General features: G+C 39.3%; 33 protein-coding genes, 1 tRNA gene and 7 pseudogenes (1 of these 41 running past the window's edge). 31 read left to right on the top strand and 10 right to left on the bottom strand.

Annotation, left to right across the window (positions count from 1 at the left end):
- Together CHB62_RS09155 and CHB62_RS09150 are read left to right on the top strand one after the other, a co-directional pair.
- Window positions 1-768, top strand: partial view of a hypothetical protein gene (locus CHB62_RS09155; protein WP_089366592.1) — the 3' end only. It extends 2,427 nt beyond the left edge of the window; the window shows 768 of its 3,195 coding nt (coding positions 2,428-3,195); the start codon falls outside the window, past its left edge; its stop codon occupies window positions 766-768.
- 1 nt (window position 769) lies between these two features.
- Entirely contained in the window at window positions 770-6,853 is a 6,084-nt protein-coding gene (locus tag CHB62_RS09150) for a DEAD/DEAH box helicase (protein WP_089366591.1), read from the top strand.
- A 76-nt stretch (window positions 6,854-6,929) separates the two neighbouring features.
- Here CHB62_RS09150 and CHB62_RS09145 read toward each other — a convergent pair.
- A pseudogene (locus CHB62_RS09145) lies at window positions 6,930-8,072 on the bottom strand (IS1380 family transposase); the annotation flags it as partial.
- Window positions 8,073-8,408: 336 nt separating this feature from the next.
- Here CHB62_RS09145 and CHB62_RS09135 point away from each other — a divergent pair.
- Both CHB62_RS09135 and CHB62_RS09130 read left to right on the top strand, forming a co-directional pair.
- The gene (locus CHB62_RS09135) at window positions 8,409-9,311 is read left to right on the top strand and encodes an ABC transporter ATP-binding protein (protein ID WP_089366589.1); all 903 of its coding nucleotides are present in this window, start codon (window positions 8,409-8,411) and stop codon (window positions 9,309-9,311) included.
- A 7-nt stretch (window positions 9,312-9,318) separates the two neighbouring features.
- Window positions 9,319-10,116: an ABC transporter permease gene (locus CHB62_RS09130; protein WP_089366588.1), complete on the top strand. Its 798-nt coding sequence runs from the start codon at window positions 9,319-9,321 to the stop codon at window positions 10,114-10,116.
- Here the strand turns inward: CHB62_RS09130 and CHB62_RS09125 are convergent.
- Both CHB62_RS09125 and CHB62_RS15480 read right to left on the bottom strand, forming a co-directional pair.
- Window positions 10,113-10,703, bottom strand: a pseudogene (locus CHB62_RS09125) (ISL3 family transposase); the annotation flags it as partial. The gene CHB62_RS09130 and the pseudogene CHB62_RS09125 sit on opposite strands and share 4 nt — an antisense overlap.
- Window positions 10,700-10,801, bottom strand: a pseudogene (locus CHB62_RS15480) (IS30 family transposase); the annotation flags it as partial. The pseudogenes CHB62_RS15480 and CHB62_RS09125, both read right to left, overlap by 4 nt.
- An 816-nt stretch (window positions 10,802-11,617) precedes the next feature.
- On the opposite strand from CHB62_RS15480, the gene CHB62_RS09115 reads away from it, so the two are divergent.
- From CHB62_RS09115 to CHB62_RS14650, 8 genes and pseudogenes are all read left to right on the top strand, one after another.
- Window positions 11,618-12,244 (top strand): TetR/AcrR family transcriptional regulator, encoded by a 627-nt coding sequence (locus tag CHB62_RS09115; RefSeq protein WP_006948478.1) that lies wholly within the window; start codon window positions 11,618-11,620, stop codon window positions 12,242-12,244.
- A gap of 7 nt (window positions 12,245-12,251) precedes the next feature.
- Window positions 12,252-13,254, top strand: a pseudogene (locus tag CHB62_RS09110) (3-oxoacyl-ACP synthase); the annotation flags it as partial.
- A 74-nt stretch (window positions 13,255-13,328) separates the two neighbouring features.
- Entirely contained in the window at window positions 13,329-15,737 is a 2,409-nt protein-coding gene (locus tag CHB62_RS09105; protein WP_089366587.1) for an outer membrane beta-barrel protein, read from the top strand.
- A complete protein-coding gene (locus tag CHB62_RS09100) occupies window positions 15,734-17,956 on the top strand; it encodes a peptidase domain-containing ABC transporter (RefSeq protein ID WP_089366586.1) in 2,223 nt (740 codons plus the stop codon). Before CHB62_RS09105 ends, CHB62_RS09100 begins: the two co-directional genes overlap by 4 nt.
- Before the next feature lies 1 nt (window position 17,957).
- Window positions 17,958-18,446, top strand: a pseudogene (locus CHB62_RS09095) (hypothetical protein).
- Between the two features lie 73 nt (window positions 18,447-18,519).
- On the top strand, window positions 18,520-20,958 hold the full coding sequence (locus tag CHB62_RS09090; RefSeq protein ID WP_240616183.1) for a TonB-dependent receptor: 2,439 nt from the start codon (window positions 18,520-18,522) through the stop codon (window positions 20,956-20,958).
- Window positions 20,959-21,036: 78 nt separating this feature from the next.
- Window positions 21,037-21,597 (top strand): transposase, encoded by a 561-nt coding sequence (locus tag CHB62_RS09085; protein WP_240616184.1) that lies wholly within the window; start codon window positions 21,037-21,039, stop codon window positions 21,595-21,597.
- A gap of 31 nt (window positions 21,598-21,628) precedes the next feature.
- Window positions 21,629-21,868, top strand: a complete 240-nt coding sequence (locus CHB62_RS14650; RefSeq protein WP_176414862.1) for a hypothetical protein — start codon at window positions 21,629-21,631, stop codon at window positions 21,866-21,868.
- A gap of 452 nt (window positions 21,869-22,320) precedes the next feature.
- On the opposite strand, the gene CHB62_RS09080 is transcribed toward CHB62_RS14650, so the two are convergent.
- Window positions 22,321-23,202, bottom strand: coding sequence for a hypothetical protein (locus CHB62_RS09080; RefSeq protein ID WP_089366585.1), 882 nt, complete (start codon window positions 23,200-23,202; stop codon window positions 22,321-22,323).
- Between the two features lie 420 nt (window positions 23,203-23,622).
- A tRNA-Leu gene (locus tag CHB62_RS09075) sits at window positions 23,623-23,704 on the bottom strand.
- A gap of 286 nt (window positions 23,705-23,990) precedes the next feature.
- On the opposite strand from CHB62_RS09075, the gene CHB62_RS09070 reads away from it, so the two are divergent.
- Window positions 23,991-24,488, top strand: a complete 498-nt coding sequence (locus tag CHB62_RS09070) for a hypothetical protein (RefSeq protein WP_240616185.1) — start codon at window positions 23,991-23,993, stop codon at window positions 24,486-24,488.
- A gap of 37 nt (window positions 24,489-24,525) precedes the next feature.
- Here CHB62_RS09070 and CHB62_RS09065 read toward each other — a convergent pair whose 3' ends face one another.
- The 3 genes from CHB62_RS09065 to CHB62_RS09055 form a co-directional block, all read right to left on the bottom strand.
- Window positions 24,526-25,563: a S41 family peptidase gene (locus tag CHB62_RS09065; protein ID WP_089366583.1), complete on the bottom strand. Its 1,038-nt coding sequence runs from the start codon at window positions 25,561-25,563 to the stop codon at window positions 24,526-24,528.
- Window positions 25,560-26,396 carry a DUF3316 domain-containing protein gene (locus CHB62_RS09060; protein WP_089366601.1) on the bottom strand — a complete coding sequence of 279 codons (837 nt, stop codon included), beginning with the start codon at window positions 26,394-26,396 and terminating at the stop codon, window positions 25,560-25,562. Before CHB62_RS09060 ends, CHB62_RS09065 begins: the two co-directional genes overlap by 4 nt.
- Before the next feature lie 157 nt (window positions 26,397-26,553).
- The gene (locus tag CHB62_RS09055) at window positions 26,554-29,280 is read right to left on the bottom strand and encodes a DNA gyrase/topoisomerase IV subunit A (RefSeq protein WP_089366582.1); all 2,727 of its coding nucleotides are present in this window, start codon (window positions 29,278-29,280) and stop codon (window positions 26,554-26,556) included.
- Between the two features lie 340 nt (window positions 29,281-29,620).
- Here CHB62_RS09055 and CHB62_RS09050 point away from each other — a divergent pair, with 340 nt between their 5' ends.
- From CHB62_RS09050 to CHB62_RS15475, 13 genes and pseudogenes are all read left to right on the top strand, one after another.
- Entirely contained in the window at window positions 29,621-31,168 is a 1,548-nt protein-coding gene (locus CHB62_RS09050) for a glycine--tRNA ligase (protein WP_089366581.1), read from the top strand.
- Between the two features lie 113 nt (window positions 31,169-31,281).
- Complete coding sequence (bamJ, locus tag CHB62_RS09045; protein WP_089366580.1) at window positions 31,282-31,962, top strand: BamJ family beta-barrel-assembly machinery protein; 681 nt, start codon at window positions 31,282-31,284, stop codon at window positions 31,960-31,962.
- A gap of 231 nt (window positions 31,963-32,193) precedes the next feature.
- Window positions 32,194-33,615, top strand: coding sequence for an MATE family efflux transporter (locus CHB62_RS09040; protein WP_089366579.1), 1,422 nt, complete (start codon window positions 32,194-32,196; stop codon window positions 33,613-33,615).
- Between the two features lie 436 nt (window positions 33,616-34,051).
- The gene (locus CHB62_RS09035) at window positions 34,052-35,134 is read left to right on the top strand and encodes an OmpA family protein (protein ID WP_089366578.1); all 1,083 of its coding nucleotides are present in this window, start codon (window positions 34,052-34,054) and stop codon (window positions 35,132-35,134) included.
- Between the two features lie 539 nt (window positions 35,135-35,673).
- Window positions 35,674-37,596: a 1-deoxy-D-xylulose-5-phosphate synthase gene (gene dxs, locus CHB62_RS09030; protein WP_089366577.1), complete on the top strand. Its 1,923-nt coding sequence runs from the start codon at window positions 35,674-35,676 to the stop codon at window positions 37,594-37,596.
- A 60-nt stretch (window positions 37,597-37,656) separates the two neighbouring features.
- Window positions 37,657-38,997, top strand: a complete 1,341-nt coding sequence (gene trkA, locus CHB62_RS09025) for a Trk system potassium transporter TrkA (protein ID WP_089366576.1) — start codon at window positions 37,657-37,659, stop codon at window positions 38,995-38,997.
- 2 nt (window positions 38,998-38,999) lie between these two features.
- Window positions 39,000-40,457 (top strand): TrkH family potassium uptake protein, encoded by a 1,458-nt coding sequence (locus CHB62_RS09020; RefSeq protein WP_089366575.1) that lies wholly within the window; start codon window positions 39,000-39,002, stop codon window positions 40,455-40,457.
- Window positions 40,458-40,921: 464 nt separating this feature from the next.
- A complete protein-coding gene (locus CHB62_RS09015; RefSeq protein WP_089366600.1) occupies window positions 40,922-41,542 on the top strand; it encodes a DUF4840 domain-containing protein in 621 nt (206 codons plus the stop codon).
- Between the two features lie 284 nt (window positions 41,543-41,826).
- Window positions 41,827-43,731 (top strand): molecular chaperone DnaK, encoded by a 1,905-nt coding sequence (dnaK, locus tag CHB62_RS09010; protein ID WP_089366574.1) that lies wholly within the window; start codon window positions 41,827-41,829, stop codon window positions 43,729-43,731.
- Between the two features lie 72 nt (window positions 43,732-43,803).
- Entirely contained in the window at window positions 43,804-44,148 is a 345-nt protein-coding gene (locus CHB62_RS09005) for a hypothetical protein (RefSeq protein WP_240616186.1), read from the top strand.
- A gap of 676 nt (window positions 44,149-44,824) precedes the next feature.
- Window positions 44,825-45,655, top strand: a complete 831-nt coding sequence (locus tag CHB62_RS09000; RefSeq protein WP_089366573.1) for a CPBP family intramembrane glutamic endopeptidase — start codon at window positions 44,825-44,827, stop codon at window positions 45,653-45,655.
- A 26-nt stretch (window positions 45,656-45,681) separates the two neighbouring features.
- The gene (locus CHB62_RS08995; RefSeq protein WP_089366572.1) at window positions 45,682-46,140 is read left to right on the top strand and encodes a DUF6078 family protein; all 459 of its coding nucleotides are present in this window, start codon (window positions 45,682-45,684) and stop codon (window positions 46,138-46,140) included.
- 129 nt (window positions 46,141-46,269) lie between these two features.
- Window positions 46,270-46,635: pseudogene (locus CHB62_RS15475) on the top strand (mobilization protein); the annotation flags it as partial.
- Between the two features lie 106 nt (window positions 46,636-46,741).
- On the opposite strand, the gene CHB62_RS08985 reads toward CHB62_RS15475, so the two are convergent.
- Window positions 46,742-47,632 carry a TIGR02391 family protein gene (locus CHB62_RS08985; RefSeq protein WP_254919376.1) on the bottom strand — a complete coding sequence of 297 codons (891 nt, stop codon included), beginning with the start codon at window positions 47,630-47,632 and terminating at the stop codon, window positions 46,742-46,744.
- Between the two features lie 84 nt (window positions 47,633-47,716).
- Between CHB62_RS08985 and CHB62_RS15215 the strand changes: the two are divergent.
- From CHB62_RS15215 to CHB62_RS15210, 5 genes and pseudogenes are all read left to right on the top strand, one after another.
- A pseudogene (locus CHB62_RS15215) lies at window positions 47,717-48,169 on the top strand (hypothetical protein); the annotation flags it as partial.
- A gap of 98 nt (window positions 48,170-48,267) precedes the next feature.
- Window positions 48,268-48,498, top strand: a complete 231-nt coding sequence (locus CHB62_RS08975) for a helix-turn-helix domain-containing protein (protein ID WP_089366598.1) — start codon at window positions 48,268-48,270, stop codon at window positions 48,496-48,498.
- Window positions 48,495-52,790, top strand: coding sequence for an AAA family ATPase (locus CHB62_RS08970; protein WP_089366569.1), 4,296 nt, complete (start codon window positions 48,495-48,497; stop codon window positions 52,788-52,790). Before CHB62_RS08975 ends, CHB62_RS08970 begins: the two co-directional genes overlap by 4 nt.
- A 34-nt stretch (window positions 52,791-52,824) precedes the next feature.
- The gene (locus CHB62_RS08965; RefSeq protein ID WP_254919375.1) at window positions 52,825-56,232 is read left to right on the top strand and encodes an anti-phage protein Upx-like protein; all 3,408 of its coding nucleotides are present in this window, start codon (window positions 52,825-52,827) and stop codon (window positions 56,230-56,232) included.
- Between the two features lie 304 nt (window positions 56,233-56,536).
- Window positions 56,537-57,370 (top strand): RipA family octameric membrane protein, encoded by an 834-nt coding sequence (locus tag CHB62_RS15210; protein ID WP_240616188.1) that lies wholly within the window; start codon window positions 56,537-56,539, stop codon window positions 57,368-57,370.
- Here CHB62_RS15210 and CHB62_RS08955 read toward each other — a convergent pair.
- On the bottom strand, window positions 57,363-57,671 hold a 309-nt coding region (locus tag CHB62_RS08955), incomplete at its 5' end, for an IS30 family transposase (RefSeq protein ID WP_141240394.1). The two genes, CHB62_RS15210 and CHB62_RS08955, sit on opposite strands and share 8 nt — an antisense overlap.

The raw sequence follows: 57,671 nt of genomic DNA, 5'->3' as shown, positions 1-57,671 counted from the left end.
AAAGAAGATATTCCTGCAAGTTCTATTCTGGAATTATACTGTACAGCACAAGACTATAAAGCTTTGATATGTCTGGTTTTTCAATTATTCGTTAAATGTACGGATGACAATGAGCGTGAAATCTTGAAGGAAAAGCTTAAAATATTCAGTAGTGACCTTGCTTTTCAATGGTATTGGCTTCAACCATATCTTTCCGGCATCTTTAGTCAACTTAACACCTTTATCAGTGACCCTATGGTGCCAGCAGTGCAAGATATTTACATTAAATGGTCCATGACTTATAAAGGAGAAGATATGATAAAGCTTTTAAGTGCTTTGAATGATCCTGAACAATATATGAGTAACATTGTTCAATGCTTCAATGACGTCTTGTCTCTCTTTACAGATTGGCTGAAAGACCTTTGCGTTTCTTCACTTACTGAATCTTATGGAATTCCTTCAAATGATATTATTGTCGATTTAGCAGAAACCATTATTAAGATTCCAAAGAAAATATATCCCATAGAACTAAAGAAAGATGACTATATCGATTCAAATCAGGAATATCTTGGAGAAGAAGTTGCTTTATTCTTCAATACTTATAATGAACCAAATAGATCTGGTAATGAACAATGGTTGTTTAAACGAGTCAATGCGGTCGTAGCCCATATCAAAAAGGGAGTAGATTTGTTTACGGTAAAGGATGAGATACGAAGAAGTATCATATTTTGCAGCAAATCGTCAAATCCCCATTTTATAATTGCACTAAACAATAAATTATCTCATTGAAATGAAGTTTGAGAATTTCTATAAAGAATCAGAGGAAAACATGCGTTTAGCATTGCTTTCTCTTTGGACACCAGGAAACCATCCTATGCGTGCTGCCGTTAACGAGCTCTTTGACAGAGAACCCTTATTGTCAGAACCTGTATTCCAAAGTACTTTCGGATGGGAACCTGCACCAGATGACAGTTGGAAAAATGCTTTGAATCCGACAATCATCAGCAAACTTGGTATTGGAGTCAAGTATCCTCCATATAAACATCAGGCAGAGAGTTGGAAAAGTTTGGCTGAAGGAAAGAGTATTGTCGTAACATCAGGTACTGGTTCAGGTAAAACCGAGTGCTTTATGTACCCTATTCTGAGTGACCTTTATGAGCAAGGACACACTAATGCCATAGAAGCTATCTTTCTCTACCCTCTCAATGCCTTGATGGAAGATCAAAAGAAACGTCTATCTGAGTATTGTAAGGCTACCGGCTTACATTTTGCATTATATAATGGAGACACTCCAGAACATCGTGCTGATGGTAGAGATGAAATTCTTCCAAATGAGATTGTAACCCGTGATGATATACGTGACCCAAATAACCAAGGAACACGCCCTGAAATTCTTCTGACAAACCCAAGTATGCTGGAGTATATACTTGTTCGTCAAAAAGATCAGCAAATGTTACAAGAATCAGCTAACAGACTTCGCTGGATAGTTATAGATGAAGCACATAGTTATTCCGGTTCTGCGGCTGTAGAACTCGCATATCAGATTAAAAGAGTACTTGAGGCTTTCGGTAGAACTCCAGAACAGGTACGATTTGCATGTACATCTGCTACGATTGGTGGTGACGAGGGTTCTCAGTCGCTTTCAGACTTCATCTCAACGGTTACAGGCCAGTCCGTTGAACGGATTAAGGTTATCGGTGGTCAGCGTTTGGTTCGTCCTTTGGATAAGGACCAACTTGCCGTTGAACTTAAAGCAAATAATCTCCCTTCTGTTGATAATGTATTGTCTCTCCGTGACAAAATAAATAAAGTTTCTGGCATGACACTTCAGCAGATGTGGGAACATCTATGCCCGGACACAACCTTTGACAGGGCTGATCTGATACCAGCATTGCAGCTTCTGGATAGACTTTGCGAAATGTCCCAAGGAAAAACTCCTGTCCTGTCACTTAGAGCACATTATTTTATGCGTTCCATAAACGGACTTTATGCTTGTGCAAATGAAAACTGCGATAGTGCTAATCCTGCTTCACCGATTTATGGACACCTAACCACATACAAGGCATCAGTATGTCCAAAGTGTGGTGTACCATTACTTGAAATTGTACAATGTAAGCGATGTGGTAGTTTTGTGTTAATGGGCTGTAGTGACTCACAGACTCATAAGATTTCCCCTTGTGAAGACACCGCTAACAGAGATGATTATTTCTCTATTGATCTTACCTCTGAACAAGAGGAAGAGGATGAAATGGCCAGTTCAGGCAGTCCTGACATATTCTTTCTTATGCCATACGAAAAGGAAAAGTTCTTTACTCCTGTTGCCAAAGCTCATTCTGTAACCATGAACATTGTGCATAATAGTACTGGAGCAATATTGGATGTTCATGCTGACAGCAAAGGCACATGGGTCGAAGTCAGAAAAGATGACGGACATTCTTATTGCCCTGGATGCGGGAAATTAGCTCATGGGAAACGACTTAATTTAAAACACTTCCGTATTCCTATCAACTTTATCAACCAGACAATTTCACCTGTTTTCCTTCGAGAATGTGCTCATGAAGGGAACAGTTGGGGAAAGTATATCGCTTTTACAGATAGCCGCCAAGGAACCGCTATCTCTGCTAAAACGTTCAATATTAATGTTGAGCGTAATCAAAGTAATAAGAATATGCTGGAGAGACTTTCTCAAATACAAACAACAAATCCATTAGATACTATTCCAGAACCTGTAAGGAATACTTTGACAGCAGAACAGATAGCCATGATATTGGCTAATGCCCCATCTTCTCCAGACGGAGTGTCTTTATATGATGTTTCAGAAGCAATATATAACCAAGCGATGTTTGACCATATATCAAATAATGATGGTGCAAAGAATAAGAATACATATAAGTGCGCACTGATAAGAGGCGTTATAGGCAGACGTCCAGCGTATGAAACCAATGCAGAAACCATGGGCTTTATCTATCTGGACTATCTTGATTTGAAGACTGCAAAAGTTCCTTCTGTATTGGCAGATTATGCAGACCAAAACGGGATAACTATCAAAGACCAGGATTGGCAGGATTATTTGAAACTCGCCATAGATTATGTAATGAGGCTGGGCAACCACATTCAGCCTTTGGCAGATGATGAGAAGAAATATGTCCGTGAAAGCAATTTAAGCACTCCAATTGCAGCCTCTGATGACCAAAGAGAAAAAATCAAACGTTGGCCCTCTGTAAAGATTGTCGAGGGAGGAAAGGTTTTTGAACGTCAATCACGACTTGTTGTACTTCTCTGTGCAGGGTTAGGTATACATACGGTTGAGAAATTACAGGCTAATGTAAGAATCGTTGATGCAATTATCACCGAAGCATGGAATACTTTAATTGAAAAGAAAGTCTTTACCAAGGTTAAAGCTGACGATACAGACGGGTATAATAATCCACGCTTCTATCCGGATAACAAATATGTAGATTGCTATTTCCTTGACTTATCGGGTAAAGAAGGAAATAATGTCTGCAAAGTTAAGAGATTGCAAGATGCATGGGTATGTCCTGTCTCACATCAGCTTTTAGATACCACATTTTGCGGATACAGCCCATTGATCACAGGAAGAATCTGTGAAAGGTTGTTTGTTAAATACAAATGTAACGAAAGTAAGATAACCATGCCTTCACGACCTAAAGACAATGAAGAGGTCGTAAACTGGCAGGAAAATGATGAAAACATCAAGGCTCTGAAGGCTGCTGGCCTTTGGACTGACCGCCATAAGTATGCTTATCACAAAACTCCTATTTATATTGCTGCAGAACACTCTGCACAACAATCAAAACAATTACTCCGTGATTACACCAGAGCATTTAGTCAAAAGACCCCTTTGATTAATGTTCTTCACTGTTCCACTACTATGGAAATGGGCGTGGACATTGGTGACATTGACGTTGTATTGATGGATACCGTACCTCCTACTGCAGCCAACTATCTACAGCGTGTAGGCCGTGCTGGCCGTATGGGCCAAAGCAAGGCTATTGCATTCTCGTTATGCAATAATACACCAGTTGGACAGCACGCATTCGCAAATCCGATGTGGGCATTGCAGACTACAAACCATATGATTAAGGTTCGTCCGAGTCAGACTGTCATACAACGACATATCAATTCGTTCTTCTTCAGACAGTTTATATGTGACAACGGATCCGGAATTCAGGTAACTGTTTCAATTGACGAGTTTATGACTTCCACCTGTAACACATTTATCCAATTCTTGGATGATATGAGCACAAATCAAGCAGAAGAGTGTAAATTCAAAAAAGTTTTTGGAAAAAACATCGCATATACCATAAATGTCACAAAGGAAACAATACAAGCAATTCAGAAAGAATACAATACTGTAATTGATGAACTTAATGCAGCCTTTGTTCAGTTCCAAAATGATACAAGACGACAGATAGCTATTAGCAATCAGATAAGAAAAACCAAGTCGGAAGGTTTGCTAAACTACCTGTCTGACCACCAGTTTATCCCAAATGCAAATATGCCAACAGGTGTAGTAACATTTGATTTCACTGATAGAGACCAGTCTGTAAAACTACATCGCCTGTACGATAATGTTGATAAATTACAAAACAGAATAGCTGCAGAGTCCGATAGTATAGAGAAATTTAACCTACAGAACGAACTGAATAAGGTTCGTAAAGAGATTACCAATCTTCGTCGTGCAACAACGGCTTCGCGTGATATTCATACAGCTCTCGATGAATATGCACCAGAGCAGACTGTTGTTGTAAACGAAAAAAACTATGTTTCTGCTGGAATCAAACTACTTGGTGCCTATAATGAAGAAACACAAACCAAAGCAATCTATCATTGCATACATTGCGGTAAGACTGAATATAAAAGGATTCTACAAAAAGGTGCATTATGTTCCTGCGGTAATCCATATCATAGCATTATTGATAAAGATCATGGCTCATACACTCTTGCTTATGAACCTATAGGTTTCTGTACTGATCAGAATGTAGATAGTTCACGTGAAGAAAAGACCGTAAAACATTACTATGACATTAGACCTGTCTTATTGAAAACAGATTGGAGTAAACATAAGGACATAAATATGTGCGAGCTTATCACCAGTGGTGAAACTGGTAACATTTTATTCTATAATGTTGGTAATGGACATGGATTTGCTTTCTGTAAGCGCTGTGGACGAGCATCTGTTGAGTATACCGCCATAACTTCAAAAGAAAGTGTACCTTATGCGGTCAAGCCTGGACATAAGAGACTTTGGGGTGATGGCTGTGAAGCCAACGATAATGATATTGCACGTCACGTTGTGTTAACAGGTAATCATCCTACTTGCTATACAGTGCTACGTTTCAAGAAGGATGCAGTATCTTCAAAATTTGAAAACGATGAGCAACTTGTATACTCTCTTGGTGTTGTCCTTAAACGTGCATTAGCTTTAAGCGAAGGAATAGATGAGGGCGAAGTTGACTTTGGCATCAAACAAGAACTTGACGCCTGGGTTCTCTTCATCTTTGATACAGCAAAAGGAGGATGCGGTTATTCACTGAAATTGATGAATCCTGTTCTTTGCCAGGAAATTTTTGACCTTGCAAGACAAGCACTTGAAGAAACAACATGTAACTGTCATATAGAAGGTGGCGCTTGTGCAAGATGTTTGATTGACCGTAACAATTATCGTTATTCATACCTTTTATCAAAGGCAAAGGCTCTTGATTGGCTGAACCATCAAAAGAACAAAGCCATTGAACTACCTGCTCAGGTAAAGGCTTCAAGCCCTTCAGCAAGAGTAGTTTGTCAACCCTTGAAGGATATAGTAAAACTGTCGGTCACGGATCCTGAAGTCAAGAAGATAACCCTGTGCATTTCTGACCTGACAGATGATAATGTTGTTACGGATTGGTCAAGTGTCCGTTCAGAGATGGGAAAACACATCAAAACAGGAGTATCAAATGGTAAAAACATTTCCCTTGTAGTTGAGTATCATCCTGAACTTCATAATTCACTTACAGAGAAACTTCCATTCATCAATTTGAAGGATAAATTTCCTGATTGTGAAGTCTCGATTGTCAAGGATCTATGTGAAATGAAGACTGCTGTTATTGTTGAGCGTAACACCGGGGTACTCAGGTACTTCACAGACAAAGACTCTGTCTTGTCGTTTTCTAATAACTGGGGAAAGAATTGTCATTATGTCTTTGTGGATAATAATCGCGTAACATTCAATGAACAGAAAGAACCAACCTATGTAATGTCTCCATCACAAGTTGTACGTGAAGGTCTTACACACGCAAGAACATTCCAGATTAAGAATTATTTCTCTACTGCAATTGCACCTTTCCTGCTGAATCAGCAGGACACAGATATGCTCGTTGAAGTCTTGAAAGGTAAACATGTTAATATTACATTTAGTGATATGTATGTAAACAGTGCCTTGGCAAGTTTGATGCTTGTTTACCTCATCAAAGAGATGAAGCAACTCTTTGGTTATACGATCGATAGTATAACCTTACAATTAGACTCTCCAAAGAGAAAATGTTATAACGACAGGTACAACGAATGGACTCCTATTAATATGAATTTCTCCTGTAAAGAGGATGCTGACGAATATACGGATAATTTGTTTATGAATGTATTGGGTATAGAGCCAGAACATTCATTTAATGACGCAAACCACCATCGTTGGCTGAAAATAGAAACAAAAGATGGAGGTCTTGTTGAAATCAGGCCTGACCACGGAATTAGTGGTGGTTATAAATCTGACAGCAAGTATTTGAACCTTGACTCTCTCAATGGTTCTGTAAATGTCGTAAGAAATAACGAGGATGTACTCTATTATGTAATTATTAAAAAAAGTGACGCCTAATACTGACAGAAGAGTAATATCTGTTTCATATAGAGTTCAGCCCAAGTTTAAGGGAAAATGTTTATCAAAAAAATCTATTTTTTTCGAGGAATATTAATTGGTTCTTCAGCATGGCGGTAACCATCATGAAAACCATATTCTCAGCCATAAAGGAAAAGGGCAGATGTGACCAGCCGAAGTCATTGTTCTGTATGTCGAAGTTCTTTTCACTTGCCCCACGCTCATTATAAAATGTAATGATGTCCTTCTCGGTAGATACCCAGTCATTGGTGAGGATACAGCGGTATGTGTATATCACTCCGAACATATCCGTCTGTTGCTTGCCATCCTTGTCTTTCAAAGGACTACGCTGTACGACAAGTCTGTATGACTTTCCTTCTACCAAGCTGTCCATACTGATGGACGTGACATCGCATTTCTCATAGCCAAGCTCAATGCCTTTCCATTCCTTCAACTGTCGGAAGTTCTCATAGCGACTGCCGCAGTTGGCAGCACGAATATAGAACGTGTTGCAGTGCTGCTCTACGGTTTGTATGATTTCCTTTGAGAACGACCCGCAGTCAGCACGGAAACGATCTATTACCACACCAAGTTCTGAGGTTACACGGTCCATAATGCGACGGAGCGTGTCTTCTTGATGGTATCTCACATTGGTGTTTCCGTCACGATTCTCACCTCCGACTATGATTCCCCCGATGGAAGCCCAACCCGGAAAATAGCCATGGTCCTGCTTGTAGGAATATTTTGCATCGAACTTATGGGCAGGAACAAACTGGTGGTCAAAGTCTAGGTCAACATGACTGCCCGCCTTTATAAGCCCCATTCTCCGTATCATACGTAAAAGTAAGGTATTCAACTTTTCTGCCGTGTTGAAACTATACGACTTGCCGGAGGTCTCGCTCTTATAGACAGTATTTTCCTCGGCAAGCTCCTTTAGTCCGCGACCCACAGTGTCGGCACCGGGTAATAGCGTATTAGGTCTCTGCCTGAACTACCCTATAAGCGCATTGATGTCCTCAAGGCAATCTCCATCACAAAGGTAACTGAAGAAGAGAGAGCCGAAAATACTTCCATGGCTGAATGCTTTGCCACTACTTCCACGTTTGCCCAATACAGATTCGGTAAGTTTTTCAAAGCCCAACTTTGAGAAAACGTCTATAATGCGATAAATTCCACCGAAAGAAGTGATATTCTCGTTTTTAATTGCTACCTTTGTCATGTCAGATTTTTGCTTACTTGTTATGTTTGCAGCACCAAGATAGGTGAAATTTCTGACATATCCAAGTGTTTTGAGAACTTTGTTTCTCAGACACCTGGAGTTCTTACAAGAATTTATGCTGCGGAATTAAGGGATAAATCTAACTCTGAACGATATCCTAAAGACAAGTATAAGTTACTGGAAAATGCATTTCGATGATCTTAGAGTAATGCAGGAGAAAAATATGGATAGTCGCTATATGATGTTGTCGATTTCCTACCGATTCAATCCGGCTAAAAACAAGTATAAAGGGAAATAATCTAGTGATGAATTAAATAGCTTATAAGAGATAAGGTTATGAATAGTATGCTTTCCATCAAAGGGTTACATTTCAGTTACCAGAATAGCCCAATACTCCGAGGTATAGATTTAGATATCCCGTCTGGTTCTATCTTTGGATATCTCGGGAAAAATGGAGCTGGTAAGTCTACTACCATTAAACTATTATTAGGACTACTTCCAATAGATGAGGGAGAAATCTTCTTTAAAGGCGTCTCTCTCAAGAAATCTCCTTTATTGCTGCGTTCTCATGTGAGTAGTATGATTGAGCATCCTTCCTTCTATTCATTCCTTACAGTATCTGAAAATCTTGACTACCTCAATAAAATATTCAAGATGGGAAAGTCTCGAAAACAGGAAATTTTATCGCTTTTAGGGCTTAGTGAGCATGCTAATAAGAAAGCGCAAGCTTTATCTTCTGGACTAAAGCAACGTCTTGGCTTAGCAATGTGTCTATTCAAGCGCCCAGAAATGCTCATTCTTGATGAACCTCTCAATGCTCTTGATCCTCAGGGTATATATGAATTAAGACAAATCTTGAGGCAATTAAACGAGGAAGAAGGCGTAACTATATTTCTCTCTAGTCACATATTGGAGGAGTTGGAAAAACTTGCCAGTGAAGTTGCCATAATTGATTGTGGCAAAGTTATTTACCAAGGAGATATTGATGGTTTGACAAAGAATCATTCTGATGTTATAAGCCTAAAGATTGATAATACGGATAGAATTATGCAGTTAAATTACGCGTCTATCTTCTCTGTGAAGCAAGTTGATGCCCCAAATTTTGTAGAGTTTGAGGTGAAGGACGAGGAGGAATTTTCCAGGTTAATCTCTTCTTTGAGTAAGGATGGGATCTCTATCTACAATATAACACACAAGAGTTCTGCCCTTGAGAACGCATTTATCCACCTAACTAAATAAATGTATCATGAAGACCCATATTTCTCTTCTAAACATCATTAGAGCAGAGGTTTATAAAGCCTCTCGTAGTAAGCTAATTATAGGGATTCTATTGTCCCCCTTAGTTGTCTATTTATTGATGTCCATCTACATCATCTATAAAGGAAGAGATGGGCTTTTCGACTATACAGCACTCGCTTATAGCGGAGATCCATGGCTAATGGTTTGGTCGCGTTACACCCTACCCTTATTCTCCTTAATGTTTCCGCTCATATTGATCGTCTTGTCCTATCTGATCTGCGAATTTGAGTTTCAGAATAACAACATAAGATCGCTTTTCTCTTTTCCTATTGTTTGGTGGAAGTTGTATCTCTCAAAGTTTATTGTGTTATCCGTACTCATAATTGCTCTCTGTATTATTACATGGAGTGGTTTTGTTTTGTTTGGCTATTTGTTGGGGGAGGTGATTCCTGCATATAGATTTGCTGAATATGCTATTGGGCTATCCTCTTCATTGGTTATGTTGAGAGCCTTATTAGCTTCATTTTGCGTTGGGGTATTTGGACTAGTAGTCAGTTTATTAACACGCAACTTTACGATTCCTATCTTGTTAGGAGTATTCTTGACAGCATCCGCCATTTTTGTAACAAACGAATCGGTGGGCGAATTCATTCCCTTTACAACCTTTACATACCTTGCCTCAGTACGGCCAATAGATGAACTTACGAGCTTTACCACGAGAGATGTGATAAACATTGGTTTCTTGTGCATTGCAATGCCTATAGGTTATATAAGTTTTACTCCAGAAAAGAGGTTCTTCCGTTAAATGCGTAGATGCCTATCATGCAATGCATATAGTCTTAATGTGAAGTATTCCTCATTTCTGAATCCGTATATCTGTCTTTTCAGAACCTTTATTTTATTGTTAATGCCTTCAATTGTTCCATTTGTTATACAATGGTCGTACCATGCTAATATGTATGTCTTGTATGCTCTAATAGTTGAAGCCATTTTCACCAATGGCTGTATTTTAGATTCTATAGCTTGCTTTACCCATTCATCCAACAGAGCTTTGGCTTTTTGCTTACTACACTGGTTCCATATTTCCTTAAGATCTTCTTTGAGATAATAGGCAATCATCAGCGGACGGTTTAGGCTTAAGGCATTCTCCAGTCTATTTCTGTGTGCATAATCAAAAATATCATTTCCATTTTTGAGTAACAACCAACGTGTTCCTTTGATTACTTTACGCTTGTTGATGTCCTTTTCCTCATGCCATATCTGTCTCCTTAGCAAGTCCACCTTTTCGTTCATAAGCTTGGTTACATGAAAGTGGTCTACTACAAGTGCTGCATTGGGAAGATGCTCACTCACAGCTCTTGTATATGCTGCAGAAAGGTCTGTACACACTGCTTAATACCGACGATGTCGGCAATTTCTTTTCTCGCTGTTTTCTTTTGGAGTAAGGCAAAAATTTGCGACCTTTGCTCCGAGATTAATTGATGATACATTTGCAATACAGAGTTAGTTAATCTTTGGGAGACTTCGGTCTCCTTTTTTTATTTGTATTGCTGGTTGTTTCTTTTTCCTCTCCGAGAGATGCAGACAACCTCTCGCTACGCATCGAGAACGTCTGCATCTCTCGGAGAGGGACACTCTTTTATTTCATTTCGTTTTGGAACTTGCACCCTCAAATACATGCAATTTAGTTTTATTTTTAGTTGCTGTCATATTTAACATTTGACATAAAACGCATATTATAAGACACTTACAAGGCAAATTCACATGACAGATATGACAGCAACTTCCAAACTTCTTACGCAAGGCTTCTACTGCTCCATACGGTTAGAGACAGGATTATCCATTACAGATTAGGCCCGCAAAAGATTCAAGAAAGCTGTATCTTTCAGATAATCAACAAACAAAGAAAGAATAAAGGGAAAATGGGTTACAATTTGGAAACGAACGAGTTTCTTTCCTTCTCTTTATTCTGCATTGCTTCAAAGAACACTTAATTTGGTAGTGCAAAGATAATATTTTCTGATGAAAGCAGTGTGTTTTTACGGAAATAAATCGTGGGAACACTTAAAATCATTACCAACTAATTTTAATGGAAGTAATTTGTCAGGATCTTTTAGCCTTATTGCTAATCAGCAAAAATGAATAGAAACAACTATTTTTCTATTGCAAAATGAAAAAAAAGAGAGAAATGAAACTTTTTGAAGAAAAATTCCCCGAAATATTTGGCGGATTGAAACAATTTGCATAATATTGCACCTATAAATACAGAACAAACGTTCTGTTTTGAATCTAGTAAGTATGAAATAATGGAAAAACAAATAGATAAAGAAAGCATAAGCAAAAGGGACATTATCCTTAATGAATCGTTCAGGCTGTTTCTGAAAAAAGGTTATGCAGCAGTATCATTTTCGGATTTAGTGGAAGCTACCGGCATTTCTCGTGGCAATATGTTTCATCACTTCAAGAATAAGGAGGATATATTCAATCATGCCGTTGATAGGTTTGTATTTGAATTCTTGACAAATGATGCTACAGACTTTCTTGAACTTACAAGCTCGACACCATTAAAGGACTTCATTGATAATCGTGTAGAAAACATCGGTCGCCGTATGAAATCATTTTTTATAATGACAAAAGGCACAGTCACTCCTGCCAATTTCATGTCATTTATCCTGTATCTGAAAGACAACTATCCGGATTGGAAAGAGAAGTTTCAAGAATACGAGAAAAGAAAGAGCCTTGAGTGGAAAGAGGTGATAGAGCTTGCCAAACAGAAAGGAGAGATTACTCAAACTGTGGAAACAGAAAAGATTATATCTTCCATTAGAAATATATATCTTGGATTGTCATACAGAAGTGCATTGAGCAGCCAACTTTCCATTTCCGAATTGAAAGAGCAAATATACACAATATACTATTTAATAACCAAATAATATTCCTATGGAAAAAGCAGCATATATCAATAGCGTATCGGCATATCTTCCTAATTCTCCCATCGCCAATGAGGATATGGAGGACTATATTGGAAAAATTGGTGGAAATCCGTCAAGGGTTCGTTCCATTGTCCTTAGACAAAATGGCATCAAAACGAGATATTACGGGTTGGACAAAAACCAAAGCCTAACACACTCGAATGCAGAATTGGCAAAAGAAGCCGTATGTAGGCTGTTTGAAAATGGAAGTATTCCTGACGACTTGACCCTTTTGGCTTGTGGGACAAGCACACCCGATCAATTGCTTCCTTCCCATGCGTCTATGGTTCATGGAGAATTAGCCAACTATCCTATGGAAATATTTTCCTCTGCAGGTGTATGCCTTACCTCATTGCAGGCATTGAAAATATGCTATAGCAATATTCTTGCAGGACTGCATCAAAAAGCTGTATGCGTGGCATCAGAATTAACTTCACCTGCATTGGTATCCAAATTTTATGACCCTGAGTATGAAGCTACACATGACAATCCTGACAAAGACCCTTGTATGGCTTTTGAGAAGGATTTTATGCGATTTATGCTTTCTGATGGTGCAGGAGCTGTATTGGTGCAAGATTACCCCGAAGGAGTGTGTCCTCTAAAAATTGAATGGGTCGATATGACTTCCTATGCCAACGAACTACCTACCTGTATGTTTATGGCATCGGAGTTGCAAAAACGGACGACTCAAAAGTTGGAAGGAGTTCTCTCCTAATGAGATTAAGGAACGTGCCGTGCTTGTGGGCAAACAGGACATACGGCAATTAAAGAAGCACATTATTAAGTATTGGGTAGACCATATCGAAACCGTACTTGCCAAACATCATGTAAAAGCAGAAGAGATAGACTATGTCATACCTCATGTATCATCAATGTTTTTCTATGAGAAATTAAATGATGAAATAGCTGCTCGTAATATTGCTCTGACAAAAGAGAAATGGTTTACAAATCTGACTTCTGTCGGCAACATTTCCCAAAACACTATGTCCATACTATAAAGAGAAAGCAATCAACATGTTAAAATCCATTCCAAAACAATAAAGCAATGAAGATAAAATTGATATTTTTCGTACTTCTATTTCATCTTTTTGGCAATGTTATACAAGCAAAAGAAAGAAATAACCTAATCATCCACGTCAAGGATTCTCATAGTGGTGAGCCTCTTGCTTACGTACAAATTGAGATACAAAGTATTCATGACTCTCTTGTATGCTTTTCGGATACAGTAGGTATATGTCAAGTAGAATTACCGGATGGAGAATACGATATTCGATTTAATTTATTGGGATACAGCAAACTGCAAAAACACATAAATCTCACCGAAAGTAAGTCATTAGATATATTATTGTCAGTAAAGACGATGGAATTAGAAGGGGCAACTGTGGTTGCTCGAAAAAAGTTGATAAAGATGTCTGATAAAGGTATTATTTATGACATTTCTAAGGATACTAATATCCGAGCATTAAATTTATTGGATGCAATTAATCATGTACCATTGGTAAATGTTACTCCAAATGGAAATATAACAGTAAAAGGCAGTTCGGCTTATTCAATTTATCTGAACGGAAAGCCTTATCGTATGGCACAATATGATCCGCAAACAGTATTAAGGTCTTTTCCCGTATCTACCATTGAAAAGATTGAGGTTATTACTCGTTTAGATGGGCGATATGACGGTGATACAGGAGATGCTATTATCAACATTATCACGTCGAAACATCACTTTGATAACTGGTCACTTACATTGAATGGCAATTCTAATACTCTTTCTAAAGCGGGTGCAGGAATGAGTTTGGTTGGCACGCAGAAAAAGATTGATTACTTGTTAGGATATAATTTCGGTTATGACGGACAAAGAAACCAACCCGTAGAGTCATCAGGTATCTATTCTACTGCAAATGCTTATCAAGAAAATACAGCAAGTGGTATATCTGACGGTAAATGGAAAACGCATACATTGAGAGCAATGGTTGTATTTAATATAGACAGTCTGAACAGTCTATATGTTGACGGTCATGCACTGATAAAGCAAACCGATATGAGCACTGATTGGAATCAGCGGTATAAAGATCAGAGTTGGGCAAAGCCACTTAACACAACTTTTCTTTCTAAGCACAATAATACAGCCGGAACATTTGAATCTAATGTTCTTTATAGAAATATGTTCCGAAAAGATAAAAGTAAAGAGCATTGGATGGCAGGCTATCGCTATACTTATAATCCTGATATTAGATATTTTAATCAAACATCTGTTGACAATACAAACATTGAGCAAAAGAGCAGAAACAAAACGCATGGCGGTTTAAATGAACACAGCCTTATGGCAAGTGTTACTCTAATAGATAATGATACACAATATTTGCAGATAGGAGGAAAGCAGATATTTAGAAAGGGAGCAATAGACACGGAATTGCTTACCCTTGATCAAAATAATGAATGGGTGTCGGAAACCGATGAAAGTTCTGCACAGGACCAAATCCGTTATCACCAAGATGTCTCATCGGCTTTTGCCTCATACGCTATCAGTGTCAAGGACTTTACCTTTGACACATCGCTTCGGTGGGAATATACTCATATGAAAATGTTGTTTCCTAAGATGACAGAAGCAGATTTCTCAAAAACTTTTGGGAATATAACTCCATATATCGGTGTGTCTTATCAAAAGGGAAATTCCTCTTTATCACTTTCTTATAAAGGTGGAATGATGCGCCCAGACATTCTTATACTTAATCCTTTTAAAACATACTCTTCTCAGTACAAAGCGGAAATGGGTAATCCTGAATTGGAAAGTTCTTACATCAATACTATTGATGCTTCGTATATGGTTTATTCTAATACGATGTTCTTTTCTTGTGGCTTCACATTCAAGCATCAGAACCGACCAATTGTATTGTATCCAAGCTATTCAGAAAAATTGCATCAGTATATGAATCAATATATGAATATAAGTTCATTGAATGATTATAGGGTGAATTTCTATGGTAATTACAAACTTATCATACCTTTATCTTTAACCTTAACGGGTGATTTTGGATTATATAGAATGAAGGACTATACTGGAGGTTATGATAATGGAAAATCGTATAATCTCACTTTTATGTGCGACTTTTCATTGAAGCATCAATGGACATTAAGTCTGCAATATGGTAACTATCTGAATATGCACCCTATTTGGGGTAAGACACACAGCTTTAATATATATTCATGCAGTGTCAGCAAGTCTTTCTTGAAGAATGCTTTAAATGTAAGAGTAATAATGAACTCTCCATTTAGCAAGTTTACTAAAATCAGAGAGCAAAGCATATTGCCTTCATATTCTGGTTCACAAACAAATTTTATGCGAGCAAGAGCCTTCGGCATAGATATTACCTACACTCTGCAAAAAGGATCGCATAAAGAGATCAAGCGAGACAGAACACTAAAGAGTGATGACCAAAATACAGGAGTAGAATGAAGAAACTCTTTTTCAATATCAAACAGCGCGATGCTATGGATTGTGGTCCGTCATGCCTCGCTATGATAGCGAGATATTACGGATTGCGACCAGAACGTGATGGCTTACGTCGTTCTTGCTCTTTGGGCAAGGATGGTGTTTCTTTGCTTGGTATCAGTAAGGCAGCAGAAACTATCGGTTTTAAGACTATTGGAGGTCGAGTAAGTTTTGATACACTTGCATTTGAAGTTCCTTTGCCCTGCATTGTTCATTGGAATCAGAATCACTTTGTGGTTGTTTATAAGATAAAGAAACGCAGAGGTAATCGATATGAAGTTTATGTGGCAGATCCTGGAAAAGGACTTATAACCTATACCAAGGAGGAATTCTGCGAGCATTGGGTGAGTACTAAGACCAACGGCGAGGAGAAAGGTATTGCCCTTCTTCTTGAACCGACAGAACAGTTTTATGCTCAAAAAGAAGAGAGAACTGCCCCCACTCAAAACCGAGTGACATTCCTCTGGGGCTATCTCAAAAAATACAAGCGTTTCTTTACGCAACTCATTCTCGGTCTGTTGCTTGGCTCGCTCCTGCAACTTGTATTTCCATTCCTCACACAAGCCATCGTTGATACGGGTATAGGAGGAAAGGATATAGGGTTCGTATGGTTGGTGCTGCTGGCTGAGATGATGCTCCTTTTCAGCCGTACCGCCATAGACTTTATCCGCTCGAAGATACTCCTGCACATCTCCACCCGTATCAACATCTCGCTCATCTCAGACTTCTTCATCAAGCTGATGAAACTACCGATGAAGTTCTTCGACACCAAGCTGATGGGCGACCTTTTGCAACGCATTGAAGACCATCGCCGTGTGGAGCAGTTTCTTACCTCAAGCAGTCTGAGCCTACTCTTCTCTTTCTTCACATTTCTGGTCTTCGGTGTCGTTCTTGCAGTCTATAATCTCGGCATCTTCTTTGTCTTCCTCATGGGAACATCGCTTTACGCAGGCTGGATAATTCTCTTCCTCAAAAAGCGCAGACAGCTGGACTATAAGTATTTCGAGCAGGCAGGACGCAACCGCAACGTCACCTACCAGCTCATAGGAGGAATGCAGGAAATCAAGTTGCAGGGGTGCGAGCAGCGCAAACGTTGGGAATGGGAGGACGTGCAAGCCGACCTGTTTAAGGTCAATCTGCAATCGCTCAATCTGCAACAAGTGCAACAGGCAGGAAGCATCACCATCAATGAGGTGAAGAACATCCTCATTACCGTACTTGCAGCCACAGCCGTGATACACGGCAACATGACACTCGGTATGATGCTGGCGGTACAGTACATCATCGGACAGCTCAACAGCCCTGTGGAACAACTTATTCAGTTTATCTACTCATGGCAAGACGTAAGCATCAGCCTTGACCGCATGAACGAAATCCACACCGAGACCAACGAGGAAAACGTCGAACGGACACATACCGCCTATACGGACAAGACCACCGAAGGACATTCCCTCACGATAAAAGACTTATCCTTCAAATATGATATCTACAGTCCGAAAGATATTCTATCGAATATCAACCTCTCTATTCCCAACGGCAAGATAACGGCAATCGTGGGAGCGAGTGGAAGCGGAAAGACCAAGCTCGTAAAACTCCTTTTGGGATTCTATGAGCCATTAAACGGAAGTATTCAGATAGGCAATGCCAATTTGAGTGAATACAACCTCGGCTGGTGGCGAAGCCAATGCGGTGCGGTGATGCAGGAGGGATATCTCTTCTCCGATACCATTGCGAGAAACATCGCAATATCTGACGATGAACCCGACATCGAGCGTATCCGCCATGCTGCCCGTGTGGCAAACATAGCCGACTATATCGAAGCCCTGCCATTGGCTTACAACACGATGATAGGACAGGACGGACAAGGCATTAGTCAGGGACAACGACAACGCATTTTGATTGCAAGGGTAGTCTATAAGAATCCAATGTTTGTCTTCTTGGATGAAGCGACCAATGCCCTCGATGCCAACAATGAACGAGCCATTACAGAAAACCTCTCGGAGTTCTACAAGGGAAAAACAGTTGTAGTAGTGGCACACCGCCTTTCCACTGTTCGCGATGCCGACCAAATTGTAGTTTTGGATGAAGGTAAAATTGTAGAGGTAGGTACACACGAGGAACTGACTGCCAAACGTGGTAAATATTTTGCCTTAGTAAAGAATCAATTAGAATTGGGTAACTGATATGGAAGACCAGGAAAAGAAACAGGAACGGAGTTTTGAACTTCGCAGCGAGAAAGTTCGTAGTATTGTGGGACAGATACCCTCCTCGCTTATCCGTTATGGCATTACCGCCATCGGAATGGTGTTGCTCTGCCTTTTTGCTGTAGCCTATTTCCTACCCTATAAACAAGTATATTCGGGTACGGCTACCATACACAAAACGGCAACCACACCAGTGGACAGCACGAATATAACCATCTTGCTTAAGTTTGAGAACAAACGTCCTGACAAAGTGAAAGGACAAATAATTTGTCTGCAATCTCCATATAGAACGTTTGCAGGACAGATACGAGACCTGTCTCCTGTCCGAGACACTTTGGAACGTTAGAAAGCTATTTGCCGTTTCAAGGTAACTGAGATAAAATCTGTGGAAAACCAGACGGTAGACTTTCAGATAGTAAGTTCATCGGGCAATCTTTTAAGAAAGATGCTTGGCAATATAGATCCGTAAATACTTTTACGATATTAAAGGTTCTTGTATTCCAGCAATGGCAAGGGAAACTTCACAAAACAGGGTATTATATATGAACGAACTAATTTTTACTAAAATCCATAGCGTAATGATAGTTACAAGATTTTCAAAAAAATCAACTCTTAAGGAATATAGGACTTCTGAGTTTATAGTGACATATTGTAGGAGGCTGAATAAAAGAATTCTTTTTCCACTATTGGTTGTACTTTTTCCTTTATATATTTTCTCCCAGAATATTACAATATCAGGAAAAGTGCTCAATGCTGAGAATAAAGAAATAATGCCAGGCGTTAATATAAGGCTTTGCCAAAAAGACAGTTTGGTATCCGTCATACACACAGATAAGAAAGGAGAATTTTGTTTTCGGCATTTACGGTCGGGTGACTATCTTTTAGAGTTTTCTTCGCTTGGCTTCAATAATCTTCAGTCTGCTGTTATAGGATTAAGTAAAGACTACAAACTGAACGATGTATTGATGGAACCTTCCTCTTATCAATTAGATGAAGTGGTAGTGGCTGCTGAAAATGTGAGACAAGGCGTGGATAGACTAACATTTTTCCCTAATGAGAAAATACGTCAAAGTAGTCAGGACGCATTGGATGTTATGCGATTGTTGAACTTGCCCGACTTAAAGTTTGACATTGTTAATCATTCTTTTATGTCCCTAAAGAACGGGATCGTGCAGATTCGTATCAACGGTGTAATCGCTTCGCAGACCGATTTAATCGCAATTCAACCCCAAGACATAGCCAATATTGAATATATAACTAATCCGGGAGTTATTTATGGCGATGGTGTAGCAGCAGTTGTTTTGATAAAAACGAGAAAAAATATGTCGAACTGGCAAATTGGAGGACGCGTTTCACAATCTCTCTCTGCGCTCATCGGCTCACAATATGCCTACTTTAACCTAAATTTCTCTCACGATCATTTCTCATTAAAATTATCTGATTCGTACAATTATGCCAACGGAATATACAGCTATATAGACAAGCAACTGCATTATCCAACCCGTTTATTAGCTTTCAAGAGCATAGGAAGCTCCTCAAAACAACGATTGCTCAACCCTGCCTTGCAGTTTGATTTTACCCATTCTTTTAAAGAAAATAGTTTCTTAAGTATCAAGACGTTCTTTGATTTGAACCGCTCCTATCCTGCTACAGCCGTATCTACGTCTTCTATAGCCGGTCAATCTTTCTACGATGATTACTCGAGCAAAAAAGATAAAGTTCGGAATGCCGCCTTAGATGTTTATTTTTCTAATGGTTTTAGCAATGGTTCAGAAATAGTTGCAGATTTAAGGGCGACTTATATTCATACGGACTATCAGCAAAAATATTACAAAAAATATAACCAATCAGGTTATAACAATTACGAAAGCACGTACTTTGCTACAGGGCAGCACCGTTCGTTAATAGGGGAAATCAAGTACCAACTACCATTATCCAAGCAATACAGCTTGGTAATCGGCTCTCGGAACGAACTTTCTTCCACCCGAAATGACTATACAATAGACCACTTAGGGAATCCATCTTCGCTTGATTTTTTCAACACTTACAATTATTCCGAATTCTCCGGAAGACTAAGGAACTTCTCTTATACTATAGGAGCAGGCTTTGCCTTCTACAAATTGAAGAACGATAATTTGCATAGACATTATACGTATTTTCGTCCTAAACTAAGTCTTCGATATGCTTTCTCGAAAGAATGGTCGCTCCAGTACTATTTAGGCATCAATCCCAATGAGCCAGAACTTGCTCTTCTTTCCAATGTAAAACAACCCATCTCAGAGTATGAAGTACGTGTTGGCAATCCAAATCTAAAGCCGTATCAGGCTTATACCAACCAACTTGCTTTGAATTTTATTAAACATAAAACTTATCTAAGCTTATCAACGTATCTTCAATACAACTCATCTCCATACCTCGAAAATCAGGTTCTTTATGATTCAGATTCTGAACAATTCATTTACTCGATGAGTAATCAAGGACATTTTCTACATTCTCAGACCAGACTTTATGGTAGTCAAAAGCTGTTTAATGACAAATTAAGTCTCTCCAGTTATGGCATATTGAACCATTATGTGAATCACGCTGACAATTACAGTAATCATTTCACTGCCTTTATATGGGGAACAACTGCAAGTTACGACATCAAGCATTGGGGAATAGCTGCAAGTTTTATTTCACCTGTACGTTTTCTTTTCAATCAGGTAAAGACAACACAGCACAGTAATTTCCAACTTTCTACATACTATAAAACAAATAGATTGCAAATCAACTTGGCAGTCAATAATCTATTTATGCCCCACGCATACCTTAAAAAAATGGAATTAGGTAGCCAACTATTGCAATCTAAAGCAACTGAATATGTTAGATACAATAATAACTATGTAAACTTGACGATTAGCTATTACCTTAGTAAAGGTAAGAACAAAGAGTATCATCATAAAATACAAAATGAGGACAGGGATTCGGGAGTAATGAAATGATAACAAAGAGCCAACACTAGGGCTTGTCCCCCTACAGCAGCAATACTTCCTAATTATCTGTTTGGTAATATTGGTAATATGTTCATTGACAAAAACAAAAATAATCTTAGCTTTGAAAGAATTGCTGATACAGATTATGAGATGACTACAGATTATGGAGTTGTACGCGTAGAAACCATTCTCTTCCATAAGCATACAAAGGAAAAAGATATCTACCATAAAACAAGAAAAATAACATATCAGGATAAGACCAAGAAAGGGAAAATCAGATTAATATCTCTGCTGACCAATGATTTTCAGATGTCGGCAGAAGATATAATAGCTATCTATAAGAAACGATGGCTAATAGAGACCTTATTTAAGCAATTAAAACAAAATTTTCCTTTAAAATACTTCTATGAAGAGAGTGCGAATGCTATAAAAATACAAATATGGATTACGCTTATAGCCAATCTGCTTATAACACTTGTGAAGAATAAAATAAAGAGACCCTGGAGCTTCTCAGGCTTGGCTACAATGATAAGAATTCTACTTATGAGTTATGTATCAATACAAAGTTTCTTTGAGCTGCAACATAGAGATTGGGAAAGATTGATTACCCAAGTAAAAGCCCCGCCAGAGGAGCTGTCATTGTTCTAGGGGGGCTTGGTATTTGAAATTAGAACTATTCATGCGTATTTCAGCAGGGTTGGAAGAGAATATTGCAGCATATAGTGGTTTTATCGGACAGCAATACTTAGAAATAAAGAAACACTTTAGGAAGAGAGCTTTAACAGGAGAACATAGCTACCACACTCTTGTAAAAAATCCTTACATACCACCAAACAAAGGCCTTTCAAAACAAGAGTATATCCTTCCCCATTACCAAGTTTGTAACCTACAAGAAATCAGCACATTACATATAGCATAAAAGAAGGAGGGTGTGTCAAAATGCAAATATCATTTTGATAATCTTACAGTTTGAAACAATCCAATAAAAAATGACCATTTCTATACTCGATTTTGAGTAAAGAAATGGTCTTTTCTTTGCCTTTAGAAGAATCCTACTTATAGATTGAAAGTTGTCAAGTTATTAATTTGCATTTTGACACACCCTCCTTCAACACGCAAGAAGGGCATGTTCTCAAATACTGTCAGGCCTCTTCTTGTCGCTTCCTCAGCCTCTTCACGAATGGAGAAGAGAGTGATTAGCGAAAAATCTCAACATTCTCTATCTGTCCGTCTAATGGTTTTTCTTCCTCTATCCGTATTCTTGTAGAACCTTCCCTGCATTCTCTTCTCACAGCGAAGCGCTGAAATTTGCACACAGGCAGAGCCCACAGAAAAGTGAGCCCCGCCCTCTCTATCGCTCAAAAGGTCCTCTTATTGTCCATTAACAGGCAGGAGCGTCACAGTAAGTGTTACTACCTCATGACCATCACTATCACTGTCTGTAATTAGCAGCTTACCTTTTTCGAATTTAAGAGGTAATTGCTCTTTATCGGTAAAGCCGTCTTCTTTCTCAGAGACAGCAATTACTAACTCGTTAGCATTTGTCCATTGCCAATAATTCATCACATCTTCATTACTGCGACTATTGGTTACATAATACGAACCAGCGTGTGTGAACGTCACTGTCTGCAGTATGTCAAAGTCTTTGAAATCATCTAATCTCTCTTTAGCCAACTTGAGTTTATCCTTATACTCAGATGCGTCAATAGCAGCCTTCAGACCGTTTTTAACGTCATTAAAAGAAGTTGTCGTAGCCGTCCCATCATAAACTTGCTTACCATCATAGCTCACTGTGAGGTGTAACTGAGAGAATTTCCACGTGCGACACAGATAGTCAGTGTTCTTATCAGACGGTAGCACCCCTGCTTTCTCTGCTGTCAACTTTGAAACCTTACCCTTATTAGTCAACTGAAGACTGTAAGAAGACTTATTGATCGGAGTGATTGTCAGCTCACCAAAGCCATTCAACACATAACTATCCCCCTTCTTCTCGTAACTACCAGAGAGGATTTCGTCATCTTTTGTACCCAAGATACTGGCATTCTTAACGATGAAATAACGTCCTCCCTCAGACAGTTCAATACTCTTCCAAGTAGACCCAAATGTTGTCACCTTGTATCTCGCAGCATCAGCAACGTGCGATGGTTGCTCAATGATAGGCTTATCTACATCATCGTCCGAACTGCTACATGCTGTAAAACTTAGTGTTGTCAATGCTAACAAACCCGCTACTAAAAATTGTGAATGTCTCATATCATTTTCTTTAAGTATTTGTTTTATCCTTTGAAGTCATCTAATCGCTCATTTATAAGCCACATGCACCTACTCAACCCTTGCCAACCTATCTTGCTAACAAAGGATTAAGCAATGCTAAACTCCTATTCATTTCATTAGACAAGGCTTCTATCTGTTCAATTAAATTCTATCAGTCGCAAAGATAAAAATACTTTCGTCAACTATCACTCATTAGTCGTTAAAAATAAATAAACACCTGTCTATTTCCCTCAAAACCGATTATAAATTCGTTTGTCACCTCCTTCAAAACATTGTAGCAGACTCTCTTGAAGATGTTTACATCCCACCTTACAGTAAAAAATCAATCTTGAAAGGCCGAAGACGGAGATGAAAAAAGAGCCAGATAATTGACAATCAATTATCTGGCCCTTACTTTTGTGCGCCTAACAGGACTCGAACCTGCACAACGTGAGTTACTAGATCCTAAGTCTAGCGCGTCTACCAATTCCGCCACAGGCGCATAACGACTGCAAAGATACGCAATGTTTTGGATATAACCAAATATTTGGGAATTTCTTTTATATCCCTTTCCTACCTATGTGACATTTGTTTATAAATAATCTTATGTCATTTGTCTACGATTGAAATAAAAGATATATCTTTGCAAAAACAGATGGGTTGCTAAATAAATCTCTCCTTGCGTCCATGTGTGATTAAGATACCTCATAAGAAAGGAGGGGCTGATTTTACGAATAGCCAACAATGATCTTAACAATATTAATTCTTTAACTAACTAACGATCGACAATGAGAAAGACATTATTAACTGTTCTATGTATGGGAACTTTGTATGCGTCAGCTTCTGTAGTTTACAATGGTACTGGTGAAACTGGCGTAATGATGAGGCAGAATACAGTCTCCGTTAAGCCCGTTCCTACCAAGAATGCTTTGAGTAAAGATGAGCGTGCCGCTATCTCACTCATTACCTCTATGTATAACACAAAAGGCTTTGACAATACTGCATACCTAAAGAGGCACTGCACAAAGAAGTTGCTTAAGGTGTTGAAGGCTGCGTATGATTATGAATATGACCCACTTCCAGATGCTTATGCTGGCTGGTTGTTCCGCTCTGGTGCTCAAGATGGACCGAGCGATGCACATAAGGTTCTGCGTGTTGTGAGCCTTGGTAACAACTGGTATCAGTACACTTTCTTGGATATGGGTATAAAATGTACCAATAAGGTAAAGGTTATCAAGGTCGGTAACAAACTGATGTTTGACGAGATTAAGCAAGGTAAAATATAAAACTTAAAGTTTCTTCAGAACCTCCCAGTCCCTCCTTTTAGAGGGATTGGGCGTTGGGAAGGGTCTTAATCACCTTTCTTGCAAACTCTATAATCGTATCCTTGCCTCGTGCGAAGTCTTCAGAAGTGAGGGAAACCTTATAGTCAGGGTCAATACCAAACTCTGTCATCTGTCTATCACGGTCGTACATCGGACAAGCAGAGAAGCGCACAGCCCACCCGTTAGGTAGCTCTGAGGTAAAAGGCAGACCAGCTCCGCCGCCAGTACGGTCGCCAACAATCTTGACATTTGGGCAACATTTCATATACTTCACAAACTCATTAGCAGCAGAGAAGACGCTACGGTTGGTCAATACAATGACTGGTTTATGCCAACGAACACCTTTTCCTGGTTTTAAGTATTGCGGTTGTAACGAAGAGAAATCATCATGTCCCTTCCCTGTTTTATGCTGTATGTAGCCAACGAGTAGTTCCTCGTTTGTGAAGCGTGCAGCTAATGTTTCAGCATTTGAAACACTCCCTCCTCCATTATTTCTTATGTCAATTATCAGTCCGTTGCAGGGTTGCAAATGAATGAAGATATCATCCAGATTACCAGCGCCAATGGCCCCTTGGAATGTCTCACAGCGCACATAACCGATGTTATCATCAAGGACCGTATAGTCTAAGCCGCTTGCAATGAGATAATCAGTCTTGAGGTAGATCCTTTCTAACGAATCAGAATAGTTCTTGGGATAGTCTTCATGCCACGCCCAGTAGCGTCCTACATCGAAAGAAGTGTACAGATTGACGTGTCCATCCTTCAGTTCAGAAAGCATATTAGTCATCACCTCGAACTGTTGTTTGGCTGTCATAGAGTTATCAAACTGCCGTGCATAACGACTGTGCACCTCCTGCCAGTCTATTCCTTTCTGTGAGAAGAAACAATAGTGTTCGTCGATGATTCGCCACAAAGCCTCGAAATTGCCTTGTGGACTATCTGATAGCTGGTCGTTGGTGACGCAACTTGTCACAGAACTGACGATTATCAGTGATGAAACCAGTACGTATAGGAAGGAAGAAAAAAGCTTTCTCATGGGATAAACTTATTGATTGAGAATTTACGAACAATACCAATCACGAGGAGATTACTCCATACATGTTGGCGTAGCTGATTGACCTTCGCCTGCTGGTAATCACCAAGATAGCCTACACGGAAGGTCGTATGGCGGAGCGTGAAATCAAAGGTAAGCTGCTGGCGGAGCGACGGAGCAGACGCAGGTGTTGTGACAATAAGATTATGGTCGTAGTTGTCACGTGTAAAGATCTCGTAATAACTCTGTCCGTAATTAGGTGAGAAGGCCAGTCCGAGGAGCGGCACTTGCACCTCATATCGTAGTTGGAAAGGGAGCTTGAGAAGGTGGGAACGATAAGCTGCCACGGCAGTCGGTGCAATATTCACCTGTGCGTAAGCTTGTGCAGGATTGTTAGAATTGCGCATATTATAGAGGAAACCGAGTCGTGTATCAACTCCTCCACCCACTTTTAGTAGCAGTTCTCCTTCGCCAACGTTCCATTTCCCCAAGGCATACAACCAGTTATACTGAAAGTTGTAGAAGCCACCTAATTCGTTGTTGTTCTCCTTTCGATTACGAACAGACACGATTTGTGCTTGGTGTATAAGTTCTCTTGACAGCTTAGAGCCGTTCTCACGCTCAGAATGGGAGATATAACGAAGTTCTGTCCCAGCGTATTCTTCGGGTGTGAGGTAGGTGTCGAGGACGTTTACAGCACCAATTCCCAACATCTGTGCATTGGTAATCACCTTGTTACTACGTAAGGTGTCCTGTGCCAACGCAACTGTTGGTGTTGCGAAAAGGGTTATTGCTAAAAGTGAGACACAACCAAATAAAAATGTCTTTAGGTTCATAGGCTTGATAAAGAAAATAGGATGTAAATGCAAGTCAAATAGTTGTTTGTTAAAAACTGATAGGTGATAATATGATTAGGTATTTATAAGTAAAATGATGAAAGGGGGAGTGTACGAGGTGTACACCCCCTTTTCAATAGTCTTTTTATCATACAGTTTACTCATTGTCGAAGAGGTTCAGCTGACCAGTAATCTCATCAATGACCTGCTGCTGAGACTTACCAGCATCTGGATCGAGATTTTCCTCCTCGTTACCCGTTGTTGGGTTCTCCTCCTGCGGGTCGTCGTCAGAGTTCTCATCCTCCTCCTTCTCCTTTTCAGGAAAGCGTGTTGGCTCCAGTTCTTCAATCTTATCAACCGTCCAAGTAGTGAGACGTTTACCCTTTGCCTTAAATCCCTTCACACCCACGAATTGTTCTGCATCGACCTCCTCAGAACCACGTGAGGCATCAGCTCCACCGTATGTTATCTGAATACGAGGGAAGGCAACGTCCGTTAACAGTACCATCTTGGAGTTAGGATTGTCTCCGATAAAGTTCTGATGACGCTTGTTAGCTTCCATCTGAAAACGCTTCAAGTAAGGATAACCCTGATTGTCGGCATCGAAGATGACAGCCGTCCAAGGCTTGTCAGCATCAAATTTCTCTATGCGCAGGATGTTGTCTTCATAATGATTGGCCGAGTCAAAGTTCGTGATATAGAACTCTCCGTTCTTAAGAACAACCAAGATACTATCTTGATCAGAGAACTCTCCGAGGTAACGACCATGGTCTTCGTAGTTGATACGGTTGACATCTGGGTCGAACCACACCTTTCGTCCACCTAATGTAGAGTGTCCATGGCTCTTGAGTGAGATGCGGTGAATACTCTCCTTGGTCAGCAGATTACCCTTTGCAGCGCGACCCTTGATGAGAATACTTGCAAAGTCACGCTCCATAAAGATGTTCTGCTTCTTCTTATCAGGGTTTGGGTCGAGTGTAATCTTTATCACCTCCGCCTCCCCATTAGGGTTAGCCGTGAAATATTTAATCTTAGAACCAGGCGTACCGAGGGTTACGTCGTATTCTTTATCACGTGTGATGGAAGTGACGTTGAAACGTTTAATATAATAAGGTCCTGTCTTTCCGTCCCGATAAACCACGTTATAGATGGTGCGTTTATCATTCTTTTTGAACACTTGTACGTAGAGTACGCCCTTACCAACAAAGACTTTGTCAGCTATTCGGATAACCTTATACTTACCATCACGGTAGAAGATAATCACATCATCAAGGTCGGAACAGTTCTGAACGAACTCCGCCTTCTTAAGACCCGTACCGATGAAGCCCTCTTGTTGGTCGATATATAACTTCTCGTTGGCGTCGACTACCTTAGCCGCAACAATTGTGTCGAAGCTCTTTATCTCTGTACGACGTGGATGATCCTTACCATATTTCTCCTTCAGGTGTGTAAACCACTCAATAGTGACACGTACCATCTCACTGAGATCTTTGTTAATCTCAGCTATCTCGGCCTTAATTTTCTGTATCAACTCGTCTGCCTTGTCCTTATTGAACTTCAGAATGCGTTGCATCTTGATTTCTAAAAGACGGATGATGTCGTCACGTGTCACCTCACGGATAAAGTTCTTCTTATAAGGCTCAAGTTTTGAGTCAACGAAATCAACAACTTCGTCAATATTTTTAGCCGTCTCGAACTTACGTTCCTTATAGATACGATCCTCGATAAAGATACGTTCAAGAGAATTATAGAATAACTGCTCTTCCAGTTCATGCTTACGGATTTCCAGTTCAAGTTGCAGTAATGCCTTCGTGTGCTCGGCAGAATTGCGCAATACATCCGATGTTGTCAAGAACTCTGGTTTGTTATCTCGGATGACACAGCAGTTTGGCGAAATGTTTATCTCGCAATCAGTGAAAGCATAGAGGGCATCAATAGTCTTGTCACTTGACGTACCCGGTGTAAGATGAAGTTGAATCTCCACCTCAGAAGCAGTCATATCCTCCACCCTACGAATCTTCAGTTTACCCTTCTCAACAGCCTTGGTAATAGACTCTTGAAGCGTGTTAGCTGTCTTGGTAAAAGGTACCTCACGGATGACAAGCGTCCTATTGTCGAGTTTCTCAACCTTCGCACGTACTTTCAATACGCCTCCTCGCTGCCCATCATTATATTTTGAAACATCAATGCTACCCCCTGTTGGAAAGTCAGGATAGAGATGAAACTCCTCGCCACGCAGGTAGTGAACGGCAGCATCGCAGATGTCGTTAAGATTATGTGGGAGTATCTTGGATGACAGTCCGACGGCAATACCCTCAGCACCCTGCGCCAAAAGCAGTGGGAACTTCACTGGGAGCGTAATCGGCTCTTTGTTTCTTCCGTCGTAAGAGAGCTGCCACTCCGTTGTCTTAGGATTGAAAACCGTCTCTAAAGCAAACTTAGACAATCGTGCCTCAATATATCGGGGTGCTGCTGCACGGTCGCCTGTAAGAATGTTTCCCCAGTTACCTTGTGTGTCAATGAGCAAGTCCTTCTGTCCCATTTGCACCAAGGCATCACCAATAGAAGCATCACCGTGAGGGTGGAACTGCATCGTATGTCCCACGATATTAGCCACCTTGTTATATCGTCCATCATCCATTCGCTTCATAGAATGGAGGATACGACGCTGTACAGGTTTCAATCCATCCTCGATATGAGGTACGGCACGTTCAAGGATTACGTAGCTGGCGTAATCCAAGAACCAGTTTTTATACATACCAGAGAGATGATGCACGGCAGAAGCATCAAACCTATCAGCAGGCTTGTAATCAGAATGAGAATTCTGCTCCTGGCTATCTTCACCAGGAGTAAGGCCGTCCATGTCTTTTATTTCGTCATCCATATAGTTCTTGTTTTATCTCTTTAAGAAGCAAGCTTCATAAGACTGCAAATGTACGAAAAAAAAAGTAAACAGGCAAATTATAGCTTATTCAAGTGTTCGAATTGGTTTTCTGTTTGCAGCCTACGCTCGTTTCGCCTGTGTCATAGCCCTCCTCCATGTGTCACAAAGGGAACCGCAGATAGCAAATGGGGACTTTAGTAGATGCCACGTCTCGACTCCCTACAATTCAAAACTTACTTTGAGAATAATCGATTTAGGCGAAAGTTTCGCAGTAAACCTATTCTTTTTCGGCTAAAAAAGCGTAACTTTGCGTCAAAAATTAAGGTATAAATAGATAATTATGGCACAAGAGGATGTTTTCAAGAAGATTGTAAGCCACTGTAAGGAGTATGGTTTCGTCTTCCCAAGTAGTGATATTTATGATGGTTTAGCAGCTGTTTATGACTATGGGCAGAATGGTGTTGAGCTAAAAAACAATATCAAACAATATTGGTGGCAGTCAATGGTATTGCTACACAGCAATATTGTTGGTATCGATGCATCTATCTTCATGCATCCTACAGTATGGAAAGCAAGTGGTCACGTTGATGCTTTCAACGACCCATTGATAGACAACCGCGATTCTAAGAAGCGTTATCGTGCTGATAACCTCATCGAGGACCAGATTGGTAAATACGAGGAGAAGATTGCGAAAGAAGTAGCTAAGGCTGCTAAGAAGTTTGGCGACGCCTTTGATGAGGCTAAGTTCCGTGAGACTAACCCACGTGTCCTTGAAAACCAGAAGAAGCGCGATGACCTCCATGCACGCTATACAGAAGCAATGCAAGGACCAGACCTTGAGGCCTTGAAGCAGATTATTCTTGACGAAGGAATCGTTGATCCAATCAGCGGTACAACCAATTGGACGGACGTTCGACAGTTTAATCTTATGTTCTCTACCGAGGTGGGTGCATCTGCTGATGCTACTAACAAGATTTATTTGCGCCCAGAGACAGCGCAGGGCATCTTTGTGAACTTCCTCAACGTACAGAAGACGGGTCGTATGAAATTGCCTTTCGGTATCTGTCAGATTGGTAAAGCTTTCCGTAACGAGATTGTTGCACGTCAGTTTGTCTTCCGTATGCGTGAGTTCGAACAGATGGAGATGCAGTTCTTCTGCCAGCCTGGAACAGAGATGACATGGTTTGATTATTGGAAGAAACATCGCTTGGCATGGCATGAGGCACTTGGTATGGGCGACGATAACTACCGCTTCCACGACCACGAGAAATTGGCTCACTATGCAAATGCTGCAACTGACATCGAGTTCCACATGCCGTTTGGTTTCAAGGAGGTGGAGGGTATCCACTCTCGTACGAACTACGACCTCTCTCAGCATGAGAAATATTCTGGTCGTCAGGTGAAGTACTTCGACCCAGAACGCAACGAAAATTACACTCCATTCGTAGTAGAGACTTCTATCGGTGTTGACCGTATGTTCCTCTCTGTTATGTGTCACAGCTATACAGAGGAGGCTTTGGAGAACGGTTCAAGTCGTGTTGTTTTGAAATTGCCAGAGCCATTGGCACCTGTTAAGTGTGCGGTTCTTCCATTGGTAAACAAGGACGGTCTGCCAGAGAAGGCACAAGAGATTGTTAACAATCTTAAGTTCCACTTCAACACACACATGGAGGCTAAGGACTCTATCGGTAAGCGTTATCGCCGTCAGGATGCCATCGGTACTCCTTTCTGCGTGACTGTTGATGGTGATACACTGAAGGATAACACTGTTACGCTACGTTATCGTGACTCTATGAAGCAGGAGCGTGTACCAGTTGAGAAGCTGCGCGAGATTATCGAAGATCGCGTATCTATCACCTCATTACTGAAGAAGATTGATATTGACTAATTTAAGAGAAAGGTAGCAGAACAGGTTCTTTTGGTTCTCTAAAGAGCGTAGAAACGATCGAAGAAGAACAAGAAAACCTGCCCTGTCAACTTTTTATAGCCAAATAACAGACTATGACAAAGAATATTAAGACCTTGATTGGTGTCTTCTGCTTAGGTGGAATGATGCTGTCTACAGGCCTCTTCACCTCATGTACTGAGAATGATGATACTGTAGAAGAATATGCTAATTGGCAGTCGAAAAACGAGACCTATTGGGATAATCTATACACGACTACCCAACAGAAGATTAAGGGTGGCGACACTTCTTGGAAGATAATACTTAATTACACCTTCCAAAATCAGAAGCAAACTACAGGTTCTGCGCTTACTTATCGTCCAGAAAACTATATCATTGCACACGTAGAACAGGCAGGGACAGGTACGACAAGTCCGTTGTATTCTGACTCTGTGTCTATGCACTATATGGGTCGACTGATTCCATCTACGACTTATACATCGGGGCTTATCTTTGATAAGTCATGGTCAAGCAACCAGTTCAACGCTGCAACATCACGCCCTGTACACAGCTACATCGGACTTACTTACGATGCTGAGGGTAAGCCGACGAGTCTTGTCGATGGTTTCACAACAGCCTTAATGTCAATGCACCGTGGCGATCATTGGACTGTTTACATCCCTTATCAGTTGGGTTATGGTGAGAAGAACTCTGGTGTTGTACCAGCTTACTCAACCCTCATCTTTGATTTACGACTGAATGATTTCTCTCATCCAGGCGTGAAATTGAAGGATTAAAAGGTAGCATAAAGGCTGCATAAGAAGGTCAGAACAAGTTTTAGTCTTATAGTATAGGGGCACAAAGTCTCGTGTGTTCGTTTTTAGAACAGAAGTGAACAGACGAGATTGATGTCCCTTTTCTCTTTTCATTAGCTACCACTCCTTCTATAACGTCTTCCGCCTCTCCCTTTCACGCATCTTTCTTGAATAATTACTTAGGTTTCACTCGTCAGATATCATAGTAGTTCCGTGCATTTATCCTTCCGTAAATCCGTCACAGATAGGCTTCTCACCAAGATTAGAAGTGGTGAGATGATGAGCAGGAATGAGAAGTTTAATCTCATTATCCAACTCAGCATCCCATCTATCTTAGCGCAAGTAACAACGGTACTGATGTTTTATATCGATGCTGGAATGGTGGGATCGCTTGGTGCAGAACCATCAGCAGCCATTGGACTTGTCGAACCAGCCACATGGCTTATCTTCTCTTTAGTGAGTGCCGTGACGATGGGTTTCTCTGTACAAGTGGCTCATTTCATTGGTGCGAATGACTTTCCAAAGGCACGTGCAGTCATGCGGCATGGCTATGTCTTTGGACTTTGCTTCTCGTTGTTAATGCTACTTATCGCCTTCCTTATTGGTCCACGCCTCCCTATATGGCTCGGTGGAGGAACTGATATACAGCATGATGCAATGGTCTACTTCCTCATCTTCTCCGGTATCACACCATTTCATCTGATTGAATACATGTCGGGAGCTATGCTTAAAGTGGCTGGTGACATGCGTCGTCCAAGTATGATGGCAATACTGATGTGCGTGTTGGACGTTATTTTCAACTACTTCTTGATATTCCCTACACGTACTATCTCACTCTTCGGGATAGAGCTGACGATGCCAGGCTTTGGTGCTGGTGTTGCTGGTGCAGCCCTCGGTAGTCTCTTAGCCTTCGTCTGTGTCGCTTTACCCTTGGCTTATTATGCCATCTTCCGCAGTCCTATTTTGGCATGGAAACAAGATACTGAACGCTTCTCATGGCGATGGCAGTATATCTGGAACGCACTGAAGATTAGTGCACCAATGGGTTTACAGTACCTACTCATGAATGGTGCTCAACTCGTATCAACGATGATCGTGGCTCCTTTGGGCAATGTTGCGATTGCTGCACATTCGTTTGCTATTACAGCAGAGAGCTTATGTTATATGCCTGGATATGGCATCAGTGAGGCTGCCACAACCTTAGTAGGCCAGAGTGTGGGGGCTGACAGACGTGACCTCCATCGTAGCTTCGCATGGATGACAGTCTTTCTGGGTATGATAGTCATGGCCTTCATGGGTGTTGTGATGTATATCTTTGCCCCAGAAATGATAGGACTCTTATCTCCTGTTACAGCCATTCAAGACTTGGGAACTTCTATTCTCCGCATTGAAGCATTTGCCGAACCATTCTTTGCAGCAGCCATCGTGGCATATAGCGTCTGTGTCGGAGCAGGTGACACATTGAAACCTTCGATGATTAATTTGGGTAGTATGTGGCTTATCCGTCTGACATTAGCCTATTGCCTTGCGTCCCAGTACGGTCTGCGTGGTGTATGGTTTGCAATGGCTGTCGAGCTTTCTCTACGTGGTATGATGTTTATCTTCTACCTCTTCAAGCGTCTCCGAAAGACTTAAATAAGGAAGGAATGACTAAAAAATATTATCGAGAATCACCCTCTTATACGTAGATATGTCAATAGAAAAAGATATATTATATATAATAAGGTGGAAAGAGACATGCGAAGGGAGACTTTCCAAAAGATTAGAAAATCATACCCTTGTGTCTTAAAGAGGATGGAAACATCCTATAAGCATTGTTTAATAGGAAACATTTGTTGGTAAATTAGCCCTTCTTCGTTGCCCTTTTCCGTGCAGAAAGGAACGAGCTACATAACCACATTTAGCCCGTTTTATTGTCTAAAACGCTGAAAAAGATGTTGAAAAAGCACTTTTTTACCTAAAAATTAGAATTTTTTCTATGAAATAATGTAGTCTATTCAAAAAAAGTGCTACCTTTGCACACCGAATATAATTAAGTCGCTAAAATTAACAGAATTAATATTAAGCATTTATGAAAAAGTTTTTGATTGCACTTTCGATGCTCGCTATGGGTATCACAAGTACACAAGCTCAGGTAGCTTACGAGAAGGCTAAGGCATTTGACAACATTTACCTCGGCGTTGAGGGTGGTGTTACAGGTCCTCTTAATTTCAAACATTTCGCTCCAGTTAACCCTGTAGCAGGTCTTAAGCTCGGTAAGCAGTTCAGCCCAGTTTATGGTGCAAACCTCGAGGGTCTTGCTTTCTTCGGTGACAACCGTTGGCAGACTGGTTCATTAGGTTTCTCTAACAGCCACACTGTTGTTCGTGCTATCAACCTCGGTTTGAATGGTACTATCAACTTCACAAACCTTTTCTGCGAGTACAACCCAGACCGTCGTTTCGAGGTAGGAGCTGAGGCAGGTATCGGTTACTGGATTACTTACGGTGACAAGCACCTCATTCAGACTGGTAACACTGGTGATGATACAGAGTTGACAGCTAAGACTGGTCTTACATTCGCTTACAACCTTGGTGAAAAGAGAGCTTGGCAGTTTTATGTTGAACCAGCAGTTCTCTGGAACCTCACCCACGGTCCTGGCGATGCTATTCAGTTTGGAAAGCAGGCAGCACAGCTCGGTCTCTTCGTAGGTCTTAACTACAAGTTCAAGACTTCTAATGGTACTCACAACTTCAAGGTTTGGAATGTTGGTGAGTTGAACGATGAGATTAACTCTCTCCGTGACCAGCTTAACGCTAAACCAAAGGAGGTTATCAAGGAAGTCGTTAAGGAAGTTGTTAAGGAAGTTCCTGCACAGACAACTCAGACTCTCTGCATTGACAACTTGGTATTCGTAACATTCGCTCAAGGTAAGTACTTCCTTACAAACGATGCTAAGAAGGCTCTTGACGAGGTTAAGTCTGGCCGTCACGTACAGATCGTAGGTACAGCTTCTCCAGAGGGTTCTAAGGCATTCAACGACCGCCTCTCTCAGAACCGTGCAGACGTTGTTGCTAAGTATCTCCAGAGCCGTGGTGTCATCGTTGATGAGGCTAAGGGTCAGGGTGTACAGGGTGTAACATCTAACCGTTTGGCTGTTGTTTACGTTAAGTAATCAAGCTAACAACTCACTAACCGACAAAGGTTAGTTGACAAGAATAACTGATAGGGATGAATCTTTAAGGTTCATCCCTATTGTTTTTATATACTCTCATCATTCCATGCTTCTATCCACTCTTTATAAGAACTTAGTGTGGGACTTTGCAGAAGAAAGACGAGAATAGAAGTAGACACACCACGTTATATATGAAGTGATGAATGTCCACTATCCTACTGCCCATTACCATCTGAACCTATAACACCTTATCTATAGTAAATCTCCATCCAACAAAACTCCTTTTCATTGCTGTTAACCTCCTGCAAGCAGGTATCTTATTAGTTTATAGTAAAATTACACGAAGCTTTATGAGTAACAACATACCATCTTAAAAACATTTCTTCTAACAAGTAGTATCGCTGTCTCCATGTTTGGGTAATCAATATCAAACATTCATATAAGGCTCGTTTTGGGATAAATAACAGAATACCTCACTGTTTTATTTTGCTTTTTAAGCTATTTAGCGTACCTTTGCATTGTTTTCATGTTATTCGACAATGTCAAAGGAAAATAAGTTCGACCTTCTAAATAAAATACAGTCACCTGCCGACTTGCGCAAGTTAACGTTAGATGAATTGCCAAGATTATGTCAGCAGTTGCGCAAAGATATCATTGAAGAGGTTGCCGTCAATCCAGGTCATCTTGCCTCCAGCTTAGGAGCAACTGAGATAACGGTAGCCTGCCACTATGTTTTCAACACTCCAGAAGATCGTCTCGTTTGGGATGTGGGACATCAAGCATACGGACACAAGATTCTTACAGGTCGACGTGAGAACTTCTGTAATAACCGTAAGTTAAACGGATTAATGCCTTTCCCCTCTCCTTTTGAGAGCGAATACGACACGTTTACTTGTGGTCATGCCTCTAACTCTATCTCTGCAGCATTGGGTATGGCGGTTGCTTCTAAACTGACGAAGCAGCAGCGTCATGTGGTTGCCATCATTGGTGATGGTGCAATGAGTGGAGGCTTAGCCTTCGAAGGACTGAACAATGTCTCCAGCCAACCTAATGACTTACTTATCATTCTGAATGATAATGACATGTCTATTGACAGAGCTGTGGGGGGTATGGAGCAATATCTATTAAAGCTTGATACCAACGAGACTTATAACCGACTACGCTTCAAGGCATCACAGTGGTTGCGTGATAAAGGTCTACTGAATGACGAACGTCGCAAAGGTTTGTTACGCTTTAACAATGCGTTAAAGTCGGCTTTATCACATCAGCAGAACATGTTCGAGGGCATGAATATCCGCTACTTCGGTCCTTTTGATGGTAATAATGTTGAGGAATTAGTGCGTATTCTTCGCCAGTTGAAAGACATGAAGGGACCAAAGCTACTTCATCTGCACACCAAGAAGGGAAAAGGATACGAACCAGCTGAGAAGAGTGCAACGGTATGGCATGCCCCCGGTAAGTTTGATCCAGAGACGGGCAAGCGTATTGTGCAAGACAGCAGTAACGAACCTCCTAAGTTCCAAGACGTGTTTGGCAAGACACTGTTAGAACTTGCCAAAAAGAATAAACGCATTGTTGGAGTAACGCCAGCCATGCCAACAGGTTGTTCGATGAATATTATGATGGACGTTATGCCTGAGAGAACATTCGATGTTGGTATTGCTGAAGCCCATGCAGTGACTTTCTCTGCGGGCATGGCAAAGGATGGGTTGCAGCCTTTCTGTAATATTTATAGTGCTTTCTCACAACGTGCATACGATAGTATCATCCATGACACTGCTATCCTCAATCTTCCTGTTGTTATCTGCTTAGACCGTGCTGGCTTGGTGGGTGAGGATGGTGCGACCCATCATGGAGCTTTCGACATGGCCTTCTTACGTCCTATCCCAAATCTTACAATCGCTTCCCCAATGGACGAGCGTGAGTTACGTCGATTGATGTACACGGCACAGTTGCCAGGAAAAGGCACCTTCGTAATCCGTTATCCACGTGGGAAGGGTGTGCTTACAGACTGGGAATGTCCTCTCAAAGAGATTGAGGTGGGAACAGGACGACGTATCCACGATGGTTGGGATGTGGCTGTATTGAGTATCGGTCCTATCGGTAATGACGTTGAAAAGGCCATTAAACTGGTAGAGGGAGCAGAGTCGTCTACCTCAAATGGGCATTGTCCGTCAATAGCCCATTATGATATGCGCTTCCTAAAGCCCTTAGATGAGAAAATCCTTGAAGAGGTAGGCAACCGCTTCTCACGCATCATAACGATAGAAGATGGTGTACGCAATGGTGGTTTGGGCTCAGCTGTGACCGAATGGATGAGTGATCATGGTTATACACCACATATCACTCGTATGGGATTGCCAGATCACTTCGTAGAACAGGGAACTGTTCAGCAACTGCGTGAAATCTGTGGAATAGACATAGAAAGCATCAAGAAACAGTTGTTGGATAGTAACGAATAACAGACCATTCGCCCACAACCTACTATATACTCCCTCGTATCATCTCTAAAAGAATAAGGTATGAAAATTATAATATCAGGCGCTTACGCCATAGGAACCTATCTGGCAAAGCTACTCTCACGTAACATGCAAGACATTGTACTCATGGATGAGAACCCAGAGAACCTGGAGAAAATCGGTAATGAGTATGACTTGCTTACGATGGAATGCTCTGCTACGAATATTAAAGGTCTAAAAGATGCTGGTGCAGAGCATGCCGACCTCTTTATAGCAGTAACGCCAAACGAATCGGCTAATATTGCTGCCTGTGTTATAGCACACCAGTTGGGTGCGAAGAAGACGGTAGCACGTGTTGACAACCCAGAGTATGTGGAAGAACAGAACAAAGAGCTCTTTCGTCAGATGGGTATCAACGATATCATCTATCCGGAGATTCTTGCAGCAAAGGACATCATCAACGGTCTAAAAATGTCTTGGGTGCGCCAGCGTTGGGATGTACACGACGGCGCTTTAGTGATGTTAGGTATTAAGGTGCGTGAGAGTTGTGAGATTCTTAACCGTCCTCTGCGTGAGATAAGTGGACCTGACGACCCTTATCATGTTGTTGCTATCAAACATAACGAGGAGACCATCATCCCTGGTGGTAATGATACGCTACAGTTGTATGACCTTGTTTATTTCATGACCACAAAGCAGTATATCCCATACATCCGTAAGATTGTTGGTAAAGAACAATATGTTGATGTACAGAATGTTATCTTCATGGGTGGTGGCAAGACTGCTGCACGTGCAGTGAAGATGTTACCAGAATACATGAATGCAAAGATTATCGAACAAGACCCCGCCCGCTGCGAGGTTCTGAACGATGTCTTCAGTGAAGACCGATTGGTCATTAATGGTGATGGTCGGGATATTGCGTTATTACAAGAAGAAGGAATACGCCACACACAAGCCTTTGTGGCGCTAACGTCTAATGCTGAGACGAATATCTTAGCTTGTCTGACAGCTAAGCGATTGGGCGTTCGTAAGACGGTAGCATCAGTTGAGAACTTCGATTATGTGGCTACTGCAGACGGTCTGGATATTGGTACGATTATCAATAAGAAGGCACTTGCAGCCAGTCATATCTATCAGATGCTACTCGACGCAAACGTAGAGAACGTGAAATTCCTTATGTCTGTCAATGCTGATGTGGCTGAGTTTGTACCCAGCCCTAACTCGAAAGTGACTCGGAAAGTTGTTCGAGAACTTAATCTCCCAAAGGGAATGACCATCGGTGGACTCGTAAGAAACGGAGAAGGAATGCTTGTTTCTGGTAACACACAGATTGAGGCTGGCGACTCTGTGGTGGTATTCTGTTATAATGTCGATATTAAAAAGGTAGAGAAATTGTTTATTTAACCATGCTTAATCTGAGACTTATTTCCAAGATACTTGGCTCGTTGCTATGGATAGAGGGTGTATTGATGCTCGTTTGTCTATTTGTGGCAATATTATATCAAGGCACCGATATCATGCCTTTCGTGTGGAGTATTCTCATCACGTTGGGCACAGGTTTGTCCTTACGATTGCTTGGACGCAATGCCGATAACCTCTTGGGACGTCGTGATGCTTACTTCGTTGTAACGGTATCTTGGATATTCTTTACGCTCTTCGGTACACTACCTTTTATGTTGAGTGGTGGTATTAAGAGTTTCACAGATGCTTTCTTTGAAGCAATGTCAGGCTTTACTACGACGGGAGCATCCATCATTGACTATCCTGAGTATCTCCCTAAAGGACTCCTCTTCTGGCGTTCGCTAACGCAATGGATAGGAGGATTAGGTATCGTATTCTTTACTATTGCCATCCTTCCCTCTATGGTAGGAGGTTCGGTAAAGGTGTTTGCTGCCGAGGCTACCGGCCCTATTAAGAGTAAGCTACATCCCCGATTGAGTACGAGTGCTAAGTGGATATGGGTGGTTTATTTAGTTCTAACCATCACTTGTATCCTCTCCTATAAGGTTTGTGGCATGGGATGGTTCGATGCCTTCAACTATTCAATGACCAGTACGGCGACGGGAGGTTTCTCTACGGAGAGTGGTTCTATCGCTACTTTCCACTCTCCTACAGAAGAGTATGTCTGTGCCTTATTCTGTTTTCTCTCTGGTGTCAACTTTACTTTATTGTATGCTTCGGCTGTGGGATTAGACATCAAGAAACTTATAAAGAATAGTGAGTTCCGTTTCTATACGATTATGGTACTGGCGTTTGCCATCTTCATCGCAGCAGAACTTGTCTATCGAAATCATTATGACATAGAACATGCCTTCCGTAGTGCACTCTTTCAAGTGGTGTCCTTTATTACTACGACGGGTCTCTTCAGTGATGATGCTGGTAAATGGCCTCATGTTACGTGGGTAGTCTTAGCCGCTTGTATGTTCTTTGGAGGCTGTTCTGGTTCAACAAGTGGCGGTATCAAGAGTATTCGTGGCGTAATGCTTTTGAAGGTGGTACGCAATGAGTTCCGTCAGATTCTACACCCGAATGCAGTCTTACCAATGAAGATTGACGGTGTAAACATCCCACAATCTAAGCGTGTGACTCTTTTGGGTTTCGTAGGACTTTACCTCATCCTAACTCTTTTCTGTGCCTTCACAATGATTGCAGTTGGCATTGATAACACGAATGCTATCACAATTACATTGAGTTCTTTGGGTAATGTTGGACCTACTTTAGGTATGGAGATTGGACCTACCATGTCATGGGCACAACTGCCAGACTTGGCTAAATGGATTTGTTCCTTCCTTATGCTCGTAGGTCGTCTGGAGTTGTTTACAGTCTTAGTACTATTTACTCCGGCCTTTTGGAAGGAGAACTAATGATGGATAAAAGCCTTTATCAGGATCATACTCGTTTCAAGATGATACCTCATAAAGGCTTTTATTTTTCCTCTACAACTGTCATAAGCAAATTATTTTCATGAAAAAAAATATTTATCTTCACGAGAAAAAATATTTCTTTTCATGAAGAAAAATATTTATTATCGTGATAATAAAACATTGACGACTGTCGTCTATTACAGTCTCCCTCTTTCTCTTCCTATCTTATAACACTTAATAATTCCCCAAAACACACCGAAACCACCCCATAGAAAGGCAGAAAATGATTCAACACAGATGGTAGAAACGACCAAACAAGTCTCTTATCAGTCTTTTAACAGTATTTGTGTTGGAGTTCTGTAGAGAATTTGTATTTTTGTAAACGATAAACTTAAAACAATTACTATGGTGATTTCCATATAATGGAGGTTCACATACAAAGCAATAAACCAAAACGCACTATAATGAAAAGAAAGAACTTATTATTTTTAGCTATTGCATTCCTTGCAACATTCTCGTTAGCTTCTTGTCTTAACGACGACTATGAGAGCAAGGCTAAACTGCCATCAGCAGAAGAATTGAAAGCTGCAAGTAAGTTGATTCAAGGCTCTTATCAAGGAAAGATCTATCAGTATGGTCTAAACGATAGGACTGGCAAATCAGAGAAGAAAGACTCAGTTAATAGCAGCTGGGAAATCAAAGATGACTCCACACTTGTTATACGAAATTTCCCAAGCAAAATGTTAGCAGCTAACATTACTGACTCTGTTTTAAGAAAGACAATAGCTGCTTTACCAGACCAGGAAATCAAGTGTGCCATCGGAGTGTACAATGTGAAGCCTATTCTTTTCCTTGCTGCTCCATACGCTATAAACTTAGGTAAGATGACATATAAAGGTCAGGTACACGATATTAGTATCCATTTTCGATTTGACCCAAGCTTTACTTACGGTGGTTACGATACTGAATCAAAAACGACAGCTTGTTACCTAAAGGGAGTAGGTGTGTTTGTTGATGGTGTATTCGATGATTTAGCTACAAGCCCTCTGACTACTTTCCTTATTTACTCTAAGCCAAAGTTATAGGAATAAGGGGCTTATAATAGAATTAATAAAAGCCGAGGGAAGTCCGTATTTGACTTTTCTCGGCTTTTATGTGTGCCAACATAGACACTATCATTCCGTCTGTCACCTCTAAACTGTCACGTCATCTGCCATTATGTCAGTCCTCCTCTGTTGGCATATCATTTGTCTAATTATAGGCGAACGACGCTGAAAGCGATAGCAACAGACAGTCATATCTGATAAAGCTACAGCGATAAGCGTCAATAACTGAATACGAATAATAATAAAAAAAAAGATATACAATTATGGGAAAGATTATTGGAATTGACTTAGGAACAACAAACTCTTGTGTTGCTGTATTTGAAGGTAACGAGCCAGTAGTAATTGCTAACAGCGAAGGTAAGCGTACAACACCTTCTGTTGTAGGCTTCGTTGAGGGTGGCGAACGTAAGGTGGGTGACCCTGCTAAGCGTCAGGCTATCACAAACCCAGAGAAGACCATCTACTCTATTAAGCGTTTCATGGGTGAGACCTACGACCAGTGTAAGAAAGAGGCTGAGCGTGTTCCATTCAAGGTTGTTAATGAAGGTGGCTATCCACGTGTACAGATTGACGACCGCAAATATACTCCACAGGAGATTTCTGCAATGATTCTGCAGAAGATGAAGAAGACTGCTGAGGATTACCTCGGCCAAGAAGTAACTGATGCAGTTATCACTGTACCTGCTTACTTCTCTGACTCACAGCGTCAGGCTACCAAAGAAGCTGGTCAGATTGCAGGTCTTAACGTACAGCGTATTGTGAACGAGCCTACTGCTGCAGCACTTGCTTATGGTGTTGATAAGGCTAATAAGGACATGAAGATTGCCGTATTCGACCTTGGTGGTGGTACATTCGATATCTCTATCCTTGAGTTCGGTGGCGGTGTATTCGAGGTACTCTCTACAAATGGTGATACTCACCTTGGTGGTGATGACTTCGACCAAGTAATCATCGATTGGTTGGTTAATGGCTTTAAGGCTGAAGAGGGTGTTGACCTCACAAAGGATCCAATGGCAATGCAGCGCTTGAAGGAGGCTGCTGAGAAGGCTAAGATTGAGTTGTCAAGCTCTTCTTCTACAGAGATTAACTTGCCTTACATCACTGCAGAAGGTGGCGTTCCAAAGCACTTGGTAAAGACTTTGACACGTTCACAGTTTGAGCAGTTGGCACATAGCCTTATTCAGGCTTGTCTCGTTCCATGCCAGAATGCTATCCGCGACGCTAAGTTGCAGACATCAGATATCGATGAGGTTATCCTCGTAGGTGGTTCAAGCCGTATCCCTGCAGTGCAGACATTGGTTAAGAACTACTTCGGTAAGGAGCCTTCAAAGGGTGTGAACCCAGATGAGGTGGTTGCTGTTGGTGCAGCTATCCAGGGTGCTATCCTAAATAAGGAGAGCGGTGTAGGCGACATCGTATTGCTCGACGTTACTCCATTGACCCTCGGTATTGAGACAATGGGTGGTGTGATGACAAAGCTTATCGATGCTAACTCTACCATTCCTTGTAAGAAGAGTGAGGTGTTCTCTACTGCAGCTGATAACCAGACAGAGGTTACTATCCACGTTCTTCAAGGTGAACGTCCTATGGCAGCACAGAACAAGTCTATCGGTCAGTTCAACTTGACAGGTATTGCTCCAGCTCGCCGTGGTGTTCCACAGATTGAGGTAACATTCGACATCGATGCTAACGGTATCCTTAACGTATCTGCTAAGGATAAGGCAACAGGTAAGGAGCAGAGCATCCGCATCGAGGCTTCAAGTGGTTTGAGCGAGGATGAAATCAACCGTATGAAGGCTGAGGCTGAGCAGAACGCAGCAGCCGACAAGGCAGAGCGTGAGAAGATTGACAAGTTGAACCAGGCTGACTCAATGATTTTCACCACTGAGAATTTCATGAAGGACAACGGTGACAAGATTCCAGCCGACCAGAAGTCAGGTATCGAGTCTGCTCTCCAGCAGCTCAAGGATGCTCACAAGTCAGCTGACGTTGCAGCCATCGACACAGCTATCAACAACCTCAACACCGTTATGCAGGCAGCATCACAACAGATGTACAGCCAGGCAGGTGCACAGGCAGGTCCTCAGCCAGGCGCAGATGCTGGTCAGCAGGAACAGCCAAAGCAGGATGACACCATCCAGGATGCTGACTTTGAGGAAGTGAAGTAATATCTAACTAATACAAATAAAGCAGTAGGATAACGTTTCTTACTGCTTTTTTAGTTTTAAAACCTAAGATATATGAGAATTATTACTTTAGTTATTGGTAAGAAAGGAGCAGGAAAGTCAAAATGGATTCTTGAAAAGAAAGATGAAATGCTTTCTGAAGGATGGAAACAAATAGATGCCAAAAAAGAAGCAGATTACAATCAAGCTATCTTCGCTTTAAAGTCTCCAACAGGTGAGGTCGCTATTTTAAACTCAGGCTCAGATAGAAAGGATATTATAGATGAGTTCGGAACGTTCTTATCTCAACATGAAGAAGTGTTACGAATATTTACAGCAATTCGACCACAGAGTATAAAGAGGGTGTGTCAAAATGCAAATATCATTTTGATAATCTTACAGTTTGAAACAATCCAATAAAAAATGACCATTTCTATACTCGATTTTGAGTAAAGAAATGGTCTTTTCTTTGCCTTTAGAAGAATCCTACTTATAGATTGAAAGTTGTCAAGTTATTAATTTGCATTTTGACACACCCTCCAGATGTGCTAAACATTCAAGATGATGATATTGAAGAACGAATAGAATTATAGAACAAATTAAGATAATTGTAATGATGAGTCGCAACAGTCTTAAAGATATTGTTGCGACTTGTTAGTTATAAATAATAACCCTATAGTCCTTAAACAATACAACCAATTAATCTACGATTACTAACTTTGCACTGGTACTTACTGTGAGAAGACCAGCCTGTGCTTGTTCACACAACCTACACGCTACTCAAAATGATTAGAAAAAGTGGTATGTAGCTTTTTATGTTTATGTGGGAATGGATGTACAGTTTAACAGCTCGTGGTGGCTATTCCTGTAATGAAATGTTTTGATGAAGAGTCTATTGTCTGTTATCATATTTTTACTCAACATGGGATAATCTAAATCAAAAATATATCAGAGATACAGTATTTTAAGTGTTTCATTTTGGCTCTTTGCGATGTAGGAAGTATATTTGTGACGATTTTGTAACACATTGGTTCTTACTGTTCATGTACGTCTTGTTATTTACGTAATCACTGATTATTGATAGCATCAAAGCAATATGAAAGAAAACATCGTCATTAAGTATCGCCATACGGTACTTTTCTATCTCTTGGCAACCCTTATCCCATGGATATTCTGGTTTGCTGCAAGTTATGTAAGTCATCATGTAGTTTATTCGGAAAGCACATGGGTAGCTCCATTGCTGGGATTGACAGGACTTTTCTCCCCAATGTTTCTGACCATTATTTTGGTTTTTCAGCGTCAGGAACTGCGGAAAGACTTTCTTGGGAGATTCCTAAACTTGTCTTCTGATAAGTGGCAATATTATCTCACAGCTTGTTTATTGATGCCAGCAAGTATCTTGTGTGCCATGGCAATATCTCTACTTTTCGGTTACAGTCCATCACAATTCGTTATTACAGGTCATTACACCTTCACTTCAGGTGTCTTCCCTGTATGGTTCCTCCTTATTCTTGCACCTATACTTGAGGAGCTTGCGTGGCATGGCTATGGTACAGACTGCCTCCGCTCTCGAATGAATCTTTTCAAGACATCTATGCTGTTTGCTGCTTATTGGGCTATATGGCATTTCCCTCTTGCAGGTATTAAGGGTTATTATCACGCAAACGTAGTGAGCGAGGGCTGGTTTTATAGTCTGAACTTCATCGTTAGTATCTTCCCTTTTGTCTTTTTGATGAATTGGCTTTATTATAAAACCAACCGAAATATCCTTGTTGCTATTATCTTTCACATTACGGCAGGTTATTTCAATGAAATATTTGCAACTCACCCTGATAGCAAGTGTATACAAACAATATTATTACTTATCGTATCTATCATTGTTGTACTAAAAGACCGCCAACTCTTCTTTAAGCGGACATTGGCATAATATCATTTATCCACAACACCTATCCTATGACCATTGAACAATACAACCAATTACCCTACGACTATGCGCACTGTGCTGACACTCACTGCGAGAAAGCCAGCCAGTGCTTACGCCACACCGCCTACACGATGCTCAAAACAGGTGGACGGGAGCAGTATATGATGGTGAACTCGAAAGTGATTGCAGACAAGCAGCCCTGCCCGTTCTTCGACCCTAACAGCAAGGAACGTTTTGCATGGGGAATATCACGAATATATGACAACGTGCGGGTGGCTGATTTAAGTGATATCCGACAAAATCTCATCTACACCTTTGGGCGCACAGCCTATTATCGAATTAAACGAAAAGAACGTGTACTGACTGAAAGTGAGCAAAAGGAGATAAGAGATATCTTCACAGACATGGGTTACGACGGCTCTGCAATTGAGTTCGACAGCTATGAAGAACAATACCCTACACTTATACATATCTACAAGCGTGTATAAAATAAAACATCTTCTCAGTATTAAGCGATAGTTTCAACAGTTTGAAACTTTAATTTCATCAGTATGAAACTTCAGTTTCATTATATTGAAACTCTAGTTTCATTCTTATGAAAATAATTAGTTTATAAAGAGCAAAACAAAGCTATAGCTATTAAATACACTCAACTATAGTTCGCACCTTATGTTTCTAACAAATATTTGCTCAAGCTTTGTGAATATATAGAGTTGTACTCCGCTAAGCTTCCCTTATCACACGTTGAACCAATTAATATCAAAGGTATAGTTGCCTTAGATCTGTTTCATTTTGGTTGGAATATATGTAACCATTTTAGAGTTGGCAAACAAGATGAAATTTCACAGTTCCTCAAACAGGTTTTTGCCATCACATTCAAAGATGTAGAAGTTGGAAGCATAAAAAGTCACCTCCGTGATGATGAGAAGAAAGGCACTATACCCATTGTAGAAAGCCTTTCAGACCACCAAATAATAGAATAACACACAAACCTATTGTGTTTTTATAGTGTTTCTTCAGTGTCTTAGGACACAGAGGAAACACTTATTTTTGTGCTAAAAGTTCCCTGTGTATATCTACAGACCATCATTATGTTGGATTTAATTCTGATTTGTCAAGTATTCTGTGTAAATAACTTATAAAATGAAGTTGTTCAAGACATTCATTTTTTGTTATTTGACAATTCAATTTGTGTGCATGAGCATTTCTAAAAGCCATTATGGCTCCTGAAAATAACCACATAATACCTTGTTGTATGTCTTTACTTTTGGATATCTTTAAGATAGGCTTATTAGGCGAAAAAACATTTTGCATAAGCGGGGTATTGTCTAATTCATAGCATTGTGATTTCTGTTTTACTTGATTTACCAAACCTATTGTCGCATCTAAAACAGCTTGTCTATAATAGCCATCTATGAATAATTTAGATGAAGTCTTGATAATATCTTCATGCAAAGTTATTAATGATTTGTCTTCTTGAAAGGAATCTGCATTGTCTATATTATCAATAGCGGCATTAATCTTTTTTTTCGCTGTTAAAATACACGGTTTTATTTCGTGTGAGAAATATTCGAAACTATGGGCAATAAACGCTTTGCCATTGATAGAAACCTTGAATGGTTTTTTAAAAACAATAAATTGTCTTATATCACTGCTGATCGCCATATTCTCCATATTTTCAATTGTACCTCTGTATGGATAGTATTCACGTTTATTAACCTCGCTTAGAGGAATCACACTTCCCTTCGGGTAATACCTAAATTTATCTCCATTCTTATCGTAAAGAATTACAGGAATCTTTCTGTATTCAGGTAGCTCTACATTTGCATCGTATCCATAAAGTTCATTAACGCACAATTGCTTTAGTGCTATGCTCCCTGTTCTTTGAGCAAAATCAATTATTGATGGTAACACATCGGACAGTTTCTTAGAATTAAGTTCTTTAACTATTTGACTTTTAATGCTATTGAAATCTTCCATTTTCATTTTTGGTTATTTATAATAATGTTGTTTTAGCTCTTTTCATATAATGGAAAGAGGATGTCACAAAATTAAGAAAAATAATATTATTATGTACAAATACGTATCAAAAACGAGGATAGTAAATCAATTGATAAACTGGTGACAGATATAAGGTTTGTAGAGTAAAGGTGCAGAAAGAACTTCCAAAACAACAAGAATATTTCTATAGGCATAGCTTTGATATTAAATCCTCGAAGGTCTTTACTTATATGGTTGTGACAACTGCCGTATTGTTTTGTTTCTTTGGTCAGCAATTACTTCTTGTGGCAACGCAAACAGCAAAACAAAGATGATGCCTTGAAATTTCGTATCATCAGAGTTTGGAGAGGATGTAGCCCAAAGGAAATCCTATGGCTTAACGATGTATTTGACATTCATCGCAATGAAAAGATTATCAAGCTAATCAAGGAAAAAGCCGATAATTACGACATGGAATTGAAGCAAAAGGCAGATAGTTTGATGCAGAATAACCTGCAAAATAAGAAGAGTAAATAGTGTTGAACACATAAACTTTAATAAGAGGGAATTTCCCCTCTTATTAAGTATTTTATACAAGAAAATTTACTATATTTGCAAACAATCAGATGATATTTATGGAAAGTCCAACTAATAGAATTAAAGAGGTGCTTATCGAAAAAGGGATTAAGCAAACATGGCTTGCAGAGAAACTCGGTAAGAGTTTCACTATTGTGAACTCCTACGTTTGCAATCGTCGACAGCCAAGCCTCGAATTACTATTTCAGACAGCAGAGATTTTGCAGGTTAATCCAAAGGATTTAATAGTGTTTGTAGATAAGGAATTGAGTAAAGAGCAACTTAAATGAAAGATCTGAATTTACAGCCCAATAAATCATCTTGGGCTTCAAAACGTTTGGATGAAAAATCTGTTCGGCTACTACGGAAAATCCTAGAAGATAAAAGGGTTGACACTTCTAACATTGAAGAAGGTGGAACAGAAGCAAATACAGATGGGTATATTAGTATTTTGGATGTCGATGATACAATTGTCGCAAAAGTTACGGTGCAGATAAAGCATTATAATAACAACGCTATCAGGGAGAAGGGCGTCTGTTATGACATCCCGACATCGCTTCTTGCGTATGCCCATAGAATGAAAGGAGAAGTTGTTTTGTTTATCACTTGTGATACTAACAACGATATCGTTTATTGGAAGTATATTGACAGAGTTTTTGTTGAGAGTCAAATTGCTAACTCGGAAAATATTCAACAGACTTACAGGTATTATTTTAAAGACAACGAAAATCTTACAGAAAATAATGTTGACTCGGTCATTGATTTATGGGAGACATTATACCATGAGCAAATGTTATCATTAAAAGATGAGAAGTCAAAACTATTAGATTTTTTAGATGTAAACCTGAAATCTTTTGAAGGAATAACGACTACATTTTATGGATTAAAAGAATCTCATATAGCTAGAAAAGAAACAGATCAATTATTTGATTGGATACAAGGCGATTTGACATCTAAAGATTGTCAATTAAAACTTTTGGTTGGAAATGCAGGAGTCGGGAAAACTGTTATCATTAAGGATTTACTGGATAAACTTACCGCATCAGGAATTAAGTGTCTGACGATTAAGGCAGATTATTACAACATTACAGAAAATGAAACTTCTGATTTTTCTTTGGAGAGATTACACGCTTCACTGGATTTATTAGTATCTGAGCATAAGAGAGTTGTTTTTATTATAGACCAAATAGATGCATTATCCCAATATTTATCTAACGATAGAGATAAGCTAAATATACTCTTGAATGTAATTGCTGCATGGGAAAAGGAGTATAGCAAAGACATAAGAATAATAGTGTCTTGTAGGAAGTATGATTTAGAATATGACCCATCATTAAGTCAATTAAAAGAGCATAGCACTGCTATTGAGGTGAATAGATTTGATGATAAGGATGTTGAGTATGTTATTAACAAATTAGATTCTGGTCTTTATTGTAAATTAACATCCCAAACAATTACTATACTAAAAACTGCCCAATATCTAGATGTCTTTTGTAGGTTATATGGCTCTGGCAATGTTAGAGAATACAATTATCAAAACTACATGGAGTTATATGATGGCTTGTGGTTGTCATTGCTAAATTATGCAAGCGAACATACGTCTTGTAGTAATTTGGAAGATGTCATGTTTGAAATTGCAAAGTCTGTTCAAGAAGCGGAAACTTTAACTCCAACATGGTTAATAACGGCTGGAAACAATAATGCGACAAGGTATTTAGCAAGCGAATGCATCGTAAAGTATGACAATAAAAGAATCTCGTTCTTTCATCAAAGTTTTTACGATTATGTACTTGCAAGGTATTATGCATCAAATAAGAAGTCTTTTATTACTGAATTGAAAAAACGATTTCAAGGATTAGAGATACGTTCCTCAATTAAAATTTTCTTAGATTTTGAGAGGGAACATTCTGACTCCTTGTATAAAAAAGATATTAATACAATAATATTTTCTGATGATATTCGTTTGCATCTGAAACAACTGGCTCTTTCTATACTCTCATATAGTGATGCTGTATATAAGTTCGAGATTGATATCATTAAGAAGTTGCCCAAACTCAACCATCAATTATTTATTTATTTCCTTTCGACAACATCGAATCCTTTATGGTTCCCGACGATAAAGGACTTGATACAACCTTTTGTGGCTGGCCTTACCACCGAAAACGATTACTTGGATCCACTGCGAATTTTGTTTTCCAATTATGCATCGACATTTCCCGACGACATTTATGACATGGTAGATACTATAAAGGATATTTCTACTAAAGAGGAAATTACGATGTGGATATTGCGTAATCATAATGATTATTCGAATGAGAAAGTAAGAGAAAGTTACATTAACTTAAAAGCAAAGTCCAATATTTATTTGGCAAGTTGTGTCATGGATGCAATTGATACCAATTTGAACTTTGCTTTGAAAGAAACAAAAGAACTTCTTATTAATTATTTTTTAAATAACAATAAAAATGAATCGCATAACGATTATGAGCTGTTTGAACAGATATGTGATAGGCTCTATAAGGAGTACCCCAAAGAGTTTTTAATGCTAACATACGACTGCTTTTTACAGATAGTTTCCAGGACGAGAAAGCAAAGCTATCAGTGGTATTCGACAAATGAAATTTTCAGTAACTATATGTCTGATTATCCAGAAAAGTTTTTTGACTGGTTAGGAAATCTCCTCATACAATATATTGGGGAACAAGATTTTGGTACCTCTATGGTGGAAAAATTATTATCTCTTGAGGAGGAATCTGCGTTTATTTTATCTTTCAAGGTAATTGCTGCAAAGCCAACTCTATTTGACACATATATCAAGAATTTAATATCGAATAATGAAGAATTAGATAAGTTTATTGAATTCGGTGACGTTAGGTATTATTTTTTAGAAGCTCTATCTAAATGGTATCTTTCAATTTCGCATGAAGAACAAGTAAAGTATCAGGTGTATATTTTGAAATACAGATCAAAAGGAGACTATATACATAACAATGATAGAAGTTTCAATAAACTTGTACTACCTTTTCTTGGCTGGCATAAGTGGCAGTTACTATGTTGTACCATTTTGGAATCAACTTTGTCGAAAGACGCCAAACGGTGCAAACAAGAACTTTGTCGGCGTTTCAATGGTATATATCAAAATGAAAAACCTGACTATCATGTAACAGCTGCATCCATTTGTGGAGGTATAACAACGCAAGAAGTTTATAATCATTTCTCTCCCGAGAATTGGCTATCCTCTTTTGATAAATTAGATGAGCACAAGGCTTTCCGCAAAGGAAATTTTTCGCCAATTAGTCTAAGAGTACATGCAGAAGCATTTACTAAATGTGTAGAGAATTCTCCAGAAAAGTATAAGAAATTCATCTTTTCTTTACATGATAATCCAAACATCAAATCCATGTACCAAGAAGCAGGATTATTAGGATTACTTTTAGGTGGGACTAATAAAAAAGAGTTAGTCCCATTGTTCCAAAGGTATATGAAAGTGAACTATATAAAAAATAGCACATATACTTTTGAACAACTTGCTATGAACTATACAAAGGAAGAAAATGGTGTGATAGATGATTTGATACCGATACTTATACAAGCAATAAAGCAGCCATTACTTTTAAAAGATGAACAAGAAGATTTGCACTGTAAAAGCTTAGCAGATATTGTACAACACAAATTGGGTATTGCTATCAATAGTTTTCAAGGTCATGCATTGAACATCCTTATATCTATTTGTGCGTTATCCACCCGTCGTGCCCAGATCTATAATCTTTTAAACCTATTATATAAGGACTTATCAATAGAATTGCGCTTAGAGGTTTTATTTTACATATACTATAAGGAATATTATGATGAAGTGCTAACTGACAAATTATTCTCTGTTTATTTATCTGGTAGTGGATCCTACGGACTAATGGTAAGAGCAGATGTGATACAGTCTTATTATTATTTTAAAACAGATTCCGTGTGTGCATACATTGTAGAACTTATGAAAGATAATAGATGCCATGAGATATTAACTCAGATATTCTTTTATGGATTATACCATAAAAATATAAGGAATGTATGCAAACAAAATCTTTATAAAATTTTATCGTTGAATGACGAGAAAGTCATAGCGATGACGGTAAGACTTTCCTTAAAAAATATTTCTGAACCTTGTTATAGGGAAACTGCAAACGATATTGTGTTATGCCACATTGCGGATAATAGAGAAGATATTGTAAAATCATATGAATATCATATAGATGACCTATCTGTAGAAGATTTTAATCTATTTAAGGAGATTACAAAGAATTGGAATAATAAAATGCATAGGGAACGTTTTTCTCAGATTAAATACCTAGAAAAATGTGCTAATATGCTACCATTAGATTGCTACATGTATATAAAAGCACATGACTTCTTACATGCTAATGATTTTTATCTTAGAGAAAAAATTGTGAAACTTTTATTAGGCATATATAAGCAAATGAAAGAAGAGGAAAATTTGGACGCAATGAACAAAATAATGGACTTGTTTGATGAATATGTCATTGCGAATTCTTATATTATAAATGATGCAATAGAAAAGTTAGGTATATAACTTACTATTTTGTAGTTAAATGAATAGTACTATAATGAAAAATAAATTCTATCATAACTTGAAGAGAGAGAAGGTACTTAAGTATCTCTCCTATTTGTCTGTGTTACAGGAAAATTCCAGTTTCTGTTATAGGTTGGAAATGGCTTTGGTCGAAGCGTATTTGATGTGGAAACGAGGAAAGCATGATTGGTTCCACATAGATAGAATTCTTGAGTATGGCAATCCACAGATTGAAGATCCACAGGAAAGGCTGTTTGTTGAAACTGTAAACACTCCGATTGGTTCTTACAAGGTATTCTCTGCGTTCTATTTGACTCATAAGTATCTTCTCTGTCAGTTGTTATTTTTGGTTCAAAAGAATAAGATAGATCGAAATAAGTTGGCAATTGTCTATGCTATATTGGAAATATCTAATGAAATAGCAAATAGATTCAACTATAGCCGTAATGTATGTGGAAAATACGATGCAGAATCAGTTTATTTCTCAAATTACAAGGAATATGGAAAGTATAAATCATATACCTGTTTTAATAAAGCTGAGGTAAACTCCATCTTGGCTAAATACCAAGTTGAGGAAAAGTATCTGCAACTATTGTCATTATGTCTGAAAAGGAAAGAGTATGAAAAAGAATTATCTCAATTAGGTCATAGTGATACATTTGAATTGCATCCTTTCTTAAAACTTGATAGCGGAGAATTTTTAGTTCTTTTCCCGGCTAATCTCTTAAGGTTAGCTTACAGACTATGCTATGGTATTCTTGTAAAGGAACTGGGCGAGAAAACACTCCTCTCTTTAATCGAAAAAGAGATGATTCAAGAAATTGGATTTCTCTTGCAAAATGGTCATGGATCATTTATAGGACAAAATAATTATCAAGATACACCTTTTCTTTGGTTCCGTTTTGATGAAGATAAGGTTGCAAATATTGGAATTGTCTTAGCAGATAAGAGAGCAAAACTGGATCAAGCGGTCAAGGATTCAGAGACTGCAATAAATAAAGCCTACCCACATATAACCATATTTACATTCTTGGTCACACAAGAGATGGCAGAGGAAGGTCTCTTTATGACTATTGGTCGTGATATAACTCATTTTTCGGTTGAAGAACTGAAAATCGTCATGAGCCAGAGTAGGATGAATCTGCTGAATCTATATTATTATGATCAAGATAAATTGGATCAAAACTTTGCTCTTCTTACCCAGGAAGTTGATCGATTTGCGTACTACTGTTCTAATAATTATACATTCTATCGGGATGAAATGCCAGCTATCACATTCATGGAAATAGGTTACGTTCTATCAATGCGTGAGAAATATTTGTGTGGACATGATGAGCATATTGTTCAATATGCACCACGAGGGTGCCATGTTATGGTTAAACACTATGCAGACATTCCTAAGCAGATTCCTATCTACGTACCATATATGAAAGTAAAGGGGGTTCTCATGCTTCAGTTAGCCAAGTACGAATTGTGGGTTCACGTGAAATGCAAAGACATGCTTCGTATATTTGGCAGAGAGGCAACCATTGCCTTGATGAATTGGATGTTTACTGTAGAGAAAAAGCTATGCATAGATAGTATTAGTCGGACTCTCCATGTAGAATTATATATTTTGCCTATTAGTGATTACGAGTGGAAAAAGGTAAATGACAATACTATGGTATTTTGTGTACCAGAAAAAATAATGAGTTCGGATACAACTACTTTGGAGAGAGAGTTAGTAGGCCAATTTTTCAAAGCAATTAAAGATTGTGGATTCTCTTCTAACGAGTCATTATTTGACGTTGGTATGCAATTGTTTGATTCTGCACCAGGTAGATTTATTCAGGTTGGCAAGAGTGAAAATATAACTATTATTGACGAGAAGGATGGTATTGACTCATGCTATTACGTCAATTCCCGATACTGTGACAAAGTTCTTTCTGAGATTGCTGATTTCCTAAACATGAAGGGGACTGAACAAATTTTTGATTTTGCAGAGTCAAAGAAAATCATGATTCGGGTATCTGATTATATCCTTGCTGAAGTACAAAAACTGTTGGCAGAAATGGATACAAAACAACTTCTTACAAGTCTTCTCGAACTCCATCATGCCATGATCTATTGGTCGAAGTTGACACAACGAAGGTATGAGTCATTAAGCAAGGCCTATTCTTTTTTAGATGCTACATTTGATAATCAGCTTGATTATGTCAATGAATATTCTGAGATGAATACATTAACACAAGGTATGATTGAAACCATTGTTCTGAATGGTATTCACAATACTGGAGGAAAACCTAGATTAGAGACGCTGGATCGCCTGTTTGCTCTTATGCACTTTAGTTTGAACATGGGTGTATATATGGATCAATTAGGAGAAAAAATAAAAGGTTCAGAGTTGACAATTCTCAAAAATGGAAGACTGGTTATGCCAAAGCCTATGATTGATAAACTAAACTCCTATTTTTATAGGCTGAGAGAGTTGTCTATGAGTAATCCAGAATTGTACACAAAATTACATAATCTGATGCCAACATCCTCCATCAATAAAAATGATGAAATCTTTATAAAGGCTTATAAAGCGCAATTCGGCATCTCATTTGAGACGTATTGTAAAGTTCTAACGGCATCTATTGATTATGCCAGCTATAATAAGAAACCTGTAATGGTAATATCAGAGAAGGAGTTCTTTGAAACAGTTTGTAATGGCATTTTTGATGAAGAAAATGCGAAAGCATTTAAGGCTAACTTTGTCCTTAGGGAGGATCTCAATAATGGTGATCTTAAGTTTAGTGACAAATGGGTTCAGAGATTTAATCGTCCAGTACAAGTTACAGCACGGCCCTGGATTCTCTTTGATGGCAACATCTATTATTCAACTAAAACACTTTATGAGAGTTGGATGATTCGAGTTGAACGTTTGAATAATGGAACTGTGGTTAATACTACCCTAGAAATGCAGGCTCTTGTATCAAAGGTAAATAAAGAAAAAGGTCGTGAGTTCACTATAAGTGTAAGGAGATTATATGAAAGTCTGTCTCTTGATTATTTATATGTGGATTCAGAGGTTAAGATTATGCCAGACAAAAACCTCAATTCTGACAAAGATCTTGGAGATATTGATATTCTTCTTATAAATAAAAAAAACAAGCAGATTGTTTGTATAGAGGCTAAGAATTTCTCGGAGAGTAGAACAGTATACGAATTAATACAGCAGAACAGAAAGATTGTCACTAAAGAATTGTCCCATGTAATAGAAAGAGATGTTTGGTGCAAGAATAATATTAATAAATTTAAGTTCTATGTTTCTGAAATTGATGACGAATACTCTGTAAAGACGATATTCTTGACATATCACGAAAATGCTTATAAATACTTCGAACATGAACTAGAAAATGATATCACATTTCTTTCTGCAGTAGAGATTGTGGAAAATCCAATGATCCTATTTGCATGAAAGGAATATATTTATACCAAAGGAATTCGTAGGGCTGAAAACAAATCTCAGTACCTTTGCAACCACGAAATAGGAATACAGAACAAAGGATAGATATTATCGGTACAATGAGAGTACGGATAGCTCTCGTTGATTATTGATTTCTATTGTTCAGGATATTCACAACGGTCATTATTTGTACCATAGAAATATAAATCACTGATTATCAGTATAGGATAAGTTTGAGGAAGTGAAGTAAAATAATATTATAACCTTGCTCCAATGGTAGAAATGCCATTGGGGCTTTTTACATTAATCAAACACTATGGAACAAGCAAAGAAAAAAGGTGAAAGTATATCAAAACAAGAATACATAAAGTGTTATCATTCTGCAGCGGACTCTACCCCTGACCGAGATGCCACGAAAAAAGAAGTCCCAAATAAAGATCAGATAAATAAATCTCGTGAAATAGCACCTGATACAAGAAAATTTGAGATTGGGTTATATTGGAAGCACACAGCCTATGACGGAAATACCACGAAAGAAGAAATCCAGAAAAAAGAAGCTCCGAATAAAGATCTGATAAATAAGGCTCTTGATATAGCACTCGATACAAGAAAAATTGAGATTGAGCTATATTGGAAACGAACAGGCTACTTCGTGCTTTTTATAGGTGCTGTTTTTGGCGGATACTATAAAGTGTTGCAAATAAGAGAACTATCTGATAGTGAAAAAGAATGGCTACTTCTACTTCTTGCAGCTTTAGGTTTCTTATTATCCCTTTTATGGTATATGGCAAACCGAGGAAGTAAGTTTTGGCAAGAAAACTGGGAAGCTCATATTGAGGAACTAAGCACAGAAATTGGGGTGCCTATATTTGGGATTATAAAGATCCATAGAGATACAAAGTTAAATTTTATGGGACTCTATCCATTTTCTGTATCAAAAATAAATCAAATGGCTAGCCTTATCATAACATTTAGCTGGTTGATAATATTACTTAAAGAGATGGGTGGGGGTGCTCTTTTAGAAAATTACGATTTTAAAACTTGCTACAAAACAGCCGTAGGTTTCGCTATTATTGTTTTATCTTTTTTTATCATTAGATGGTGTAAAGGGTTGTTCGTGAATTCAACAAGCAAGTGCAAATTTACTTAATTAGTTCGTAAAAGCAGTCCTGTGGTGTTTTAAAATCTAATTTCTTTCTTGGTCTCATGTTAATTTTCTTTGAATACTTAGTTATTTGTTGCTGGCTGATATGCTCAAAGGTTTCTTTTTTTGGCACGTATTGCCTAATTAGTCCGTTAGCATTTTCTATAGCGCCTTTCTGCCATGAAGCGTATGGGTCAGCAAAATATATGGTAACACCAAGGCTTTTGGCTATCATTTCATGACAAGCGAATTCTGTACCATTGTCAGTTGTAATAGACTTGATATGCTCTTTGAATGGAGACAGTAA

Origin of the sequence: Prevotella jejuni, assembly GCF_900187995.1 — a bacterium.
Lineage (GTDB): Bacteria > Bacteroidota > Bacteroidia > Bacteroidales > Bacteroidaceae > Prevotella > Prevotella jejuni.
Note: the sequence above shows the minus strand (reverse complement) of the source record. Positions and strands in the feature narration are given on the sequence as shown.

Coding starts and splice junctions, on each gene's coding strand:
- CHB62_RS09150 (WP_089366591.1), top strand. CDS start 770: ATGAAGTTTGAGAATTTCTATAAAGAATCAGAGGAAAACATGCGTTTA.
- CHB62_RS09135 (WP_089366589.1), top strand. CDS start 8,409: ATGAATAGTATGCTTTCCATCAAAGGGTTACATTTCAGTTACCAGAAT.
- CHB62_RS09130 (WP_089366588.1), top strand. CDS start 9,319: ATGAAGACCCATATTTCTCTTCTAAACATCATTAGAGCAGAGGTTTAT.
- CHB62_RS09115 (WP_006948478.1), top strand. CDS start 11,618: ATGGAAAAACAAATAGATAAAGAAAGCATAAGCAAAAGGGACATTATC.
- CHB62_RS09105 (WP_089366587.1), top strand. CDS start 13,329: ATGAAGATAAAATTGATATTTTTCGTACTTCTATTTCATCTTTTTGGC.
- CHB62_RS09100 (WP_089366586.1), top strand. CDS start 15,734: ATGAAGAAACTCTTTTTCAATATCAAACAGCGCGATGCTATGGATTGT.
- CHB62_RS09090 (WP_240616183.1), top strand. CDS start 18,520: ATGAACGAACTAATTTTTACTAAAATCCATAGCGTAATGATAGTTACA.
- CHB62_RS09085 (WP_240616184.1), top strand. CDS start 21,037: ATGTTCATTGACAAAAACAAAAATAATCTTAGCTTTGAAAGAATTGCT.
- CHB62_RS14650 (WP_176414862.1), top strand. CDS start 21,629: ATGCGTATTTCAGCAGGGTTGGAAGAGAATATTGCAGCATATAGTGGT.
- CHB62_RS09080 (WP_089366585.1), bottom strand. CDS start 23,202: ATGAGACATTCACAATTTTTAGTAGCGGGTTTGTTAGCATTGACAACA.
- CHB62_RS09070 (WP_240616185.1), top strand. CDS start 23,991: ATGAGAAAGACATTATTAACTGTTCTATGTATGGGAACTTTGTATGCG.
- CHB62_RS09065 (WP_089366583.1), bottom strand. CDS start 25,563: ATGAGAAAGCTTTTTTCTTCCTTCCTATACGTACTGGTTTCATCACTG.
- CHB62_RS09060 (WP_089366601.1), bottom strand. CDS start 26,396: ATGAACCTAAAGACATTTTTATTTGGTTGTGTCTCACTTTTAGCAATA.
- CHB62_RS09055 (WP_089366582.1), bottom strand. CDS start 29,280: ATGGATGACGAAATAAAAGACATGGACGGCCTTACTCCTGGTGAAGAT.
- CHB62_RS09050 (WP_089366581.1), top strand. CDS start 29,621: ATGGCACAAGAGGATGTTTTCAAGAAGATTGTAAGCCACTGTAAGGAG.
- bamJ (WP_089366580.1), top strand. CDS start 31,282: ATGACAAAGAATATTAAGACCTTGATTGGTGTCTTCTGCTTAGGTGGA.
- CHB62_RS09035 (WP_089366578.1), top strand. CDS start 34,052: ATGAAAAAGTTTTTGATTGCACTTTCGATGCTCGCTATGGGTATCACA.
- dxs (WP_089366577.1), top strand. CDS start 35,674: ATGTCAAAGGAAAATAAGTTCGACCTTCTAAATAAAATACAGTCACCT.
- trkA (WP_089366576.1), top strand. CDS start 37,657: ATGAAAATTATAATATCAGGCGCTTACGCCATAGGAACCTATCTGGCA.
- CHB62_RS09020 (WP_089366575.1), top strand. CDS start 39,000: ATGCTTAATCTGAGACTTATTTCCAAGATACTTGGCTCGTTGCTATGG.
- CHB62_RS09015 (WP_089366600.1), top strand. CDS start 40,922: ATGAAAAGAAAGAACTTATTATTTTTAGCTATTGCATTCCTTGCAACA.
- dnaK (WP_089366574.1), top strand. CDS start 41,827: ATGGGAAAGATTATTGGAATTGACTTAGGAACAACAAACTCTTGTGTT.
- CHB62_RS09005 (WP_240616186.1), top strand. CDS start 43,804: ATGAGAATTATTACTTTAGTTATTGGTAAGAAAGGAGCAGGAAAGTCA.
- CHB62_RS09000 (WP_089366573.1), top strand. CDS start 44,825: ATGAAAGAAAACATCGTCATTAAGTATCGCCATACGGTACTTTTCTAT.
- CHB62_RS08995 (WP_089366572.1), top strand. CDS start 45,682: ATGACCATTGAACAATACAACCAATTACCCTACGACTATGCGCACTGT.
- CHB62_RS08985 (WP_254919376.1), bottom strand. CDS start 47,632: ATGGAAGATTTCAATAGCATTAAAAGTCAAATAGTTAAAGAACTTAAT.
- CHB62_RS08975 (WP_089366598.1), top strand. CDS start 48,268: ATGGAAAGTCCAACTAATAGAATTAAAGAGGTGCTTATCGAAAAAGGG.
- CHB62_RS08970 (WP_089366569.1), top strand. CDS start 48,495: ATGAAAGATCTGAATTTACAGCCCAATAAATCATCTTGGGCTTCAAAA.
- CHB62_RS08965 (WP_254919375.1), top strand. CDS start 52,825: ATGAAAAATAAATTCTATCATAACTTGAAGAGAGAGAAGGTACTTAAG.
- CHB62_RS15210 (WP_240616188.1), top strand. CDS start 56,537: ATGGAACAAGCAAAGAAAAAAGGTGAAAGTATATCAAAACAAGAATAC.